This is a genomic window from Bradyrhizobium sp. LTSP857, from assembly GCF_000938285.1.
In the GTDB taxonomy this organism is placed as follows: domain Bacteria; phylum Pseudomonadota; class Alphaproteobacteria; order Rhizobiales; family Xanthobacteraceae; genus Bradyrhizobium.
Genome location: NZ_JYMS01000046.1, coordinates 450,991 through 495,982 on the forward strand (window position 1 = coordinate 450,991; position 44,992 = coordinate 495,982).

At 64.6% G+C, this 44,992-nt stretch carries 42 protein-coding genes (1 of these 42 cut by a window edge); 22 read left to right on the forward strand and 20 right to left on the reverse strand.

Going from position 1 to position 44,992, the window contains the following annotated elements; genetic code table 11:
- The 4 genes in view from UP06_RS31545 to moaC are tightly spaced (at most 15 nt apart) and all read left to right on the forward strand, a layout consistent with a single transcriptional unit that may run on beyond the window.
- A protein-coding gene (locus UP06_RS31545) for a peptidylprolyl isomerase (protein WP_045007568.1) crosses the window boundary here: on the forward strand, nt 1–1,007 show its 3' portion. It extends 892 nt beyond the left edge of the window; 1,007 of the gene's 1,899 nt are visible here — the last part of the coding sequence; the start codon falls outside the window, past its left edge; it ends in the stop codon at nt 1,005–1,007.
- A gap of 15 nt (nt 1,008–1,022) precedes the next feature.
- Nucleotides 1,023–2,036 (forward strand): anthranilate phosphoribosyltransferase, encoded by a 1,014-nt coding sequence (gene trpD, locus UP06_RS31550; protein WP_045007569.1) that lies wholly within the window; start codon nt 1,023–1,025, stop codon nt 2,034–2,036.
- An 8-nt stretch (nt 2,037–2,044) separates the two neighbouring features.
- Entirely contained in the window at nt 2,045–2,866 is an 822-nt protein-coding gene (gene trpC / locus UP06_RS31555) for an indole-3-glycerol phosphate synthase TrpC (protein WP_045007570.1), read from the forward strand.
- Nucleotide 2,867: 1 nt separating this feature from the next.
- Nucleotides 2,868–3,368, forward strand: a complete 501-nt coding sequence (gene moaC / locus UP06_RS31560) for a cyclic pyranopterin monophosphate synthase MoaC (protein ID WP_045007571.1) — start codon at nt 2,868–2,870, stop codon at nt 3,366–3,368.
- A gap of 10 nt (nt 3,369–3,378) precedes the next feature.
- Here moaC and UP06_RS31565 read toward each other — a convergent pair whose 3' ends face one another.
- Nucleotides 3,379–3,543: a Flp family type IVb pilin gene (locus UP06_RS31565; RefSeq protein WP_045007572.1), complete on the reverse strand. Its 165-nt coding sequence runs from the start codon at nt 3,541–3,543 to the stop codon at nt 3,379–3,381.
- A gap of 311 nt (nt 3,544–3,854) precedes the next feature.
- On the opposite strand from UP06_RS31565, the gene UP06_RS31570 reads away from it, so the two are divergent.
- The gene (locus UP06_RS31570; RefSeq protein ID WP_045007651.1) at nt 3,855–6,575 is read left to right on the forward strand and encodes a bifunctional diguanylate cyclase/phosphodiesterase; all 2,721 of its coding nucleotides are present in this window, start codon (nt 3,855–3,857) and stop codon (nt 6,573–6,575) included.
- Between the two features lie 135 nt (nt 6,576–6,710).
- Here UP06_RS31570 and UP06_RS31575 read toward each other — a convergent pair whose 3' ends face one another.
- On the reverse strand, nt 6,711–8,048 hold the full coding sequence (locus UP06_RS31575) for a S41 family peptidase (protein ID WP_045007573.1): 1,338 nt from the start codon (nt 8,046–8,048) through the stop codon (nt 6,711–6,713).
- Between the two features lie 318 nt (nt 8,049–8,366).
- Between UP06_RS31575 and UP06_RS31580 the strand changes: the two genes are divergently transcribed.
- From UP06_RS31580 to UP06_RS31615, 8 genes are all read left to right on the forward strand, one after another.
- Nucleotides 8,367–9,500, forward strand: a complete 1,134-nt coding sequence (locus UP06_RS31580) for an alpha-hydroxy acid oxidase (protein ID WP_045007574.1) — start codon at nt 8,367–8,369, stop codon at nt 9,498–9,500.
- 29 nt (nt 9,501–9,529) lie between these two features.
- Complete coding sequence (locus UP06_RS31585; protein WP_045007575.1) at nt 9,530–10,156, forward strand: HAD family hydrolase; 627 nt, start codon at nt 9,530–9,532, stop codon at nt 10,154–10,156.
- Nucleotides 10,157–10,313: 157 nt separating this feature from the next.
- Complete coding sequence (locus UP06_RS31590; RefSeq protein WP_045007576.1) at nt 10,314–10,496, forward strand: hypothetical protein; 183 nt, start codon at nt 10,314–10,316, stop codon at nt 10,494–10,496.
- A gap of 240 nt (nt 10,497–10,736) precedes the next feature.
- Nucleotides 10,737–11,948 (forward strand): molybdopterin molybdotransferase MoeA, encoded by a 1,212-nt coding sequence (locus UP06_RS31595; protein ID WP_045007577.1) that lies wholly within the window; start codon nt 10,737–10,739, stop codon nt 11,946–11,948.
- Nucleotides 11,949–12,124: 176 nt separating this feature from the next.
- Nucleotides 12,125–12,826 (forward strand): transcriptional repressor LexA, encoded by a 702-nt coding sequence (lexA, locus tag UP06_RS31600; protein ID WP_045007652.1) that lies wholly within the window; start codon nt 12,125–12,127, stop codon nt 12,824–12,826.
- Between the two features lie 267 nt (nt 12,827–13,093).
- A complete protein-coding gene (locus UP06_RS31605; protein ID WP_045007578.1) occupies nt 13,094–13,297 on the forward strand; it encodes a hypothetical protein in 204 nt (67 codons plus the stop codon).
- A gap of 192 nt (nt 13,298–13,489) precedes the next feature.
- Entirely contained in the window at nt 13,490–13,921 is a 432-nt protein-coding gene (locus UP06_RS41730; protein ID WP_045007579.1) for a hypothetical protein, read from the forward strand.
- Between the two features lie 214 nt (nt 13,922–14,135).
- Nucleotides 14,136–15,077, forward strand: a complete 942-nt coding sequence (locus tag UP06_RS31615) for a GAF domain-containing protein (RefSeq protein ID WP_045007580.1) — start codon at nt 14,136–14,138, stop codon at nt 15,075–15,077.
- Between the two features lie 9 nt (nt 15,078–15,086).
- On the opposite strand, the gene UP06_RS31620 is transcribed toward UP06_RS31615, so the two are convergent.
- The 4 genes from UP06_RS31620 to UP06_RS31635 form a co-directional block, all read right to left on the reverse strand.
- Nucleotides 15,087–17,366: a ComEC/Rec2 family competence protein gene (locus UP06_RS31620; RefSeq protein WP_045007581.1), complete on the reverse strand. Its 2,280-nt coding sequence runs from the start codon at nt 17,364–17,366 to the stop codon at nt 15,087–15,089.
- A gap of 96 nt (nt 17,367–17,462) precedes the next feature.
- Nucleotides 17,463–17,696 carry a DUF2171 domain-containing protein gene (locus UP06_RS31625; protein WP_045007582.1) on the reverse strand — a complete coding sequence of 78 codons (234 nt, stop codon included), beginning with the start codon at nt 17,694–17,696 and terminating at the stop codon, nt 17,463–17,465.
- A gap of 84 nt (nt 17,697–17,780) precedes the next feature.
- Entirely contained in the window at nt 17,781–18,167 is a 387-nt protein-coding gene (locus UP06_RS31630; protein ID WP_045007583.1) for a YybH family protein, read from the reverse strand.
- An 8-nt stretch (nt 18,168–18,175) separates the two neighbouring features.
- Entirely contained in the window at nt 18,176–19,852 is a 1,677-nt protein-coding gene (locus UP06_RS31635) for a glutamine--tRNA ligase/YqeY domain fusion protein (RefSeq protein WP_045007584.1), read from the reverse strand.
- Between the two features lie 144 nt (nt 19,853–19,996).
- On the opposite strand from UP06_RS31635, the gene gltX reads away from it, so the two are divergent.
- From gltX to UP06_RS31680, 9 genes are all read left to right on the forward strand, one after another.
- On the forward strand, nt 19,997–21,454 hold the full coding sequence (gltX, locus tag UP06_RS31640) for a glutamate--tRNA ligase (protein WP_045007585.1): 1,458 nt from the start codon (nt 19,997–19,999) through the stop codon (nt 21,452–21,454).
- A gap of 145 nt (nt 21,455–21,599) precedes the next feature.
- Nucleotides 21,600–22,904 carry a citrate synthase gene (gene gltA / locus UP06_RS31645; RefSeq protein ID WP_045007586.1) on the forward strand — a complete coding sequence of 435 codons (1,305 nt, stop codon included), beginning with the start codon at nt 21,600–21,602 and terminating at the stop codon, nt 22,902–22,904.
- A gap of 179 nt (nt 22,905–23,083) precedes the next feature.
- Nucleotides 23,084–23,488 (forward strand): GFA family protein, encoded by a 405-nt coding sequence (locus tag UP06_RS31650; protein WP_045007587.1) that lies wholly within the window; start codon nt 23,084–23,086, stop codon nt 23,486–23,488.
- 119 nt (nt 23,489–23,607) lie between these two features.
- Entirely contained in the window at nt 23,608–24,786 is a 1,179-nt protein-coding gene (locus tag UP06_RS31655) for an ROK family transcriptional regulator (RefSeq protein WP_197087434.1), read from the forward strand.
- A gap of 60 nt (nt 24,787–24,846) precedes the next feature.
- Nucleotides 24,847–26,133 carry an ABC transporter substrate-binding protein gene (locus tag UP06_RS31660; protein WP_045007588.1) on the forward strand — a complete coding sequence of 429 codons (1,287 nt, stop codon included), beginning with the start codon at nt 24,847–24,849 and terminating at the stop codon, nt 26,131–26,133.
- On the forward strand, nt 26,130–27,053 hold the full coding sequence (locus UP06_RS31665; RefSeq protein ID WP_045007589.1) for a carbohydrate ABC transporter permease: 924 nt from the start codon (nt 26,130–26,132) through the stop codon (nt 27,051–27,053). Before UP06_RS31660 ends, UP06_RS31665 begins: the two co-directional genes overlap by 4 nt.
- A complete protein-coding gene (locus tag UP06_RS31670) occupies nt 27,046–27,903 on the forward strand; it encodes a carbohydrate ABC transporter permease (RefSeq protein WP_045007590.1) in 858 nt (285 codons plus the stop codon). The genes UP06_RS31665 and UP06_RS31670 overlap by 8 nt, the downstream gene beginning before the upstream one ends.
- A gap of 10 nt (nt 27,904–27,913) precedes the next feature.
- Nucleotides 27,914–29,023 carry an ABC transporter ATP-binding protein gene (locus tag UP06_RS31675; RefSeq protein WP_045007591.1) on the forward strand — a complete coding sequence of 370 codons (1,110 nt, stop codon included), beginning with the start codon at nt 27,914–27,916 and terminating at the stop codon, nt 29,021–29,023.
- On the forward strand, nt 29,020–29,787 hold the full coding sequence (locus tag UP06_RS31680) for an SDR family NAD(P)-dependent oxidoreductase (protein ID WP_045007592.1): 768 nt from the start codon (nt 29,020–29,022) through the stop codon (nt 29,785–29,787). Before UP06_RS31675 ends, UP06_RS31680 begins: the two co-directional genes overlap by 4 nt.
- Here the strand turns inward: UP06_RS31680 and lpxB are convergent.
- The 14 genes from lpxB to UP06_RS31750 form a co-directional block, all read right to left on the reverse strand.
- Nucleotides 29,784–30,968, reverse strand: coding sequence for a lipid-A-disaccharide synthase (gene lpxB / locus UP06_RS31685; RefSeq protein ID WP_156163352.1), 1,185 nt, complete (start codon nt 30,966–30,968; stop codon nt 29,784–29,786). The genes UP06_RS31680 and lpxB overlap by 4 nt on opposite strands.
- Nucleotides 30,965–31,822 carry an LpxI family protein gene (locus tag UP06_RS31690; protein WP_045007654.1) on the reverse strand — a complete coding sequence of 286 codons (858 nt, stop codon included), beginning with the start codon at nt 31,820–31,822 and terminating at the stop codon, nt 30,965–30,967. The genes lpxB and UP06_RS31690 overlap by 4 nt, the downstream gene beginning before the upstream one ends.
- Nucleotides 31,823–31,841: 19 nt before the next feature.
- A complete protein-coding gene (lpxA, locus tag UP06_RS31695; RefSeq protein ID WP_045007594.1) occupies nt 31,842–32,636 on the reverse strand; it encodes an acyl-ACP--UDP-N-acetylglucosamine O-acyltransferase in 795 nt (264 codons plus the stop codon).
- 170 nt (nt 32,637–32,806) lie between these two features.
- Nucleotides 32,807–33,268: a 3-hydroxyacyl-ACP dehydratase FabZ gene (gene fabZ, locus UP06_RS31700; RefSeq protein ID WP_045007595.1), complete on the reverse strand. Its 462-nt coding sequence runs from the start codon at nt 33,266–33,268 to the stop codon at nt 32,807–32,809.
- Nucleotides 33,265–34,332, reverse strand: coding sequence for a UDP-3-O-(3-hydroxymyristoyl)glucosamine N-acyltransferase (gene lpxD / locus UP06_RS31705; RefSeq protein WP_045007655.1), 1,068 nt, complete (start codon nt 34,330–34,332; stop codon nt 33,265–33,267). Before lpxD ends, fabZ begins: the two co-directional genes overlap by 4 nt.
- A gap of 149 nt (nt 34,333–34,481) precedes the next feature.
- The gene (gene bamA, locus UP06_RS31710) at nt 34,482–37,016 is read right to left on the reverse strand and encodes an outer membrane protein assembly factor BamA (protein ID WP_045007596.1); all 2,535 of its coding nucleotides are present in this window, start codon (nt 37,014–37,016) and stop codon (nt 34,482–34,484) included.
- 174 nt (nt 37,017–37,190) lie between these two features.
- Nucleotides 37,191–38,342 (reverse strand): RIP metalloprotease RseP, encoded by a 1,152-nt coding sequence (gene rseP, locus UP06_RS31715; protein WP_045007597.1) that lies wholly within the window; start codon nt 38,340–38,342, stop codon nt 37,191–37,193.
- A gap of 44 nt (nt 38,343–38,386) precedes the next feature.
- On the reverse strand, nt 38,387–39,610 hold the full coding sequence (gene dxr, locus UP06_RS31720; RefSeq protein ID WP_045007598.1) for a 1-deoxy-D-xylulose-5-phosphate reductoisomerase: 1,224 nt from the start codon (nt 39,608–39,610) through the stop codon (nt 38,387–38,389).
- Nucleotides 39,611–39,614: 4 nt separating this feature from the next.
- Nucleotides 39,615–40,457 carry a phosphatidate cytidylyltransferase gene (locus tag UP06_RS31725; protein ID WP_156163354.1) on the reverse strand — a complete coding sequence of 281 codons (843 nt, stop codon included), beginning with the start codon at nt 40,455–40,457 and terminating at the stop codon, nt 39,615–39,617.
- Complete coding sequence (locus UP06_RS31730) at nt 40,454–41,212, reverse strand: isoprenyl transferase (protein WP_045007599.1); 759 nt, start codon at nt 41,210–41,212, stop codon at nt 40,454–40,456. Before UP06_RS31730 ends, UP06_RS31725 begins: the two co-directional genes overlap by 4 nt.
- Nucleotides 41,213–41,333: 121 nt before the next feature.
- Nucleotides 41,334–41,897, reverse strand: coding sequence for a ribosome recycling factor (gene frr / locus UP06_RS31735; protein WP_045007600.1), 564 nt, complete (start codon nt 41,895–41,897; stop codon nt 41,334–41,336).
- A gap of 59 nt (nt 41,898–41,956) precedes the next feature.
- Nucleotides 41,957–42,673, reverse strand: a complete 717-nt coding sequence (gene pyrH / locus UP06_RS31740; protein ID WP_045007601.1) for a UMP kinase — start codon at nt 42,671–42,673, stop codon at nt 41,957–41,959.
- A gap of 60 nt (nt 42,674–42,733) precedes the next feature.
- Nucleotides 42,734–43,657 carry a translation elongation factor Ts gene (tsf, locus tag UP06_RS31745; RefSeq protein ID WP_045007602.1) on the reverse strand — a complete coding sequence of 308 codons (924 nt, stop codon included), beginning with the start codon at nt 43,655–43,657 and terminating at the stop codon, nt 42,734–42,736.
- A 132-nt stretch (nt 43,658–43,789) separates the two neighbouring features.
- Nucleotides 43,790–44,785: a 30S ribosomal protein S2 gene (locus UP06_RS31750; protein ID WP_045007603.1), complete on the reverse strand. Its 996-nt coding sequence runs from the start codon at nt 44,783–44,785 to the stop codon at nt 43,790–43,792.
- Between the last annotated feature and the right edge of the window lie 207 nt (nt 44,786–44,992).

The window sequence follows — 44,992 nt, forward strand, 5'->3', positions numbered from 1 at the left end:
CGTTCGAGGATCTCGGCAAGGAGCGCGGACTGAGCACCTCCGACGTCGATCTTGGGCTGGTGACCAAGTCGTCGCTCGATCCGGCGATTGGCGACGCTGTCTTTGCACTCCCGGCCGGCGAAATCAGCCAGCCGATCGAGGGCCGTCTCGGCACCGCGATCGTCAAGGTCGACAAGATTGAGCCGGGTGTCGAGGCCAACTACGCCAGCCTCGCCGGCGACATCAAGCGCGAGATCGCGACCGAGCGTGCACGCATCAAGGTCGCGGAGCTGCGCGACAAGATGGAGGACGAGCGCGGCGCCGGCACCAGCGTCGTCGACGCGGCGCAGAAGCTCGGGCTCGCAGCCGTGACCGTCGACGCCGTCGATCGCTCCGGCCGCGCGCCGGACGGTCAGCCCGTCGCCAGCATTCCGCAGGGCCTCGACGTGGTGTCGCAGGCCTTCAACAGCGACGTCGGCGTCGACAACGATCCGATCTCGTTCCGCGGCGGCTATGTCTGGTACGACGTGCTCGCCACCACGCCGTCGCGCGACCGCAATCTCGACGAGGTCCGCGACCAGGTCGAGGCGCGCTGGCGCCAGGACCAGATCGCCGCCAAGCTCAAGACCAAGGCGAGCGAGATGGTGCAGAAGCTCGAACAGGGCGGCAAGCTCGCTGACGAGGCGGCCGCCGTCGGCGCCACGGTCCAGACCGCGACCGGCTTCAAGCGCGACGACTCCCCCGCCGGCGTGCCCACGAACCTGGTTGCGGCCGCCTTCCGCACTGCCAAGGATGGCGTCGGACAGACGCCCGTGGCCGGCGGCGGCGAAGTCATCGTCTTCCGCGTCACCGACATCATCGAGCCAGCGGTCGATGCCGCCTCCGATGCCATCAAGAAGCTGAAGGACAGCATCGACCGCGCGTTGACCGACGAGCAGGTTGCATCCTACGTCAACAAGCTTCAAACCGATATCGGGACCACCATTAATCAGGCCGCCTTCGCGCAGGTGACGGGCGCGAACCAGTAAGTTTGAAAGCACGCGATGGACGACCTGAAATCGATCATTGGAAAAGTGGCGACTGGCGCCAGCCTGTCGCGCGACGAAGCGGCCTCCGCCTTCGACGCCGTGATGTCGGGCGAGGCCACGCCCTCGCAGATGGGCGGCCTCTTGATGGCGCTGCGGGTGCGCGGCGAGACCGTCGACGAGATCACCGGCGCGGTCTCGGCGATGCGGTCGAAGATGCTGACCGTCACTGCACCAGCTGACGCCGTCGACATCGTCGGCACCGGCGGCGACGGCTCCGGCTCGGTCAACGTCTCGACCTGCGCCGCCTTCATCGTCTCGGGCACCGGCCTGCCGGTGGCCAAGCACGGCAACCGTGCGCTGTCGTCGCGCTCGGGCGCGGCCGACGTGCTGGCCTCGCTCGGCGTGAAGATCGATCTTAAGCCCGAACAGATCGGCCGCTGCGTGCGCGAATGCGGCATCGGCTTCATGTTCGCGCCCGCTCACCACCCGGCCATGAAGAACGTCGGTCCGACCCGGGTCGAGCTCGCCACCCGCACGATCTTCAACCTGGTCGGACCGCTGTCGAACCCGGCCGGCGTCAAGCGGCAGATGGTCGGCGTGTTCTCGCGGCAATGGGTGCAGCCGCTGGCGCAGGTGCTGAAAAACCTCGGCTCCGAATCCGCCTGGGTCGTGCACGGCTCCGATGGGCTGGACGAGATCACCCTCACCGGCCCGACCTTCGTCTCCGCGCTCCACAATGGCGAGATCCGGAATTTCGAGGTGACGCCGGAGGATGCCGGCCTGCCGCGTTGCGAGCCCGGCGCGCTCAAAGGCGGCGACGCCGACTCCAATGCGATTGCGCTCCAGAGCGTGCTCGACGGCAAGCCGAGCCCCTATCGCGACGTCGCGCTGATGAACGCAGCGGCCGCACTGATCGTGGCCGGACGTGCCAAGGACCTCAGGGAAGGGGTCGCGATCGGGACAAAGTCGCTCGACAGCGGCGCGGCGAGCGCGCGGCTGAAACATCTGATCGCGGTCTCAAACGGCTGAGCCTCCCCATGTCGGACATCCTGACCAAGATCGAAGCCTACAAGCGCGAGGAGATCGCGGCCGCGAAGCGTGCGCAGCCGCTGTCGGCGGTCGAGGCGAAGGCCAAGGCGCAAGCCGCGCCGCGCGGTTTTTTGCGCGCAATCCGGAGCAAGATCTCCAATGGCGATTACGCGCTGATCGCCGAGGTCAAGAAGGCCTCGCCCTCGAAGGGGCTCATCCGCGCGGATTTTGATCCGCCGCTGCTCGCCAAGGCCTATGAAGCGGGCGGCGCCGCCTGTCTGTCGGTGCTGACGGATGCGCCCTCGTTTCAGGGTCATCTCGACTTCATGGTGGCGGCGCGCGCGGCAACGTCGCTGCCGGCGCTGCGCAAGGACTTTCTGTTCGACACTTACCAGGTGGCGGAGGCGCGCGCGCATGGTGCCGACTGCATCCTCATCATCATGGCCGCGCTCGATGATGCGACGGCCAAGGATCTCGAAGACGCCGCCATCGCCTATGGCATGGACGTCCTGATCGAGATCCACGACCACGCCGAGCTCGATCGGGCGCTCAAGCTCCGCTCGCCGATGATCGGCGTCAACAACCGCAATTTGCGTACCTTCGAGACCACGCTTGCGACCAGCGAGACGCTGGCGCCGCTGATCCCTGGGGAACGGCTGATGGTCGGCGAGAGCGGCATTTTTACGCCCGCAGACCTCGCGCGGCTTGAGCGCGTCGGCATGTCGACCTTCCTGGTCGGCGAAAGCCTGATGCGTCAGGCTGACGTGACCGCTGCTACACGCACGCTGCTTGCGCGCGAGACCACGTCGCGTGCGACGGGCACGCGCTGACATGGCGCGCAAGCCGGCGAAGAAGGCGATCCCTGCCCTCACCCATATCGGCGCCTCGGGCGAGGCACGCATGGTCGATGTGTCGGACAAGCCCGCGACCGAGCGGCTCGCAGTCGCGGAAGGCCGCGTCGTCATGACCAGGGCAACGCTCGATCTGATCGTCTCGGGAAATGCCAAGAAGGGCGACGTACTCGGGACCGCGCGCATCGCCGGCATCATGGCGGCCAAGCGCACCTCGGAGCTGATTCCGCTCTGTCATCCGCTCGCGCTGTCGAAGGTGACGGTCGACATCACGCCCGACGCGAAACTGCCGGGCTGTGTGGTCCGCGCCAGCGTGAAGGTGACCGGCCCCACAGGCGTCGAGATGGAAGCGCTGACGGCAGTCTCGGTCGCCTGCCTCACCATCTACGACATGATCAAGGCGGTGGAGCGCGGTGTGCGCATCGAGGGCATCCACCTCATCGAAAAACTTGGCGGCAAGTCCGGCCACTACCGCGCCTGATCGCAGGCCGCTACTTCAGCGACGAGCTGATCGACCCGAATTTTGCGCTGAGCCTGCTGCCCATGCCGTTCACGACCGTGATGATGGCGAGCGCGATGCCGGCTGCGATCAGGCCGTATTCGATCGCGGTCGCGCCGGATTCGTCGGCGAGGAAGTTCGTCAAAGTGTTTTTCATGATCGTATCCTCTCTTCGTCTCTGCCAGCCTTGCTCGCAAATCGCGTGCCATTGCCGCATCAAGGATCGTCAACACGTTAGATGGTTAAGCCCCGGTTGATGTCGTCACGACCGGCAAGAATTGACCGGCATCACCAGACCTTGCGGCAAATCCTGCACGCCTGTCGTCATACGCATCGATTGCATTTGTGTATTACGGTTTATGTCGCATTAACCGCGCTTCCTAACGTCGCCTCCACATCGTTCCCGTAAACCGACGGATGTCATGGGGATCAAGAGCTGACCCTGACGTGTGCACGGCAACGATCGACATGATGACGAGATACGGCAGTCGCCTCTTTGACCAGGCCTTCGTGCGCAGCGGACCGATCCGCTGGCTGGTGGTGGGCGGCACGCTCCTGATCGCGGCGATCGCCGTCGGCGCGACGTTGATGGCCCAGAATTTCCGCGAGCGCGCGCTACGCAACAGCGGCCGCGAGCTCGAGAACACCGTGCTGCTGCTCGCCCATCATTTCGATCAGCAATTGCAGGATTTCGCCGTCATCCAGAAGGATTTCGTCGACCACGTCCACGCGAGCGGAATCACGACCGCGGAGGACTATCGCACGCGCCTCTCCGGCCAGGACATCCATCGCATGCTGCGCTCGAAGATCGAGGCGCTGCCTTACATGGGTGGTGTCAACATCATCGATGTAGACGGCAATGTGATCAATTCGTCGACGGCATGGCCGGCGCCGAAGATCAACGTTGCCGATCGCGCCTATTTCCGCAGCTTCCGCTACGACCCCTATGCGCCCGACGTTCTGATCGAGCCGGTACATAGCCGCATCTCCGGCGCCTGGACCATCCTGATCTTGCGCAAGATCGTCGCGCCGGACGGCGAGTTCATGGGCGTGATCGGACGCGGCATCGAGCCCGCCAATTTCGAGAAATTCTTCGAGACCGTGGTGCTCGGAGAAGGCGCCACCATCTCGATGCTGCATCGGGACGGCACGCTGCTCGCCCGCTATCCCCATTCGAGCGATCTGATGGGGCGGAATTTCAAGACCGGCCCGTTCGAGCAGCAGAGGGTGTTCGGACTCGATCACTTCGCCGGACGCTTCATCAGTCCGGTTGACGGCGACGACCGGCTGATTTCCGCGCGCGCCCTGCCCCACTTCCCGATCCTGATGATGGCGACCACGACACGCGCGGCGGCGCTGGCGGACTGGCGCGAGCAGATCGGTATCCTGATTTCGGTCGCCGGCGCGTCCGCGCTCGCGATTGCGGGCGTGCTGATCGCAATCGTGCGCAAGCTCCTGGAGCAGCACCGCCTCTCGCGCGAGCGGCTGACGCTGGAAAAGCAGCGCCTCGACCGCGCCGTCAACAACATGACCCAGGGCCTGCTGCTGTTCGACGCCTCGCAGAAACTCGTGATCTGCAACCAGCGCTACATCGAAATGTACGGACTGTCGGCCGAGATCGTGAAGCCCGGCTACAGCTTCCACGACATCATCGCGCACCGCAAAGCCACGGGCTCATTCACGGGCGACGTGGACCAGTATGTCGCGCGCGTGCTGCGCGACATCCACGCGCGCAACTCCATGGTCGTGGAGACCGGCGACGGCCGCTCGATCCAGATCGTCAACGAGCCTCTCGGTGACGGCGGCTGGGTGGCGACGCATGAGGACATCACCGAACGCCGTCGCATCGAAGAGCGCATCACCCACCTCGCCCATTACGACGCGCTGACCGACCTGCCCAACCGCGCCATGTTCCACGAACATTTGCGCGGAGAGCTGGCCGCCATCGCCGACGGCGAAGAACTCGCGGTGCACTACATCGACATCGACGAATTCAAGGGCGTCAACGACGCGCTCGGCCATCTCGTCGGCGACGAGCTCCTGAAATCGGTTGCCGCAAGCCTCAGTCGTTGCGCGGGCCCGATGGATTTCGTGGCGCGGCTCGGCGGCGACGAATTCGCGATCGTGCAGAGCACGGTGACGTCGCCGGACCAGGTCAACGACCTCGTCGCGCGGATCTTCGCGGCGATCCGTACGCCGTTCGACTGCATGGGCCATCATCTTACCACCGACGCCAGCATCGGCATCGCGCTGGCGCCGGGGCACGGCACCGCGCTGGACCAGATCCTGAAGAACGCGGACATGGCGATGTATGCCGCCAAAGCCGCAGGCCGCCGCACCTATCGCTTCTTCGAGCAGGAGATGGATGCCAAGGTTCGCGAGCGGCGGCAGCTCGAGATCGACCTGCGCCACGCCATCGCCCATGGCGGCCTCGAAGTCTATTACCAGCCCTGCCTCAGCCTGAAGGACGACCGCATCACCGGCTGCGAGGCGTTGGTGCGCTGGCGCCATCCCGAGCGCGGCATGGTGTCACCGGCCGAGTTCATCCCGATCGCCGAGGATACCGGCCTGATCAACGAGATCGGCGAATGGGTGCTGGCGACCGCCTGCCGCGACGCCGCCGCCTGGCCCGACGACATCCGCCTCGCCGTCAACGTCTCGCCGGTGCAGTTCAAGAGCGGCACGCTGGCGCTGAAGATCATGGCGGCGCTGGCCACCTCCAACCTGCCCGCGAGCCGGCTCGAGCTCGAGATCACCGAGGCCGTGCTGATCCGCGACGACGACGCTGCGCTTGCGATCCTGCATCAGCTCCGCGCCATCGGCGTGCGCATCGCGCTCGACGATTTCGGCACCGGCTACTCGTCGCTGAGCTACCTGCACCGCTTCCCGTTCGACAAGATCAAGATCGACCGCTGCTTCGTCAGCGACATCGCGGGTCCTGACGGCTCCGCCAGCATCGTGCAGGCCGTGGTCAGCCTCGCCAGCGCCCGCCGCATGGCCACCACGGCCGAGGGCGTCGAGACCGAGGAGCAGCAGCGCCTGCTGCGCGCGCTCGGCTGCTCCGAGATGCAGGGCTATCTGTTCAGCGCCGCAAAACCGGCCGACAAGGTGCTGGAGCTGTTCGCGCTACATCGCAGCCGGCTCGCACAGCGCGATGGCAACCAGAGCCGCCGCCGCGAAGCAGGCTAGCAAGGACCGCTAGTTCGTGGGTGGACAGACTTCGTAGGGTGGGCAAAGCGAAGTGTGCCCACCTCTTGTCTTGCCGCGCATGCAGAAGCGGTGGGCACGTCGCTTACGCTCCTTTGCCCACCCTACGGCATCTTGCTAGTTCGGCACCGTCGTCTTCGGTGCCGGCTTGGCGGCCGCAGCATTCACGGTGACGCCGTGCAGGAAGTCGTAGGCCGTGTGTAGCGCCTTGTCGTCCTTCTCGTCCGGCGGGACATAGGACTGCGATCCAGTCTGCTCGGTGCCGTCTGCGGCCTGCAGATGGCCACGCATCTGGGACTCCGCCATGGTGTCGACGCGGCCCTTCAGCTCGGCCGGCACGTCCTGGAGGATCTCGATGTCGGGCGCAATGCCCTGGGCCTGGATCGAACGGCCCGAGGGCGTGTAGTAGCGCGCCGTGGTCAGCGCCAGCGCGCCGTTGCCGGCGCCGAGCGGAATGATGGTCTGCACCGAACCCTTGCCGAACGAACGCGTGCCGATGATCGTGGCACGCTTGTGATCATGCAACGCACCGCCGACGATCTCGGACGCCGAGGCCGAGCCGCCGTTGATCAGCACCACCAGCGGCTTGCCCTTGGTGAGATCGCCGCCATGGGCGGTGAAGCGCTGGGTTTCTTCCGGATTGCGGCCGCGGGTCGAGACGACCTCGCCACGCTGGAGGAACGCACTCGACACCGAGACGGCCTGGTCGAGCAAGCCGCCCGGATTGTTGCGCAGGTCCATCACATAGCCGACGAGCTTCTCCGGCGGGACGTCCCTGGAGATCGAGGCGATGGCCTTCTTCAGGCCGTCGGTGGTCTGCTCGTTGAACGAGGTGACGCGGATGTAGCCGATGTCGCCGTTCTCGACGTGGAAGCGCACCGGGCGGACATGGATGATCTCGCGCGTGATCGCGACGTCGAGCGGAGCGTCCGCGCCCTTGCGCACAATGGTGAGCTTGGTCTTGGTGTCGACCGGGCCCTTCATCTTGTTGACGGCCTGCTCGAGCGTCATACCCTGCACGGCGTCGCCGTCGATCTTGCTGATGAGATCGCCGGACATGATGCCGGCCTTGGAGGCCGGCGTGTCGTCGATCGGCGAGACGACCTTGACCAGGCCGTCCTCCATCGTGACCTCGATGCCGAGGCCGCCGAACTCACCGGAGGTGGTCTCCTGCATCTCGGTCCAGGCCTTGTCGTTCATGTAGCGCGAATGCGGATCGAGCGAGGTCACCATGCCCGTGATCGCACCTTCGATCAGCTTGGAATTATCGGGCTTCTCGACATAGCTCGCCTTCACCCGCTCGAAGACCTCGCCAAACAAATTGAGCTGGGAATAGGCATCATCCGCGCTCGCCGCCGCCCGAGCCGCCCATAGTCCGCCATGCGGACCGGAAACGAGGAGGGTCAGGCACGCACCAGTGAGCGCGCCGAGGGGGAACAGCAGGGTTTTCCGCATGGAATGGTTGGCCTTCTCGTTTCGCGGTTCTCTTGAGGCAGTTCTTTTGGGTCTTGGGAGCCGCCATGCAAATGGCGATCCAGCCCGGTTCTCACAATATCATTCCGGTTTCTTCAAGGCCGGGATGCCACGCCCACGGGTACATTACAGAAATCCCTTCGCCCTGGCCTAAACTTTTGGCAACGTTCGGAAACACCTCGCGCAATGCGGGAATCGGTCGGCCGGCCACGCCTCGCAGCTATGCGATTTTAGGATGGTTTGGGAGGGCCGGACGGGATAGTCGATGACATAAGACTTCAAATTCTCGGGAGGATAACAATGAACGAATCGCCCCGGATCCAGCCGCAACGGAATGTCGAACTCGGCGCCAGCAACGAGCCCTTCCAGAACCTGCACGAATTCATCCGGAAGGCGCGCTCCAACCTCAACCAGAACGCCTGGGACTATATCGTCGGCGCCGCCGAGACCGAGACCACGATGCGCCGCAACCGAATGGCCCTGGACGAGATTGCCTTCCGCCCGCGTGTGCTGCGCGACGTGCACAAGGTCGACGGCTCGGTCGAGCAGTTCGGCCGCAAGATGCGGCTGCCGGTGGTGCTCGCCCCCGTCGGCGCGCTGGAGATCTTCGACCCGCACGGCGCCGCCAGCGTGGCGCGCGCCTGCGGCACGTTCGGGGCGGCGCACATGCTGAGCTCGGTGTCCGAGCCCGGACTCGAAAAGACCGCCGAAGCCGCGCCCGATGCGCTGCGCCTGTTCCAGCTCTATGTCCGCGGCGACGATGCCTTCGTTGCCGATGTGGTCAGCCGCGCCGAGAAGCACAGCTACGCCGCCTTCTGCCTGACCGTCGACACCGCCCATTACAGCCGTCGTGAGCGTGACATCGCCAAGCGCTATGTTCGCGAGAGCCGCCTGCGCGCCACCGGCGGCGACTACCAGAAGGGCCTGGAGTGGCGGACCGTGAAGATGATCAAGGACACGTTCAATATCCCGCTGATCCTCAAGGGCATTGCCACCGCCGAGGACGCGCAGATCGCGGTCGATCACGGCGTCGAGTGGATCTACGTCTCCAATCATGGCGGCCGCCAGCTCGACCACGGCCGCGGCGCCATGCATGTGCTGCCCGAGATCGTCGAGGCCGTGAAGGGCCGCGCCAAGATCATGGTCGATGGCGGCTTCTGCCGCGGCACCGACATCGTCAAGGCGATCGCGACGGGCGCTGACCTCGTCGGCATCGGCCGGCTGCAATGCTGGGCCCTGGCGGCGGCCGGCGAAGCCGGCGTAACGCGCATGCTGGAGCTCTTGGAGGACGAGGTGCTGCGCTGCCTTGGCCTGCTCGGGGCCACCTCGTTCGCCGGGGTGAACAAATCCTGCCTGCATCCGGCGACCGCGACCAACGCGCCGAGCGTATTCAGCGCGTTCCCGCTGTTCGACCACGAGCCTTATCGGTACTGATCGCCGATACCGAAGTGAAAAAGGACGCAATGACCTCGCTTTCTCCCGGCAGCGCCGATGCGCTTCTGTTCGACCTCGGGCGCGTGGTGCTCGATATCGATTTCTCCAAGGCGATCGCCTGCTGGGCGGGACATGCCGGCTGCAAGCCGGAAGCCATCGTCACGCGCTATGTGCGCGACAGCGAAGCCTATCGGCTGCACGAGGTCGGCAAGATCAGCGACGAGGACTATTTCCAGTCGCTGCGCGCCACGCTCGGGATCGGCATTTCGGATGCGCAGTTCCTCGAAGGGTGGAACGCGATCTTCGCCGGCGAGATGCCTGATATCGCGGAGCTGTTGCCGCGCGCGGCCAAGCAGGTGCCGCTCTACGCCTTCTCCAACACCAACCGGCCGCATATCGATTATTTCTCGACGGAATATGCCGACGTGCTCGGCCATTTCCGCGAGCTGTATTTGTCCTCCAGCATCGGCCTGCGCAAGCCGGATGCGGCAGCCTTCGACCATGTCGTGGCCGCGATCGGCGTGCCGGCCGAGCGAATCGTGTTCTTCGATGACCTTGCCGAGAACGTCGAAGGCGCTCGCGCACGCGGACTGACCGCGGTGCATGTGACCTCGCCCCGCGATGTCGGTGAGGCGCTGAAGGCGCTCGGGATCTGACCGGCGGACGGGCCGCCAAATCGGCCGATTCCGGAACAATTTCACCCGGGAATAGGAACCAAAGCACTTTGTGCATTTTTGTACAGAGTTCCGGGAACGGAATGCCCTGTTCCGGACTCTTGAGTCCGTTGGGACTTCTACGAACGGACGTATCATCGTGTTGGGCAAAACCTACCTCACCAAGCAGGCCTCCCTGCTGGTTGAATTCGCCAGAACCACCTCGAATTCTGAGCTTTCCGCAAAACTGATCAGCAAGGCCGCCGACCTGAAGTCTCAGGCCGATCCGCTGCCCGACAAGGATCGAGGCCTCAAGGCGCCCGACGTCAGTTCGGACGGATAGACAGGAGGCGCCCGATGCTGGCTGTGGTTATGGTCGTTCTCGTCCTTGCCATCGCCACGCTCGTGCCGGTCTTCCTCGTCCTTCACAACATGCCGCGCCGGACCCGATACTAGGCTCCCAACGCGGAGCGGGTGATGCTGGATGAATAATCCCGCTCCGCTGCTGTTTTGCCTCTGCGCCCGCACTCGGTTAGAACTCTCGCCGCCCATTCGTCCGAGTCCGCCGAGCAGGAGTTGTCCCGTGGCCTTGATGCCGGTTTCTGACGCGCTTGCCGCGGTGCTGGCCGGCGCGGAGCCGCTGCCTGAAGAGATCGTTCCCCTCGACGACGCCTTCCATCGCGTGCTCGCGCGCGACGTCGCGGCGCGGCGCACGCAGCCGCCGCAGGCGATGTCGGCGATGGATGGCTACGCCGTGCGCGCAGCCGATGCAGCGAAGATCGATTCCCGGCTCACCGTGATCGGTGAGGTCGCGGCGGGCCGGCCATTTGCTGGAACTGTCGGCGCCGGCGAAGCCGTGCGAATCTTCACCGGCGGCGTCGTTCCCGATGGCGCCGACGCCGTCGTGATCCAGGAGGACACCGTCGCGGACGGCAAGCGCATCGCGATCAAGGAGGCCGCCATCACCGGGCGGCACATCCGCCCCGCCGGCATCGATTTTCGCGAGGACGACGTGCTCCTGCGCAAGGGCACCCGGCTGACCGAGCGCGACCTCGCGCTCGCCGCCGGCATGAACCACCCGCAGCTTGCCGTCCGCCGCCGTCCGAAGGTCGCGATTCTCGCCACCGGGGACGAACTGGTGATGCCGGGCACGACGCCCGGCCATGGCCAGATCGTCTATTCCAACGGCTACGCCCTGCATGCGCTCGCCCGTCGCGAGGGTGCTGATACCATCGACCTCGGCGTTGCCGCCGACACGCTGGAGGCGACCACGGCCGGCATCCGCCGCGCGCGCGAGAGCGGCGCAGATATCCTGATCACGACCGGCGGCGCATCGGTCGGCGATCATGACCTGGTGCAGCCGGCGCTGAATGCCGAAGGTATCTCGATGGCGTTCTGGAAGATCGCGATGCGGCCGGGCAAGCCGATGATGCACGGGCGGTTGGGGGCAATGCGCGTGATCGGCCTGCCCGGCAATCCCGTGTCGTCCTACGTTTGCGGCTTCCTGTTCATGGTCCCGCTGATTCGTGCGCTGTCGGGCCGCGAAGTGATTCATCACCGTCGCGAACGCGCCCTGCTCGGCCGCGATGTCGGCGCCAATGACCAGCGCGAGGATTATCTGCGCGCGCGGCTTGAGGTGCGCGACGACGGCACGCTCATCGCCCATCCCGTGAACCATCAAGATTCCTCGCTGCTTGCGAATCTCGCTGCGGCACAGGCACTTCTCGTGCGCGCGCCGTTCGCGCCGAAGGCCGAGGCAGGCACGCCCTGCGAGGTGCTGCGCTTACCGGCCTGAACGCCTGGACCACATGCGTTCCGCGAACATTGCGGCGTTCACGGTAAATTAAGCAGTTGCGGAACACATATCGAACATATAGTGTCCGTTCATGATTTGTTTCGAGCATGTAGCGGCTTATCGCTGAATTGAACGTCTCGGAATCGAACGACATCAACCGGGGGATTTTGGTCGAGATGCTAACGCGCAAACAATACGAGCTTCTGCGGTTCATCAGTGAGCGGCTGAAGGAAAGCGGCGTGCCGCCCTCCTTCGACGAGATGAAGGACGCGCTCGACCTGCGCTCGAAATCGGGCATCCATCGCCTGATCACCGCGCTCGAGGAGCGCGGCTTCATCCGGCGCCTGCCCAACCGCGCCCGCGCGATCGAGGTGATCAAGCTGCCGGAGCTCCAGGCCGCCGCCGGCAGCCGCCGCGGCTTCACCCCGAGCGTCATCGAAGGCACTCTCGGCAAGGTCCGCACCAGCTCCGGCGCGCCTGCGGACGACGGCGAGCGCCCCGTTGCGGTGCCCGTCATGGGCCGCATCGCGGCCGGCACGCCGATCGAGGCGTTGCAGACCCGCAGCCACACCATCAGCGTACCGCCTGATATGCTCGGCTCGGGCGAGCATTACGCGCTCGAAGTGCGCGGCGATTCCATGGTCGAGGCCGGCATTCTCGACGGCGACATGGCGCTGATCCAACGCAACGAGACCGCCGATACCGGCGACATCGTAGTGGCGCTGATCGACGACGAGGAGGCGACGCTCAAGCGCTTCCGTCGGCGTGGCGCCTCGATCGCTCTCGAGCCGGCGAACGCCGCCTATGAGGTCCGCATCCTGCCGCCCAACCGGGTGAAGATTCAGGGCAAGCTGATCGGGTTGTACCGGAAGTACTGAGCATGACCCGGACCCGAAGGGCCGCGTTAGCGCAAAGTGCGCAGCGGTTTTCCGAAAAGGTCATGCTTAAACAATAATCTCAATCTTCCGCGCACCGCCTGTTGGCGGCCGCCCATTAACGATTGGAGCGGACGATTGTCCGCTCCCGCTGGATAGTGTTTCTGGTTTTGCACAGATTATCCGGCCACCTCTCCAGCGCTACATCCTCGGCACGCCACAACGAAGCACACACCGCTTCGCAGGCTTTGAGAGACCGAGGAGACACCCATGCGCAAGATCATTCTGAGCACAGTCACGATGGCGCTGATCACAGCATCAGCGTCGCAAGCGTTTGCGGCGCAGTCGCAGCACCATCTGCGCAAGGCACCGCAGGCGACGACCAGCGAGCAATTCCGCAATGCCCGCAACGCGGTCGAGCCGGCGCAACCGGCCTGGCAATATTCGGGTTGGTCGGCACCTGCTGGCCGCTGACGTCGAAGCTCCCAAAATGCACGGGAGCAGGCTTTGTTCCCAGCGCATTTGAAAAAGATAATGTGATTGCCCGCTGCGGATGCGAGCCGCAGATTTGCCCACAAACAAGCATAAGCTTGCAGGCTTCCACTCTGATAGAGGCCTGCGCCTCAGAAGAGGCGCGGGTGCTCTATCCTGAATGAGGAGCACCCGATGTGTGACTACAGCCTGCACGCCGTCGCGACGCGTCCCGCAGAAGTCGGCGAGACGATCGTCACGACAACCTTCCGCGGCACCTCGACGCGCGGCTTCGCCTCCGAAGCCGATCCCTCCGTCGCGGTCTGCCTGCTGCCGGGAACGGAGCTCGCCTTCGCCGACAGCGTCCGCTACGACAATCGCTGGATCTGGACGCGCACCATCAACTCCCGCGTCGGCAAGTTCGGCAAGGTCGATCCGCACATTCCCGATCGCCACCATGATGCGATCGAATTCCCCGACGGCAAATACGTGCTGGTGACGCAGCTCGTCGAAGGCCAGCGCGCAACCGTGCTGCAATTGCCGGTGACCCAACAGGTGGGCGAGCGCGAGCACAAGCCGCAGATCGCCGACAGGCAGCCAACGATCACTCGCCTGCCGATCGGCTGACACCACCATCCCGGCCGCCAGGTCGGCGCCAGGATTGAAATGTCCATCGCCGGCCGAGGCCGGCGAGATGGGGTGGTTTGCGGCCCTGGAATAACATCTGCTCGCCGCACTTCCCCACCGCACGAAGTTTCCGCTGCCCTGCCTGAATTTTGAACGTCCGTTCTGCTGACAAATCGCCGATGCTGCTCACGGCTCGAGGCGGCGGACAGGCTCGATGAAGACCTTCATTCGCGTCGTTGAACTCTGGGTGCCTGACCGGACGCGGATGCGGCTGGAATTTGGCGGCGGCCTCTACAGCGAAGGCCTGTCCGCGTTCAAGGCCGCGAGCGAAGATTTGCGCTTCCGATATGACGAGGGGCTTCCCGGGAAGGCCTGGGCCGCCGGCCACCCCGTGATCCTCACCAAATTCGCCAACTCCTATTTCAAGCGAACCGACCAGGCCATCGAGGCTGGTCTGACCTGCGGCGTCGCGGTGCCGGTGTTTGCCGGCGAATTCCTGCAAGCAGTCATGGTGCTGTTCTGCGGCGACGACGAGGCCCATGTCGGCGCGGTCGAGCTCTGGCACAACGATGCCGAAGTCTCGCACGAGATGGGCCTCGTCGACGGCTATTACGGCAGCGCCGACATGTTCGAGTTCAACTCCCGCCACACCAAATTTCCGCGCGGCTTCGGCCTGCCCGGACGCACCTGGAAAGCCGGGCTGCCGCTGATCATCAAGGATTTGCACGACGCCAAGAGTTTTCTGCGCTGGGAGGACGCCGCCAAGGTCGGGATCAATCTCGGCGTCGGCGTGCCCTATCGCACCGGCACCGACCAGACCTGGGTGCTGACATTCCTGTCCGCACAGGCAACCCCGATTGCGCGACGCTTCGAGATCTGGGTGCCGAACGAGGCCCGTTCGGGGCTGATGTTTCGCGCCGGCGATTGCAGCGCGCAGACCGATCTCGCCGCGCTCTATGCGCAAAGATCCATCGCCAGGGGCGAAGGCAGCATCGGCGGGGCCTGGACCACCGGCATGCCCGCGCTCAACGACGACCTCGCGCAGGACGGCTCGATCGCGGCCGTGGGGGCTCGCGCAGCCGGGCTGAGCCAGATGGTGGTCTTGCCGGTGATCGGGAGCGCTGGGCTTGAAGCGATGTTAGCCTGGTACCTGTAGCCCGTCCGCTCAATCCTCGGCCTGCAAGTCGGTCTCAGATGGCGTTGCGTCGTTGCTGCGGGGCGCGGCCGTCTTCGGCGCAAGACTGCCGTCATAATCTGCCGCGCCGGGGATCACCGGCGACCAGGGACGATCTGCGCCCCTGGCCTTGACCGCCTGAACCGCAAAACCGTCGCCACGCCGCGTCAGCGCCAGCCCGCCCTGGCTCGCGAGGCGAGGCCGATCGACCACCATGGCCGCGCAATCCGGCGGCGCCGGCCGCGCCGTCACCACCAGCGCGGCGCGGCTGCAATCATCGGCCAGCGCGTCGATGCGCAGCGCCAGTGCGACCAGGCGCCCGTCGGCAAGCGGCGTCACGCAGCCTGAGTCATCGCACGAGACGTCGTTAGCGAGCGAGGCGCTGCCTGCATCGCGAGGATCCGCATCGGCCGCGAGCCACTCTTTGAGCAGAAAATTGTCCTTGCTCGTCCTGATCAGATGCAGCTGCCCGTCCCTGCCCCGCACCGCGACGTTCTGGCCATCACCGGCGATGAGGATGTCGGGTTGCCGGACCGACAAACCCCAGACGATCGCAACGAACAGCACCAGCGCGCCGGACCATCGCAGCGGCGTCCGCAGCAGCCCCATCAGGATGAGGCCGAGGCTCGCCGCGATCAGGGGCGCGGTGCCGAAGGCACCGATGTGGCCGACCGCACCGGGCAATGCCGCCACCCAGCGCGAGACCGCGACCATCCAGTCGATACCGATCCCCATCAGCCACCAGAACACGCCGTCGAGCCCGAAGGGCGCCGCGAGCAATCCCAACAGCCCGGCAGGCATCACCAGCGCCGAGACCACCGGCATTGCGCCTAGATTGGCGAGCACGCCGAACGGCGTGACGCGGTGAAAGTGGAAGGCGGCATAGGGCGTGGTCGCAAGCCCCGCGATCATCGAGGCCATGAACAACATCGCGATCTCGCGTCCGCCCCACATTGCGATGCGCGCGGTGGCGGAATGATCGGGCGAGGCGAATAGGTTCGGCATGCCGATTTGCACCAGTGCCACGAGCCCGAGCGTTGCTGCGAACGACATCAAACAACTCGGATGCACCAGCGCTTCCGGCGCAACCGCAAGCACGATCAGTGCCGCCACCGCCAGCGTGCGGAACGTGATGGCGCGGCGGTCGACCATGACTGCGATCAGCACTACCGCCGTCATGAAGAACGATCGTTGGGTGGCGACCTCCGCGCCCGACAGCAGCAGATAGAACGCGGCAGCAAACAGCGCGGCAGCTGCCGACCATTTCTTGATGGGGAAGCCGACCGCCAGTCCCGGAATGAGCGCCAGCAGCGCGCGGACTGCGAAGAAGACGACGCCGGCGACCACCGCCATGTGATAGCCGGAGATCGACAGCACATGGCCTAGCCCTGAGATGAACATCGCATCATTGACGGGCGTCGTGATCGCATCGCGGCGACCGGTGAGCAGCGCGGTCGCGATCGCGCGGTTGTCGCCGTCGAGCGTGGCGCGGATGCGCGCATCGATCGCGTCGCGCAGGCCCTGCATCATCGCGGCATAGCGCAGCCTGATGCCCCCGGTCTCAGGCGGCGCCGCCACCGTGATTGCACCCATCGCAAAACCGGAGGCGCCGATGCCCTGGAAGAACATGTCGCGCGAGAAATCATAGCTGCCGGGGCGCAACGGCGAGAGCGGCGGCATCAGCCGCGCCTTCAATTGCACGAAGCTACCGACCTCGGGCGCGGTCCCCTTGCGCACGGAGAGACGAACGCGCTCCAGTCTGACGTCGCCGCGCTGGGTCTCCATCGCCGTGACGCGCAGCACGAAGCGGTCGGTGCGTTCGCGGATGTCACGGGTTTCGACGAAGCCCGACACCGACACCGAATAGAGCGGTTTTGTCAGCACGGTATGGTCGATGCGCGCCGTTTTCCAAGTCGCCATCGCGAAGCCGGCCGCGGCCGCGGCGATCATGATCGCGGGCGCAAACAGTCGGCTCCGCCGCAACAGAACAGCGCCAAGCGTGAGCGCGACCGCCGTCGCGGCAACGACAGAGAGCACCGGCTCATGATCAGCGGCGAAATAGAGTGCAATACCGCAGCCGAAGGCGATGGGCACCCATGGAAACAGCCGCCCGGCGCCGGCCTCGGCGTGGACCCATTGGCGCAACGTCTCGACGAGCGCAGGCCAAATGCCAAAACCCGCCGGCACAAAGCCGCCGGCGGACGCGGCCCGGCCGACAGGCCAAGTCCCCGCAACACCCTGGGACCGTACGGGCCGGCCCGGCTCCGCCATTCCCCTGCACCTTGCGATACGCGACGGAGGCGGAGGCTATCGGAACGTGCGGTTGCGCGAATAGCGGTACGGATCAGGAACGGGCGGCGGAAAGCCCTACTTTTCCTCTTCCATCGTCACGGCGACAGCCGCCTTGGCCGAGAGCCGGACCTTGTTGCCCTCGATATCGGCGACCAGCCCCTTGTCGATGAAGTGATGGTGGCCCTTGTGGCTGCCCTCGCCGCTGTCCTTCTTGGTCAGCTTGATGCGATTGCCCTCGACCTTGTCGACGGTGCCGATGTGGACGCCATCGGCGCCGATGACTTCCATATGCTCTGCGATGTTCTGCATGGGGGAATCCTCAATTGGGGACCCACACAACGCGCGGGGAGCGCGTTCGTTGCCTGCGCCGGAATGACGATGCCGTGTGCCCCGTCAGATCAGCGGCGCCTGCGACGAGGCGTGGTGATTGACGATCTTCCAGTCGCCGTCCTCGCGCAGGATGACCCAGCTCATCTTGACCGAGAACTCCGCCCGCTCGCCGGCGAGGTCGAACGACACGATCGCGGCCATGTTGATGAGGTCTGGGCTCGCTTGTGCCGCGTTCACCTCGGAAAACGCCGCACTCGGCTTGCGCCATCGCGGCAGACCGTTGAAATAGTCGGCGACGCCGTCCCTGCCCCGATAGAGCTTTGGGTTGGAGCCGAAAAAGAACGCATTCTTCGCATAGAGCGACGACAGCGCGACGGCGTCGAGCCTTGCGAAGCCGGCGCACCATTTCGCGATGATGGTGGAAACGATGGCGGCGGCTTCGTCCGTCATGTGAAACCTCAGCCCTTCGCGACTTCCTTCGCAAACGTATCACGCAGGCCGATCGTCCGCGAAAACACCGGCTTGCCGGGCGTCGAATCCTTGTCGCGCACGAAATAGCCCTGGCGCTCGAACTGCATCGGCTCGGCAAAATTGCTCTCGGCAACCGATGCTTCGATCCGGGCGTCCGCCAAAATCTCCAGCGACTGCGGATTGAGATCGGCGGCGAAATTCGAAGCGTCCGGACTCGGGTTGGCGAACAGCTGGTTGTAGATGCGGATCTCCGCAGGCTTCGACGTCGCCGCCGGCAGCCAGTGCATGGTCGCCTTGACCTTGCGGCCGTCGGGCGCGTTGCCGCCCTTGGTCGCGGGATCATAGGTGCAGCGCAGCTCCACCACCTCGCCAGCGTCGTTCTTGATCACGCCGGTGCATTTGACGAAATAGGCGTAACGAAGCCGCACCTCGTTGCCGGGCGACAGGCGGAAGAACTTCTTCGGCGGGTTCTCCATAAAATCGTCCTGCTCGATATAGAGCTCGCGGCCGAAATTGATCTTCCGCGTGCCGGCCGAGGGATCGTCGGGATGGTTGATCGCGTCAAGCTCCTCGGTCTGCCCTTCCGGATAGTTCTCGATCACCACCTTGAGCGGCCGCAGCACGCCCATGCGCCGCTGCGACGTACGGTTCAGCTCCTCGCGGATGCAGAATTCCAGCATGCCGACATCGACCACGCTGTTGGCCTTGGCAACACCGATGCGCTTGACGAACTCGCGAAGAGCTGCCGGCGGCACGCCGCGGCGGCGCATGCCCGCCATGGTCGGCATGCGCGGATCGTCCCAGCCCGCGACGTGGCCCCCGCGCACGAGCTGGGTCAGCACGCGCTTCGACAGCAGCGTGTAGGTCAGGTTGAGCCGCGCGAACTCATACTGGTGGGGCTTCGACGGCACCGGCAGCTTTTCGATGAACCAGTCATAGAGCGGCCGGTGGTCCTCGAACTCCAGCGTGCAGATCGAATGCGTGATGCCCTCAATCGCATCTGACTGGCCGTGGGCGTAGTCGTAGCTCGGATAGATGCTCCACTTGGTGCCGGTGCGCGGATGATGCGCATGCAGGATGCGGTACAGCACGGGATCGCGCAAATTGATGTTGCCCGCCCCCATGTCGATCTTGGCCCGCAGCACGCGCGCGCCATTCGGGAATTCGCCGGCCTTCATGCGGCGGAACAGGTCGAGGTTTTCATCCACCGTACGGTCGCGGAACGGCGAATTCCGGCCCGGCTCAGTCAGCGTGCCGCGGGAGGTGCGGATCTCCTCCTGGGTCTGGTCATCGACATAGGCGAGCCCGTCGCGGATCAGCTTTTCCGCCCACTCGTACAGGCGGTCGAAATAGTCCGAGGCGAAAAACAGGTTCTTGCCCCAGTCGAAGCCGAGCCAGTGCACATCGGCCTGGATGGAATCGATGTATTCCTGCTCTTCCTTGACCGGGTTGGTGTCGTCGAAGCGCAGATGGCAGCGGCCCGGAAACTCCTGGGCGATGCCGAAATTGAGCGCGATCGACTTGGCGTGGCCGATATGCAGGTAACCGTTCGGCTCCGGCGGGAACCGGGTCACGATCTCCTTGTATTTGGCCTGATCGAGGTCAGCCTGGATGATGTCACGAATGAAATCGCGCCCAACCTCGTTCGCCACCGGTTCTGTCATTACGAAAATCCTGTAGGGAAATCAGCGGCCCTTCTGCCAAATTCGCTTGGCTGAGCCAAGGCCTTAAGCGGTCCGCTGCCGGGCTTTAGTTATGCTCCGGTCCTGTTATATACCACCGCCTCCAATGCATAGGCCCTGCCAAGAATGACCGATTCCGTCGTCACACGCTTCGCTCCCTCCCCGACCGGCTTCCTCCATATCGGGGGCGCCCGCACGGCGCTGTTCAACTGGCTCTATGCGAAGAAGCACGGCGGCAAGATGCTGCTCCGGATCGAGGACACCGACCGGGAGCGCTCCACCGAGGCTGCGATCGGCGCCATCCTCGACGGGTTGAGGTGGCTGGAGCTCGGCTGGGATGGCGACGTCATCTACCAGTTCAGCCGCGCCGCCCGCCACCGCGAGGTTGCCGAGCAGCTGCTCGCCAACGGTAAGGCCTATCGCTGCTACGCCACCCCCGAAGAGCTCACGGCCATGCGCGAGAAGGCGCGCGCGGAGGGCCGCACCCGCCTCTATGACGGAATGTGGCGCGATCGCGACCCGGCCACGGCGCCATCATCCAACAACATCAAGCCGACCATCCGGCTGCGCGCGCCGCAGACCGGCGAGACCGTGATCGAGGACCAGGTCCAGGGCCGCGTGGTCTGGCAGAACGAGAACCTCGACGACCTCGTTCTTTTGCGCGGCGATGGCAACCCGACCTACATGCTCGCGGTGGTGGCCGACGACCACGACATGGGTGTCACCCATGTGATCCGCGGCGACGACCATCTCATCAATGCCGCGCGCCAGAAGCAGATCTACGATGCGATGGGCTGGACGCTCCCGAACATGTCCCACATCCCGCTGATCCACGGCCCGGACGGCTCAAAGCTGTCCAAGCGCCATGGCGCGCTCGGCGTCGATGCCTACCGCGCCATGGGCTATTTGCCGGCCGCGCTGCGCAACTATTTGGTCCGGCTCGGCTGGAGCCATGGCGACCAGGAGATCTTCTCGACCGAGGAGATGATCGCGGCGTTCGACCTCGCCAGCGTCGGCCGGGCGGCTGCCCGCTTCGATTTTGCCAAGCTGGAAAACCTCAACGGCCACTACATCCGCAATGCCGACGATCAATCACTCGTGAAGATGTTCGAGGACGTGCTCGACCACGTCGTGCCCAGCCGCGACGAGATTAAGGCCAAGTTAAACGACACCACGCGGGCGCAGCTGCTCAAGGCCATGCCGAGCCTGAAGGAACGCGCCAAGACGCTGATCGAGCTGATCGACAGCGCCTATTTCATCTTCGCCGACCGGCCGCTGGAGCTCGATCCCAAGGCGGCGGCGCTGCTGACGCCGGAAAACCGCAAGCTGATCGGCCAGCTTCATTCCGCGCTGGAGAATGTCGAGACCTGGAGTGCGGCTTCTGCGGAGGCCGCGCTGCGCGCCTTCGCCGACGAAAATAGTCTCAAGCTCGGCGCGGTCGCCCAGCCTTTGCGGGCGGCGCTCACCGGACGGTCGACATCGCCCGGGATTTTCGAGGTTTTGGACGTGCTGGGACGCCAGGAAAGTCTGGGCCGGCTTGAGGATCAGGCCAAGGACCCGGCCAAGGATCAGGCTACGACGTAAGTCGAGCATGCGCGGCGCCATCTTGCAGCGCACACAGCAATAATATACCCATCTTGACCGTACCTTCTGGAATATCCGGCCTGCCCCGCCATGTCATCGGGGCCTTCCGGATCCGGCCCGTTTCACCACACATCGGGGACCTCTGATGGACGCAAAAGCAAGCAATAAGACCGCCACGCTGACGGTTGGAAACAAGAACTACGATCTCCCGATCCTCAGCGGCACCGTTGGGCCTGATGTCGTCGACATCGCCAAGCTCTACGGCCAGTCCGGGCTGTTCACCTATGATCCCGGCTTCACGTCGACCGCGAGCTGCCAGTCCAAGATCACTTATATCGACGGCGACGCCGGCGTGCTGGAATACCGCGGCTACCCGATCGAACAGCTCGCCGAGAACGGCGACTTCCTCGAGACCTGCTACCTGCTGCTCTACGGGGATCTGCCGACCGCCGCGCAGAAGAAGGATTTCGACGACCGCGTCATCCATCACACGATGGTGCACGAGCAGATGGCCCGCTTCTTCCAGGGCTTCCGCCGCGACGCCCATCCGATGGCGGTGATGGTGGCTTCTGTCGGCGCGCTCGCCGCGTTCTATCACGACTCCACCGACATCAACGATCCGAAGCAGCGCATGATCGCGTCGATGCGGATGATCGCCAAGATCCCGACGCTGGCGGCGATGGCCTACAAGTACACGGTCGGGCAGCCCTTCGTGTATCCGAAGAACTCGCTCTCCTTCGCCGAGAACTTCCTCAACATGTGCTTCGCGGTGCCGTGCGAGGACTACAAGATCAACCCGGTGCTTGCGGAAGCGCTGGACAAGATCTTCATCCTGCACGCCGACCACGAGCAGAATGCTTCGACCTCGACGGTGCGCATCGCCGGCTCCTCCGGCGCCAACCCGTTCGCCTGCATCGCCGCCGGCATCGCCTGCCTCTGGGGCCCGGCGCATGGCGGCGCCAACGAAGCCGCCCTTGCGATGCTTGCCGAGATCGGTTCGGTCGACAAGATTCCGGAATTCATCGCCAAGGTGAAGGACAAGAACAGCGAAGTCCGCCTGATGGGCTTCGGTCACCGCGTCTACAAGAACTACGATCCGCGCGCCAAGATCATGCAGAAGATGTGTCACGCCGTGCTCAAGGAGACCGGCCATGGCGACGATCCGATGCTGAAGGTGGCACTCGAGCTCGAGAAGATCGCGCTCAGCGACCAGTACTTCATCGACCGCAAGCTGTACCCGAACGTCGACTTCTATTCGGGCATCACGCTGAAGGCGATGGGCTTCCCGGTCTCGATGTTCACCGTGCTGTTCGCGGTTGCCCGCACCGTCGGCTGGATCAGCCAGTGGAGCGAGATGATCGAGGATCCGCAGCAGAAGATCGGCCGTCCGCGCCAGCTCTACACCGGCGTCACCAGCCGCGACTACGTGGCGATCAAGGATCGCAAGTAAGCTTGGGCTTACGGGCCTCTCAAGCGGCGCTATCTTCGGATGGCGCCGTTTTTGTTTTTGCGGTGAGCTTGTAGGGTGGGCAAAGCGAAGCGTGCCCATCACCTCTCCACGAGAGAGACAGAAATGGTGGGCACGCTTCGCTTTGCCCACCTTACGAATGCTGCCCCAAGGAAGCCCGAATGCTGAGCGGAAGCTGCCTCTGCGGAGGCGTGGCCTACGAGGTCGATGCGCCCCCAGGCACTATCATGCACTGCCACTGCCAGACCTGCCGCAAGACGCACGGCTCCGCCTTCTCCACCGTCACCAACGTGCCGCGCGATCGCTTTCGCTGGACCAAGGGCGAAGGGCTGCTGCGCGGATACGAATCCTCGCCCGGCAAGACGCGCTATTTCTGCTCGCAATGCGGCTCGCACATCGTCGCGACCCGCGAAGGCAGGAACACGGTGCTGCTGCGGATGGGATGCCTCGACACAGCGATCGCGGAACGGCCCGAGGTGCACATCTGGCGATCGGACGCCGCCAATTGGTACGACCCGAAGCTCGAATTGCCGCAATGGGCGGAAGGCAGGCCGCCAGAATCCTGATCGGACGACATCCCTCTCTTGCTGCCGCGCACAACAACAAGTCGAGCCATCGCGCCCGCAATCGCTTGACAGCGGATGCTCCGCGCGCATTCTTACACTAAGTAAGAATGACGACAGGGATGGAAATGCCGGAGCAGCCGAGAAGTCGGCGGCAGACGCGCGCTGCCATTTTGACCTATCTGTTCCAGTCGGGCGGCACGTTTCGGCCGCCTCTCGCCAGGGCCGTGCGCCTGTCTGAGGCGAGCCTGTCGCGCATCCTGTTTGACCTGAAGGCCGAAGGCCTGATCGAGGAAGTGCGGCGCCCTGCCCCTTACGTCGGCGGCCCAACGGGTCTCGTGTCGCTCGATGGCGCGGTGGCGCTCGCAGCCGTTGAGCTAACCGGCGATCGGCTCAGCGTCGGCGTCGGCGGCCTGTCGGGCGAACTGCATTACACCGAGCGCCTGCCGCTGCCAGCAAAGCTGACCGTCGAAACCGTCGGCCGGGTATTTCGCGAGGCGCTGACATTGCTGCGCGACTGGACGCGACGCCGCCGCATCAGGCTCGCGCAGATCGGGGTCTCCGTTCCGGGCCTCGGCCGCCTGAGTGAATTCGGCAATCCAATCATTCCCTGTGACATCGAACGTATCGGCGACGTGGTCGGCGAATTGTTCGCCAACGTGCCGGTTGAATTCACTAATTCGGTCGTGGCTCACGCCATTTTTCATCGCTGCCGCACGGAAGAATATCCCTTCAGCGACGCACATCTGTTCGTCTTTGTCGGCCAGGGCGTTGCGGGCGCCTGGATGGATGATCCGATCGAGCAGGACGCGCTCGAGCCGGTCGAACTCGGCCACATGGTATTCGCTGCCGACGGACCGCGTTGCCGCTGCGGGCATCATGGCTGCGTCGAGGCCTATACGTCACTGCCGGCACTCGCCGAGCTCCTCCGCGTCACCGAAGCTGAATTGCTTCAGCTCGGCAACGAATGGGTGACCACGATCCCGCTGTCGTCGCGCGTGCGCCAGGAATTGCGCCAGCGACTGTTCCGGCTTGGGCTAGCGATCGGCAACACGCTGAACGTGAAACCCTGCCGCGGCGTCGCGATCAGCGGCTGGCCATCGCTGCTCGCCGAAGACGATCGCAAGGCCGTGATCGACGGGATCGATGCCTGCCTGCTGGGCGGCCGAAAATTGGCGCAGGTATCGCTCGTCTTCGTGCCGCCCTCGACCGGCAACGATCCGCAGGCAGCACTCGCCTTCGCCGCGTTCTGTCTGGCCAGTCGCGGCGGCATGCCCGCCGCATCGACGGAGGCCGCCTGACATGTCCTGAGCCGCGCAGCCTGCACGCGCCCAAGAATTTCACACCGGGAGGAACTTGCCATGCCGATCACAACAACAAGGCGCCGACTGCTCGCTGGATCTGCTGCCGCGCTCGCGCTGCCGGCATTTGCCCGCGCGCAAAGCGCGGTCAAGCCGCGCCTGACCGTGATCTCGCAATGGTCCGCAGGCAGCGATGGAGCGGCTATCACGGCGCTCGGCAAGAAATTCGAGGAGAAAGGCGGCACTTGGCAGCACTCGCCCGTCCCCGGGTTCACCACCGAGATGATGAACAAGCTGCGTGCCCAGATCATCGCCGGAGATCCGCCGGCGTGTTCGCAGCTCAAGGGGCCCGAGATCGCGGCCTGGTCGAAGATTGCCCCGACCCTCGATCTCGACGCGGTCGTCGCGGCCGCCGGCTACGAAAAGGTCGTCGCGCCGGACCTTGCAAAATTACACAAGCCGGCCGGCAAGTGGATCGCGCTGCCGCTGCAGATCTACAGCACCAACATGCTGTTCCTCTCCAAACGCGCGATGGACAAGGCCAAGGCCGACAAGATCCCCGTCACCTGGGCCGAGTTCAATGATCTTGCCGACAAGATGAAATCAGGCGGCGTCGCATTTCCTGTCGCCAACGGCGGTACCCGCCCCGACGATGGGCAGAAGTTCGAGGCTGCTTTGGCGGGCATCAGTCCCGCCGTATACCGCGCGGCTATCATGAATCTCGACGAGAAGGCCCTGAAGGCCCCTGAGATCAAGGCTGCGTTCGTGCAGGTCCGCAAGATCGCCGACTGGATGGACCCCAACGTCGGCGCCCAACATTTTTCGACCAACCTGAAGCGCTTCGTCGACGGCGACATGGGCATGATGATCATGGGCGGCTGGGCGCAGGGCGTGTTGCGCAACGCCGGTTTCAAGTTCGACGACTTCATGATCGCTCCGGGCCCGAGCGACAACAGCAAGCCGGTCTTCCTGTTGAATGCCGACGCGTTCATCTTCTGGCAGCGCAAGGAGCCCGACCTGCAAGCCGGCCAGACGCTGATGGCCCAGCTCGTCATGGATCCGGCGATCCAGACGACGTATTCGCAGATCACCGGATCGATCCCCGTGCGCACCGATGTCGATCTGTCCGGTGAAGGCTGGTCGGACGGTCAACGGCGGACCGCAGCAGCTCTGAAAGAGGCGATCGCCAGCAATCAGGCCGTCCTCAGTCTCGCGCACAACATGGCGCAGGAAAACGGCATGACCGCAGCGATGATCGACGTGATCACGGAGTACGTGAAGAACAAGACGATCAAGCCGGAGCAAGCGGCTACACGCCTCGCCGAGGCCGTCGAGAGCTCACGTTGACGATCGCCGTCTCGACAAGACCGGGCCGGCCGGCGGCCTTTGACTGGGTACGCCGGCTGCCCGAATATTTGACGATCTGGGTGCCGCTGCTGTTATCCGCCGCGCACCTCATCGCGTTTACGCTGTGGACGATCTGGATATCGTTCACACCGTCCACTCTGGTCCCGGTCTCGGGCTGGGTCGGTTTGCGCAACTACTCCGCGGTTGCGGCATCGCGAAACTGGCAGATCGCCTTGGACAATCTGCTGCTGTTCGGCAGCGCCTTCGTGTTGCTCAGTCTGGTGACCGGCCTCGTCCTGGCCATCCTGCTCGATCAGCGCATTCGCGGCGAGAACGTGCTGCGCTCCATCTTCCTCTATCCCCTGGCGGTGTCGTTCGTGGTCACCGGCACGGTCTGGAGCTGGCTGCTCAATCCCGGCCTTGGAATCCAGAAGCTGGTCCACGACCTCGGCTGGACCTCCTTCCGATTCGACTGGCTGATCGACCGCGATATGGCCATCTGGACCATCGTGATCGCCGCGATCTGGCAGTCCTCCGGCTTCGCCATGGCGCTGTTCCTCGCCGGCCTCCGCTCCGTCGATGCCGACCTGATCAAGGCCGCGCAGATCGACGGCGCCGGACCTGTCAGGATGTACCGGCGCGTCATCCTGCCGACGCTTTGGCCGATCACCATCACTGTCATCGTCATCCAGCTGCAGTTCGCGATTTCGACCTTCGACCTCGTCCGCGCGCTCACCAATGGCGGGCCTGGTATCGCGACCCAGCTGCCTGCACTTGTCGTCTATGACCTGATGTTCCAGCGCAGCCTGCTCGGACGCGGAGCGGCGGCAGCCGTCCTCATGTTGCTCATTCTTCTCGCAGTGTTGCTGCCGTATGCAGCTTGGCGTTATGTTCAGCGGCGGCGGGCAATCCATGCGTGAGCGAACCTTCGCACCAAGCCGGATTCTGATCTATCTCATCGTTTCGCTGATCGCTGTGGCATGGCTCGCGCCACTCGCTGTTGTCGTGCTGAATTCGCTCCGCACCAACGAGGAGATCGCGCAGGGTTCGATGATCGGCTGGCCGCAACATTTGGCCTGGAGCAATTACGCCACCGCCTGGAGCGGTTTCTGCGTCGCCGAGACCTGCGCCGGCATCCGGCCGTACATGCTGAACTCCGCGCTCATCACGATTCCCGCGACGATCCTCTCGACCCTGCTTGGTGCGGTCGCCGGTTACGCGGTTTCGCTCTGGCGCTTTCGCGGCGATAACTGGATTTACGGGATCGTCACGCTCGGCATCTTCCTTCCGCAGCAGATGCGTTTGCTGCCGTGGACCATCGTGCTGCGCGATACGGGCCTGATGAACACGCTCACGGGCCTGGCCGTGATCCACACGATCCAGGGGCTCTCCTTCACCACGCTGTTCTGCCGAAACTACTATGTCGCCATTCCTCATGAATTGATCAGGGCTGCGCGCATCGACGGCGCCGGGTTCTTTCGCATCTTCTGGCGCATCATCCTGCCGCTCTCGCCGCCGATCCTGGTCGTCACCGTGATCTGGCAGTTCACGCATATCTGGAACGAGTTTCTCTATGGCGTGACGTTCACGACCGGCCAGCAGCAGCCCGTCACCGCCGCTCTCATCGCGCTATCTGCCGCAATCGCAGATATCCCGCAGCATGGCGTGCAGAGCGCCGCGGTGATCATCGCAGCCCTGCCCACCTTGTTGATCTATCTCCTCGGTGGCCGGTACTTCGTACGCGGCCTGACCGCTGGAGCCGTGAAATGATGGATTTGTCATGGCAGCACTAAGCATTCGCGCCCTGTCGAAGCGCTACGCCAATCTGGAGGTGCTGAAGGGCATCAACCTCGACATCGAGAGTGGCGAATTCACCGTGCTGGTCGGGCCCTCCGGCTGCGGCAAGTCCACGCTGCTCAACATCGTCGCAGGGCTCGATCGCGCCAGCGAAGGCACCGTCGAGATCGGCGGGCGCGTCGTCAACGACGTCCCGCCCAAGGACCGCGACATCGCCATGGTGTTCCAGTCCTACGCGCTCTACCCGTCGATGACGGTGCGCCAGAACATCACTTTCGGCATGGAATGCCGAGGCGTCGCCAGGGCGGAGCAGGAGAAGGCGCTGGCGAATGTGGCCCGGCTGCTCCAGATCGAGCCCCTGCTGGGCCGCAAGCCGTCGCAGCTGTCCGGCGGCCAGCGCCAGCGCGTGGCGATGGGTCGGGCGCTGGTGCGCGATCCCCTGCTCTTCCTGTTCGACGAACCGCTTTCCAACCTCGATGCCAAACTGCGCGTCGAGATGCGGATGGAGATCAAGCGGCTGCATCAGCGCATTGGCGCCACGATCGTCTATGTCACCCACGACCAGATCGAGGCGATGACGATGGCGACCCGCATCGCGGTGATGCATCGGGGCGTGGTGCAGCAATTCGCCGATCCGGACACCGTGTACCGCTATCCGGCCAATCTGTTCGTCGCCCGCTTCATGGGCTCGCCGCCGATGAACACGATGCCGGCACGGCTCGAGGCTGACGCCGGCGGACCTATGGTGGTGATCGGTGCAGGGCTGCCGGATGAGGTCCGTTTCCACCTCCGTGGCTATGACGCAGCGGCGTCCTTTGTCGGCCGCGAGGTGGTGCTCGGGATCAGGCCGGAATGCATCGCCGAGGGCAGCCGCATCTTCTCAGCCGAGCCGCCCGTCCTCGTCACCGCGCCAGTCGAGATGATCGAGCCCACCGGCGCGGAGACCATCGTCCTGCTGCGGCTTGGCGGCGAGCCCGCGCTGGCGCGCCTCTCGCCGGACATCCGCCCGACACCGGGCGCCCCCGTACCCTTCGCGCTCGACACCCGGCGCATCTGCCTGTTCGACCCCGAGACGGAGCGACTGATCGCATGACCCAGACGAGCTATGCCGGCCTTGCGGACCGCGTGGTGCTGATCACCGGAGGCGCCAGCGGCATCGGCGCCGCCTTCGTGCGCGCCTTCGCGGCGCAGGGTGCGCGTGTCGCGTTTCTCGACGTGGATGCGGATGCCGGCGAGGCGCTGGCAAATGAGGTGGCGGGCATCTCCGGCTCCGCACCGCTATTCGTGCCCTGCGACCTCCTGGACATCGACGCCTTGCGTTCGGCGATGACACAGGTTCACGGAACACTTGGCGATGCCGCGGTCCTCGTCAACAACGCCGCCAACGACCAGCGCCAGGTTCTGGCCGAGGTGACACCAGCCGAATTCGACTGGATGATCGGCGTCAATCTCAAGCACGTCTTCTTTGCGGCGCAAGCGGTGGTACCGCAGATGCGGGCGCGCGGCGGCGGCTCGATCATCAACATGTCATCGATCGCCTGGATGCGCGGCGCGCCGGCGCTGCCGGTCTATGCCGCAGCAAAGGCTGCAATCGTCGGCTTCACCAATTCGCTGGCCCGGCTGGTCGGCCCCGACCGCATCCGCGTCAATGCGATCGCGCCGGGCATGGTGATCACCGAGCGGCAGCGCCGGCTGTGGTTTCCGAACGAGCAGGCAATCGCCGAGCTGCGCACGCGCCAGGCCATTCCCGATGCGGTGACGCCCGAGGACATCGCCAACATGGCGCTGTTCCTGGCTTCCGACGCCAGCCAGCGCATCACGCGCCAGTGCTTCCAGGTCGATGGCGGCCTTGGCTAGGGCTTTCGCACGCCCTTGCGCATCGTCGCGAGCACGATGTCGGCGGCGAGCACGCTCGGCGATTTGTTGCCGGTCGACATGATCGTGTCGAGCTGGGCGAAGGCCTCGACCTGCTGCCGGCGCAGCGGCGAATCCGTCAGCACTTCGGACAGCGCTGGCGCGAGCTTCTCCGGCGTGCAGTCCTCCTGCAAGAACTCCGGAATGACGTCCTTGCCGATCACGAGATTAGCGAGGATCACAGACGAGACCTGGACCGCGCGGCGCAGGATGAAGGCCTCGATCGCGCCGACGCGATAGGCCGTCACCATCGGAATGCCGGACAGCGCCAGCTCCAGCGTCACCGTGCCCGATTTTGCAAATGCCGCGCGCGCGATGCGGAAGGCGGCGCGCTTTTCGTTTTCGCCGACCACGATCCGCGGCTTGACCGGCCAGCTGGCGACGCCCTCGCGCACCGTGGCTTCCAGATGCGGCATCGTCGGCAGCATCAGCTCGAAGGCAGAGCCGCCAGCCTGCAACCGGCCGAGCGTCGCGCCGAACACCGCGAGATGATGCCGGATCTCGCTGCGGCGGCTGCCCGGCAGCACCAGCAAAACCGGCGGCTCTGCGTCGCGGCGCGTCTGCTCCTCCGCGTTCGGGCGCAGCTGCGCAAGCTGCTCGATCAGGGGATGGCCGACATAGCTGCATGGCGGTCCCTTCAGCTTGCGATATTCCTCCGGCTCGAACGGCAATACGCCAAGCACGTGATCGACATAGCCGAGCATGGCGCGCGCCCGGCCCGGCCGCCACGCCCAGACCGAGGGCGAGACGTAATCGACAACCGGGATCGCTGGATTGTGCCCGCGCACGCGGCGGGCGACGCGATGGGTGAAATCGGGGCTGTCGATGATGATGAGCGCGTCGGGCGCGGCCTCGATCACGGCGTCCGCGGTCTCGCGGATCAGCCGCAGGATTTTTGGCAATTGCTGCACGACTGCGGCGAAGCCGACGATCGAGAGCTCCTCGATCGGAAACAGCGAAACCAGCCCCTCGCGCGCCATGGTGGTGCCGCCGACGCCTTCGAACTGCACGCCATCGCCGAGCCGCTGGCGCAGCACCTTCATCAGCGCCGAGCCGAGCCGGTCGCCGGATTCCTCCGTCGCGATCAGGAAGATCTTTCGCTTGGGATCGCGGCTCTGCATCACGCCGACAGGCCGACGATGAAGAGGTATTTTGCGTCGGCGAGCGCGATCATCGCCTGCGGCTCGGCCGCGATGGTGTTGCCGGCGACGACGGCGATGCCGGCTAAGCCTGCGGCCGCGACGCCCTCGATGGTGCGAGCGCCGATGGTCGGCAGGTCGAACCGCAGATCCTGACCGCTCTTCGGCGCCTTCACCAGCACGCCGCGGCCCGTCGCGGCGCGGATGCGGCCCTCCTCGCGCAGCCGTGCCACACGCGCCAGCAGCGCATCGGTGCCCTCGATGTCCTCGACCGCCACCACATGGCCGTCGATCACGACGGCGGCCTGGCCGATGTCGAACGGACCGAGCGCGGTCAGCACCGCGCGTCCGCGCTCGATATCGCTCTTGCCGTTGTCGCTCGGCCAGGCGCGGGTAATGCAGCCCTCAGGCATCAACAGGTCAGGTGCAACATCCTTGATGCCGACCATGCGAAAGCCGCCTTGCTCGAGAATGCGCCCGACACTGGACAACAGATGATCGTCGCCGCCACGGAAGGCGCGGATAACGTTGCCGAGCAGCCGCAACGTTGTGAAGTCGAACCGGATCTCGGTGAGGGAGGGCCGCACCAGCGTGCCGATGAAGATCAGGTCGCGGCAGCCTTCCTCGCGGAACAGCCGCATCGCGCGGCCGAGCTGGCCGACTGAGATCCAGCGGTGGTGGAATTTTTCCACCTGCGCCGGATCGCAGGCGCCCCGGAGGGGAAACAGCACTGGCGTGATGTCGCGCGCGGCGAGCGACTCGGCGACCGCAAACGGCATCGCGCCGCCGCCTGCGACCACGCCGACCGGCGATGAAATCCCTGACGCCGCCGATGTCATGTCCGCGGCCATCCCAGGATCACTTCGCGATGACGGGAAGACAGAGCGGGCGATGCTTGCCCTTGCCGATGAAGTCGAGGATTTCGCCGATCGCGGGATCCTCGCCTGCAAGCGGCCCCACCGCTTCGAGCCGCTCGGCAAACATGCCGGGGCCGTGGAAGAGTTTTTGATAGAACGCACGCACCGACGCCAGCCGCTGCTTGGTGAACTTGCGCCGCTTCATGCCGATGATGTTGAGGCCTTCGAGCGCTGCGTACTGGCCGTTGACGAGCCCGAACGGAATGATGTCGTCGCGCACGCCGCAGACACCGCCGACCATGACCTGCGGACCGATGCGGGTGAACTGGTGCACGGCGGACAGACCACCGATGAAGACGAAGTCGCCGATCTCGCAGTGACCGCCGAGCGTCGCCGAGGTCGCGAAGATCACGTCGTTGCCGACGTGACAGTCATGGCCGACATGGCTGCAGTTCATGAAATAGTTGCGGTCGCCGACCTCTGTGATGCCGCCGCCCGCAACCGTGCCGGCGTTCATGGTCACGGATTCGCGGATGGTGCAGCCTGAGCCGATCGTCAGCTTCGTCAACTCGCCACGATAGCTGAGCGATTGCGGCGGCGTGCCCAGCGAGGCGAACGGATAGATGGTGCAATCGTCGCCGATCGTGGTCTGCGCCGTGATGTGCACATGGCCGATCAACTTGCAGTTCTTGCCGATCACGACATGCGGGCCGATGATGCAATAGGGCCCGATCTCGGTGCCCTCGCCGATCACGGCGCCGTCTTCCACCCGCGCGGTGGGGTCGATCTTACTCATCAAGAAGGTCTGACTATGTGTTGAAGTTGCTCGGCTTTCCGGTGGTTAGCGCGACTGCGCCCGATCTGTCCAGTGACGTATGATCTCGGCTTGTTTCAGAAGCCGGCCGAACTGGCCCTGCCGCTGCATCAACGACCTCATCCAACACTTGAACGGACGGCGCGCCTCAATCAGTCGGTCAGCATGGCGCCGACATCGGCTTCGGCGACGACCGTGCCGTTGACCTTGGCGTCACCGTGAAACCACCACATGGCCTTGCGGCGGCCGAGCGAGCGCATGTGATATTCGATGGTGTCGCCGGGCATCACGGGCTTGCGGAATTTGCACTTATCGATGGTGAGGAAATAGACCGCGCGTGGCTTCTCGGTGCCCTCGACCGACTTGATGCCGATCACACCCGCCGTCTGTGCCATCGCCTCGATCATCATCACGCCGGGATAGACCGGGCGATCCGGGAAATGGCCCTGAAACTGCGGCTCGTTGAAGGTGACGTTCTTGATGCCGATGCCGCTGTAATCGGCGCGGATGTTGATCACGCGATCGATCAGCAGCATCGGAAAGCGGTGCGGCAGCGTTTGCAGGATCATATTGATATCCACAAGCGCGAACTTGACCGGCGATTCCTCCGTCATTCCCGTCCCTCATCCTTCGGATCGGCCTTGCTGTCGCGCGCCAGGCGCTCCACCGCCAAAATCTCTTTGAACCACTGCCTGGTCGGCTTGGCAAAAAAGCCACCCCAGCGCCCGCCCGCCGGAATGTCGTCCTTGACGCCGCTCATGGCCGTCACCTGAGCCCCGTCGCCGATCTTGAGGTGGTTGTTGATGCCAACCTTCGCTCCCAGCGCTACGTTGTCGCCGATGGTCAGGCTGCCCGCGAGCCCGATCTGGGCCGCCAGCAGGCAGTGCCGGCCGATGGTCACATTGTGGCCGATCTGGACCTGATTGTCGATTTTGGTGCCCTCGCCGATCACGGTGTCGCGCAAGGACCCGCGGTCGATGGTGGTGCCGGCGCCGACCTCGACATCGTTCTGGATCAGCACCCGGCCGGTCTGCGGCACCTTCAGATGGCCCTCGGGGCCGAAGAAGATGAAGCCGTAGCCGTCCTGGCCGATCGAGCAGCCCGGATGGATCAGGACGTTGTTGCCGATCAGGGTGCACTGGATCGCGGTGCGGGCGCCGACATTGCAGTCCCGGCCGATCTTGACGCCCGGGCCGATGACCGCGCCGACGCCGACCACGGTGCCGCTGCCGATCTCGACATCCGGACCGATGACGGCCAGGGGATCGACGATGACGCCGTCCTCGAGCCGGGCCGAGGGATCGATGATGGCCGACGGCGCGATGCCGCCATTGCCGACCCAGGATTGCGGCCTGAGCGCATCGCCGTGCCATTCCCGCGCGATCCTGACGAAGGCACGGAACGGCTGCGCCACCCGCAGCACCGCCACATGCGCCGGCACCTGGGCCTCGAAGCGCGGGCTCACCAGGCAGGCGCCCGCTTTGGTAGCCTTAAGCTCGTCGGCGTATTTCAAATTGTCGAAGAACGCCAGATGCATCGGGCCGGCCTCGTCGAGCGAAGCGAGGCCCGTGATGACATGGCCGCCCCGCGAGGGGTCGACCAGTTGCGCCTTGGTCAGCTCGGCAATGTCGGCCAGCGCTGAGGCTGGCGGCTTTGTGAAGAAGGTCGGCTGCGCCATTCCACCCCGTCGCGGTCCGGCTTCGGCATGAAGCGGCCAGGCCGCATCATGCCTCATCTCATGGATTGAACACGATCTTTTTGGCGACCGGCCCCCAAGGGAAACCCAAGGGAAACTAAAAGGGGCCGGATCATGCCCTGCTGATCGAACTAGAACGTCGTGCCGCCGCCGAACCGGAATTCCTGCGTGCGGTCATTCTTGCCCTTGGTGAGCGGCACCGCGTAGTCGAAGCGCAGCGGTCCGAACGGCGAGGCCCAGATCAAGCCGACACCGACCGACGAGCGGATGACCTTGCTGTCGTCATAGACCAGGCCAGTACAGGTTCCCGGCGTGGCCGCCGGGGTGATGGTCGACGGAATACAGTTCGAGTTCTTCGGCGTGGTCATTTCGTTGGTCACCGACCACGTCGTCGGGCCCTGGTAGTCGTAGAGACCGCCGGCGTCGGCGTAGACCGCGCCCTTCAGGCCGACTTCCTTTGGCAGGAACCAGAACGGCATCTGCAATTCGAGCGAAGCGCCCCAGTACTTGGTGCCACCGAGCGCGTCCTGCGTGCCGAAGGGATTGAGGTCGCGCGGGCCGATGCCGTTCGGGGCAAAGCCGCGGACGAGGTTCGGCCCCATCTGGAAGTGATCGAGCATGCGCAGGTCGCTGCCCACCTTGGTCAGGATACCGCCCTGGAGGTGGATGAGGCCGACGAGGTCCGACACCAGCGACTGGTAGTACTTCGCATCGGCCACGGTCTTCAGGTAGGTGACGTCGCCGCCGACGCCGGCGAAGTCCTGCTTGAAGTCGACAATCAGGCCGTCAGTCGGGTTCTTGTTGTTGTCCAGCGTGTTGTAGGTCAGCGAATAGCCGAGCGCCGAGGTCAGCGTCTTGCCATTCGCAAGCTCCTTGCGCACCGGCAGGGAGGCTTCGCCGTCGCTGTAGCAGCCGAGGCCGCTGGTCGAGCTCAGGTCGATGCCATTGAGGTTGGCAAAGGCCGGGCTCGGATTGAACGCTGACGAACCCAGCACGTTGTTACAGTTCGCCAGGTAATACGGCAGCGTGATTTCCTGCTGGTAGACCGAGTAGCGCAGCTGGAGCGCCAGATCTTCACGCAAGGAGAAGCCGAGGCGCGGCGAGAAGCCCAGCGTCTTGGTGCCGTAGGAGATGTAGCTGTTGGAGAGCTGGGTGCGCTGATAGAAGTCGAGACCCAGCGCGACGCGGTAGTCGAGCAGATACGGCTCGACGAACGACAGCGAGTAGCCGCGCGCATACTGGCCGTAGGTCACCGACGCCTTGGCGAACAGGCCGCGGCCGAGCAAATTGCGCTCGGAGACCGACACTTCGGCCAGCGCACCGTCAGTCGTGGAGTAACCACCCGAGATCGAGAAGTCGCCGGTCGACTTCTCTTCGAGATCGACGATCAGCACCACGCGGTCGCTGGATGAGCCCGGCTCCGTCGTGATCTTCACGCTTTTGAAGTAGTCGAGGTTCTTCAGGCGGCGCTCGGCGCGGTCGACGAGTGCGCGGTTGTAGGCGTCGCCCTCGGAGAGGTCGAACTCGCGGCGGATCACGTAGTCGCGCGTACGGGTGTTACCGCGGATGTTGATGCGCTCGATATAGGTGCGCGGACCCTCGTCGATGTTGAACACGACCGACACGGTGTGCGCATCGAAATTGCGATCACCGCCCGGACGCACCACGGCGAAGGCAAAGCCGCGGCGCGAGGCCTCGATCTGCATGTCCTCGACCGACTTCTCGACCGATTCGACGTTGTAGAGCGAGCCGACATTGACGCGCGAAAAATTGCGCATCGAGGTCGGGTCGAAACTGGCGATACTGGTGCGGAAATCGACGCTGCCGACGCGATACTGCTGGCCTTCCTCGATCTTGAAGGTGACGAGGAAGCCCTTCTTGTCCGGATCGTACTCGGTGAGCGCGGCCACGACCTGGACGTCGGCAAAACCGTTCTTGAGATAGAAGCGGCGGATCAGGTCGCGGTCGGCTTCGACGCGATCCGGATCGTAGATGTCGTTGCTGGCGAGGAAGCTCAGCAGATTCGATTCGTGCGTCTTGATGATGTCGCGCAGGCGGTAGGACGAGAACGCATTGTTGCCGACGAACTCGATCGACTTGACGCCGGTCTTGGCGCCTTCCTCGACCGTGAAGACGAGGTCGACGCGGTTGTTCGGCTGCTCGATGACTTCCGGCGTGACCCGTACGTCATAGCGGCCGGAGCGGCGGTAGATTTCAGCGATTCGCAGCGTGTCCGACTGCACCATCGCGCGGGAGAATGTGCCGCGTGCCTTGGACTGGACTTCAGCGGTGAGCTGCTCGTCCTTGATCTTCTTGTTGCCCTCGAAGGCGATGCGACCGATCACCGGGTTTTCCACCACGGAGACGACGATCTGGCCACCCGCGCCGCGGTTGATCTTCACGTCCTGGAACAGGCCGGTCTCGATCAGGGCCTTGAGGCCGTCATCGATGGCGCCTTGATCAAGGCGGCCACCCGGGCCCGGCTTGAAATAGGAGCGGATCGTCTCCACCTCGACACGGCGATTTCCTTCGACGGAAATCGACTGGACGGTCTGAGCAAGCGCAGACGAAGACACAAAAATAGCCCCGACCGGGGCAACCACCGGCGCGCCGAACATGATCAGGGCGGCAAGCAATCCCCCCCGGAGTCGCAGTCCAAACTTCATGCGCAACGCGCCCTTATCATTCCGTACCAGACCCAACCCCAACGCCGGTCTGGAGATTCCCCAAGTTCAAGCCGCTTGTAGCCAATTTCGCCGACGCCGCAAACGGTTGAGCGCGCCGTAATTCCAATTCAGTCCAAGACGTTGCCCAAGAGCAACGTCACAAAAAAGCCCCGATCAAGATGCGGCCATCCGAAGGATGTCGTTGTAGGTCGCAAACACCATCAGCATCAGCACCAGACCGAGTCCGATTCGGAATCCCATCTCCTGCGTCCGCTCCGACAGCGGACGGCCGCGGAGCACCTCAGCCGTATAGAACAGAAGGTGGCCGCCATCGAGCAGCGGGATCGGGAACAGGTTCAGCAGGCCGATCGAGACCGACAGCACGGCGCACAAATTGATCACGAACTGGAACCCGGCGCTCGCCGCCTGCCCCGACATTTTCGCGATTCCGAGGACGCCGCTGACCTCGTTCGGATTGCCGTTTCCGACGAACAGCGAGCCAAGGAACTTGAACGTGCTGGTGATGATGAACCAGACCTGCTCGACACCGATCTTGAGCGCCTCGCCGACACCGACCGGCGCGGTCGAAGCTTCACCAGCCTGAGATTTGTGCTCGACGCCGAGCACGCCGAGACGATGGCTGTTGCCGAACGGATCCTTGCGCTCCAGCAGCGCCGGTGTCGCGGTCAGTGACACCACTGCACCGTCCCGCTTCACCTGGAAAGCAAGCGCCGAACCGGCGTTCATCGCAACGATTCGCTGCATGTCGGCAAAGCTCTCGATCGGCTTGCCGTCGATCTGCACGACGACGTCCCCAATCTTGAAGCCGGCCGAAGCCGCGGCGCCGTCGGCCACGACGCCGTCGACACGCGCGATCGTGCTCGGCTTGCCGTAGTACAGCGCCATGCCGGCGAAGATCAGCGCGCCGAGGATGAAATTGGCGATCGGTCCGGCCGCGACGATGGCCGCGCGCGGGCCGACTTTCTTGTGATGGAAGCTGCCGGCGCGCTCCTCAGCGGTCATGGCCGCGAGCGTCTCGGCTGACGGGGTCGAAGCCTCGCTCTCGTCACCGAAGAATTTGACGTAGCCGCCGAGCGGAATCGCCGAGATCTTCCAGCGGGTGCCATGGCGGTCGTTGAAACCAACCAGCTCAGGCCCGAAACCGAGTGAAAAGGTTAACACCCGAACACCCGCCCAGCGCGCGACCAGGAAATGGCCGAGCTCATGGAAGAACACGACGATCGTCAGGACGAACAGGAAGGGAACCGCGTAACCCAAGAGCCCATGGCTCAACGTATTGAAACTATGGACGAAAAAGTCGATCATCGAATTCCCTCATCCAGCGCCGCAAGGCCCTGGCCCCGAACTACCTAGGATGCCTTTAAGGCAATTTGAGGCAATAGGGCGGCGGCTCTATTTCGCGAAACATGGTCAACGGATATTGCATCATCGGCTGACGTCAGCGGGGCCTGGTTCCCGCCCCGGATCCAGTCCTCGAGCGTCGCCTCGACCAGCCGCGCGATGGCGCCGAACCTGATCTTACCGGCGATGAAGGCGGCGACCGCGACCTCGTTGGCAGCGTTGTAGACGGTGGTCGCCCCCTTCCCGGTCCGGAGCGAATCGTAGGCCAGGCGAAGCCCGGGGAACCGTTCGAAATCCGGCGCGTCGAAGGTCAACTGGCCGATCTTGGCCAGATCGAGCTTGGCCGCCGGGCCCTTGATCCGGTCGGGCCAGCCGAGGCAATGCGCAATCGGCGTCCGCATATCGGGCGAGCCGAGCTGGGCCACGACCGAGCGGTCGGAGAATTCGACCATGCCATGGATGATCGATTGCGGATGAACCAGGACGTCGATCTCGTCCGGCGTCAGCGCGAACAGATACGACGCCTCGATCACCTCAAGCCCCTTGTTCATCATCGAGGCGGAATCGATCGTAATCTTCTGGCCCATGCTCCAGTTCGGATGCTTCAGCGCCTGGGCGAGCGTGGCCTGCTCGATATCGGCGCTCTTCCAGGTCCGGAACGGCCCACCCGAGGCGGTGATGATGACGCGGACGAGTTCATCGCGATTGCCTGAACTGAGCGCCTGGAACAGCGCGTTGTGCTCTGAATCGGCCGGCAAAATGCAGGCGCCCGCTTTCGCCGCGCGCTGCATGAAGAAGTCGCCGGCACAGACGAGGCATTCCTTGTTGGCGAGCGCGACATGGGCGCCGCGATCAACCGCAGCCAAGGCCGGCTTCAGTCCGGCCGCCCCGCTCACCGCCGCCATCACCCAATCGGCCGGACGCGCGCCGGCCTCGATCACCGCGCTTTCGCCGGCGCCGCATTCCGTGCTGGTTCCGGCAAGCGCGGACTTGAGCTCGGCGAACTTGGAGGTGTCGGCGATCGCAACGAAGCGCGCGGAAAACTCCTTGGCGAGCTTCACCAGCGCTTCGACATTGCTGTTCGCCGTCAGCGCCTCGACGCGGTAGCGCTCGGGAGAGGCGCGCAGCAGATCCATCGTGCTGTCGCCGATCGAGCCGGTGGCGCCGAGGACTGTGACGCTGCGGACGCTCGACGCCGCAGCCTTGTTGTTACGCAATGGGACCGCGCTCATATCCTCACCAAACCATAAGACCGCTTCCGGCGCTATGCACACCATGGCGGAGAAAGCCGATAATCCATGCCACCAGGATGGCGGCGACAAAGCCGTCCAGACGGTCCAGAAGCCCGCCATGGCCGGGAATTAAGTGACTGGAATCCTTGACCCCGAAGCGCCGCTTCACGGCGGATTCAAAGAGATCCCCGAACTGCGAGACCACCGTCAGGACGGCGCTCACGAGCAGCAGTGGAACCGCCTTTCCAAGCCCGCAAGCGGCAAAGCCGGCCGCAACCCCGAGGCTTGCGGCAAAGCTGCCGAACGCGCCGGCCCAGGTCTTCTTGGGGCTGACCCGCGGCCATAGCTTCGGTCCGCCAATGCCGCGGCCGGCGAAATAGCCGCCGATATCGGTCGCCCACACCACGAGCAGCACGAACATCAGCGCGGCAAAGCCGTGCGCGGGATCCTGCCGCACCAGGATCGAGGCCAGCAGCGCTGCCGATGCGTAGGCGAAACCGGTGGCGGCCCAGACGAACTTGCCCCGCGCGAGCAGTGTCACGATCGCGCCGCCAATGAGGCCGGCGATGACAGCGGTCTTGAGTGCGCCGAAGGCAACGCAGAAGCCCATGATGGCGAGGACGATCGTCCCGGACGCCGTCAGAACGGCCGAGCCGGCGCCCACCACCATCAGCCATTCCGCGAACAGTCCGATCGACACCAGGGTGACGAGAAGCGCCCACAGCCAGCCGCCGGCATAAGCGAGCGCGATGGCGAGCGGCGCCAGCACGAGCGCTGCGAGGACTCGCATCACGAGATTGCTCGAGGCAGGCGCGGAGCCGGCCGGTGCGGCGTCGGGTTCGCTCACGAGGCGGTTTTCGCGACCAGGCCGCCGAAACGGCGCTCGCGCCTGGCGAATTCGGCGATCGCACCTTCGAGCGCCGCCTTGTCGAAGTCGGGCCAGTGGATCGGCACGAACACGAGCTCACTATAGGCGGCCTGCCACATCAGGAAATTGGACAGGCGCTGCTCGCCGCTGGTGCGGATGATGAGATCGGGATCGGGAATGTCGGGCGCATCGAGATGGGCGCCGAGTGTGTCGGCATCAATCGAAGCCGGATCACGCCTGCCTTCCGCAACTTCGCGCGCGAGCTGCTGCGCCGCCTTCGCGATCTCCTGCCGCGAGCCGTAATTGAAGGCGACGACCAGCGTCAGGCGCGTGTTGTCGCGCGTCAATTCCTCGGCCTCGTTCAGGAGTGCGCAGATGTCGCCCTCCAGCCCGTCCCGTTCGCCGATGATACGCACCTTGACGCCGTCGCGATGCAGGCTTGCAAGATCGTTGCGGATGAAGCGGCGGAGCAGGCCGAAGAGATCGCCGATCTCGCTCGCCGGACGCGACCAGTTCTCCGAGCTGAAGGAGAAGATGGTGAGATAGCGGATGCCGAGCTCGTGCGAGGCGCGGACCACGCGGCGCAGGGCTTCGACACCGCGGCGATGGCCCTCGGCCCGCGGCAAGCCGCGCGCGGCCGCCCAGCGTCCATTGCCATCCATGATGATGGCAACATGCGCGGGCGCCTCGGACCTGTCGGGTCCTTCCGTGACGGGCGCTGCGGCGTTGGACATGACGGCGGCCTTAAAGCATGATCCGGACCCAAAGGGCCGCGTTAGCGCAAAGTGCGAAGCGGTTATCCGAAAAGATCATGCGCGAACAATAACCTAAAGAGCGATGACAATTCATCGCGCTTTAGACGGTGAGGATTTCTTTTTCCTTGGCGGCCAGCAACTGGTCGATCTCGGTGATCGTGCTGTCGGTCGCCTTCTGCACGTCGCCGGCCAGACGCTCCTGGTCGTCCTCTGACATCTCGTGGTTCTTCTCGAGCTTCTTCAGAACATCGAGGCCGTCGCGGCGGACATGGCGCGTGGCGACCTTGGCGGCTTCCGCGTATTTGTGCGCGACCTTGACCAGTTCCTTGCGCCGCTCCTCGTTGAGCTCTGGAATGCGCAGCCGCAAGACCTGGCCTTCCGTCGCCGGCGACAGGCCGAGATTGGAATCGACGATCGCCTTCTCGACCGGCTTGACCATCGACTTGTCCCAGACCTGGACCGAGATCAGCCGCGGCTCGGGCACGCTGACGGTGGCGAGCTGGTTGAGGGGCATGTGGCTGCCGTAAGCCTCGACCTGGACCGGATCCAGCATCGATGCGGAGGCGCGGCCCGTGCGCAAGCCACCCAGCTCGTGCTTGAGAGACTGGATGGCGCCCTGCATGCGGCGCTTCACTTCGTTGATGTCGAAATTACCCGTAGCCATCTCGCTTCTCCTTCAAAAACCCGGCACGCCCCGCACCCCTTTCGGGCGCCGATGAGCTGTCAGCCGGCGACGATCGTCCCGTGGCCGGCGCCGCGCAGAATGGCGCCGATCGAACCGGGCTCCGCGATCGAAAATACGATGATAGGCAGCGACGTCTCGCGGGCAAGTGCGAAGGCAGTCGCATCCATCACCTTGTAGCCGCCCTCGATGGCCTGCGAATGCGTCAGCCGGTCGAATCGCGTGGCGGTCGGATCCTTTTTCGGGTCGGCGGAGTAGACGCCGTCGACATTGGTCGCCTTCAGCACGGCTTCGGCGCCGATCTCGGCGGCGCGCAGCACCGCGGTCGTATCGGTGGTGAAGAACGGATTGCCGGTTCCGCCGCCGAGCAGCACGATTCGGCCCTCGGCGAGGTATTTGTGCGCCGCGGTACGGGTGAACAGCTCGGAAATCTCGGGCATGACGAAGGCCGACAGCGTGCGCGCCGGCGTGCCTTTGCGCTCGATCGTGGCTTCGAGCGCGAGGCAGTTCATCATGGTCGCGAGCATGCCCATGGTGTCGCCGGTCGGGCGCGACACGCCACGGGAGGACACTTCGACGCCGCGAAAGATATTGCCGCCGCCGATCACGACGGCGACTTCGGTGCCGAGATGACGGGCGGCGATCAGATCGTCCGCAACCCGGTCGATGGTCGGCTGATCGATGCCAAAGCCCTGCTGTCCCGCGAGATATTCGCCGGACAGCTTGATCACGACGCGACGATAGACCGGATCAGTCATGAGCACTTTCCTCGTCCGGGCGCCGCTTCCGGCGGCACGCCGGAAGGAACGTTCCGGCGCTTACTTCTTGCCGCTGGCCGCCGCGACCTCGGCCGCGAAGTCCGATTCCTGCTTCTCGATTCCCTCACCGAGAGCATAGCGCACGAAGCCGGCGATCTTAATGGCGCCGCCGACCTTGCCCTCGGCCTCCTTCACCGCCTGCGCCACCGACTTGCCGGTGTCGTGGATGAAGGCCTGCTCGAGCAGGCAGACTTCCTTGTAATAGGTCTTCAGACCGGACTCGACGATCTTCTCGATCACGTTCTCAGGCTTGCCCTGCTGGCGATATTTGTCGGCGAGCACGTCCTTCTCTCGCTTCACAACCGCCGGATCGAGGCCGGACGGATCGAGTGCGAGCGGATTGGCAGCCGCGATATGCATCGCGATCTGGCGGCCGAGCGTCGCGAGCTCGTCAGCTTTGCCGGGCGATTCCAGCGCCACGATCACGCCCATCTTGCCGGCGCCGTCGATGACGGCACCGTGGACGTAGCTCGACACCACGCCCTGGCTCACTTCGAGCGAAGCAGCGCGGCGCAGCGACATGTTCTCGCCGATGGTCGCGATCGCATCATTGATCGCGGCTTCAATCGTGACGTCGCCGACCTTGGCGGCCTTGATCTTCTCGACATCGGCGCCGGCGTCGAAGGCGACCTGGGCGATCATCTTGACCAAGCCTTGGAACTGGCCGTTGCGTGCGACGAAGTCGGTCTCGGAGTTGACCTCGACCACGACGCCCTTGGTGCCCCTGGTGAGCGCGCCGATCAGGCCCTCGGCCGCGACGCGGCCCGACTTCTTGGCGGCCTTCGACAGGCCCTTCTTGCGCAGCCAGTCCTGCGCCGCTTCCAAATCGCCGTTGGTCTCGGTGAGCGCGGCCTTGCAGTCCATCATGCCCGCGCCGGTAGACTCGCGCAGCTCCTTGACCATCGCTGCTGTGATCGTTGCCATCGTTGAAAATCCTTTTGCCTGCCGGTTTGCCGCGGCGTGGCATCGAAGCGCCCCGCCGCGGTCCATTTCAGGAATTCGCGTCAACTGAAATGGTGGCCGGACCTTATCCGGCCAACCCATCGCTCTTTTTGACTATTCCGCTTCCGCGGTCAGCGCCTTGGCCTTGGCCACCCACGCGTCCGCGCGGCTGGGCAGACCGACTTCTTCGCCGATCTTGTGCGCGGTGTCGTGATCGAGCTCGGCGAGCTGCCAGAAGTGGAAGATGCCGAGGTCGTTGAACTTCTTCTCGATCGCGCCCGACACGCCCGGGAGCTTCTTGAGGTCGTCGGCGGTACCGCGCGGACCGGCAAGGCCCTGGAAGCCGCTGGTGGCCGCCGGAAGCTCTTCAGCGACGACCGGCCGGGCCGATGCACCGACGTCGATGCCGGAATCGCCCTGGGCGCGCGAGATACCATCGATCGCCGCACGTGCGATCAGATCGCAATAGAGCGCGATGGCGCGGCCGGCGTCGTCATTGCCCGGCACCACATAGGTGATGCCCTTCGGGTCGGAGTTGGTGTCGACGATCGCCGCGACCGGGATATTGAGCCGCTGGGCTTCCTGGATCGCGATGTCTTCCTTGTTGGTGTCGATCACGAAGATCATGTCGGGCAGGCCGCCCATGTCCTTGATGCCACCGAGCGAGCGATCGAGCTTGTCGCGCTCGCGCTGCAGCGTCAGACGCTCCTTCTTGGTGTAGGAGCTGGCATCGCCGCCAGCCAGCACGTCGTCGAGGTGGCGCAGGCGCTTGATCGAGCCGGAGATCGTCTTCCAGTTGGTCAGCGTACCGCCGAGCCAGCGCGAATTGACGAAATACTGCGCGCAGCGCTTGGCCGCGTCGGCAACGCCATCCTGCGCTTGGCGCTTGGTGCCGACGAACAGGATGCGGCCGCCCTTGGCGACGGTGTCACTGACCGCCTGCAACGCGGTATGCAGCAACGGCACGGTCTGGGCGAGATCGACGATGTGGATGTTGTTGCGGGCGCCGAAAATGAACGGCGCCATTTTCGGATTCCAGCGGTGGGACTGGTGACCAAAGTGCACGCCAGCTTCGAGCAGCTGACGCATAGTGAAATCGGGTAGTGCCATCGTTCTAATTCTCCGGTTGGTTCCTCCGGAAGCGTGTGAGCAAAACGGAGCGTTGTCGCCCCGGCTGCCACCGGACGGCCTTGTGAGCCATGCTTCCGTGTGAGATGGCGCGGTGTATAGCGCGATTTCGGCCAGAAGCAAGGAAATAAGGGCCTTTCGAGGGCGTTTATGGCCCCCGAAAGGTCTATCCCGGGCGTTCCGCCCTGC

What these genes read in the sequence shown, in the direction of transcription:
- trpD (WP_045007569.1), top strand. Translation starts at nt 1,023, where the DNA reads ATGGACGACCTGAAATCGATCATTGGAAAAGTGGCGACTGGCGCCAGC.
- trpC (WP_045007570.1), top strand. Translation starts at nt 2,045, where the DNA reads ATGTCGGACATCCTGACCAAGATCGAAGCCTACAAGCGCGAGGAGATC.
- moaC (WP_045007571.1), top strand. Translation starts at nt 2,868, where the DNA reads ATGGCGCGCAAGCCGGCGAAGAAGGCGATCCCTGCCCTCACCCATATC.
- UP06_RS31565 (WP_045007572.1), bottom strand. Translation starts at nt 3,543, where the DNA reads ATGAAAAACACTTTGACGAACTTCCTCGCCGACGAATCCGGCGCGACC.
- UP06_RS31570 (WP_045007651.1), top strand. Translation starts at nt 3,855, where the DNA reads ATGATGACGAGATACGGCAGTCGCCTCTTTGACCAGGCCTTCGTGCGC.
- UP06_RS31575 (WP_045007573.1), bottom strand. Translation starts at nt 8,048, where the DNA reads ATGCGGAAAACCCTGCTGTTCCCCCTCGGCGCGCTCACTGGTGCGTGC.
- UP06_RS31580 (WP_045007574.1), top strand. Translation starts at nt 8,367, where the DNA reads ATGAACGAATCGCCCCGGATCCAGCCGCAACGGAATGTCGAACTCGGC.
- UP06_RS31585 (WP_045007575.1), top strand. Translation starts at nt 9,530, where the DNA reads ATGACCTCGCTTTCTCCCGGCAGCGCCGATGCGCTTCTGTTCGACCTC.
- lexA (WP_045007652.1), top strand. Translation starts at nt 12,125, where the DNA reads ATGCTAACGCGCAAACAATACGAGCTTCTGCGGTTCATCAGTGAGCGG.
- UP06_RS31605 (WP_045007578.1), top strand. Translation starts at nt 13,094, where the DNA reads ATGCGCAAGATCATTCTGAGCACAGTCACGATGGCGCTGATCACAGCA.
- UP06_RS41730 (WP_045007579.1), top strand. Translation starts at nt 13,490, where the DNA reads ATGTGTGACTACAGCCTGCACGCCGTCGCGACGCGTCCCGCAGAAGTC.
- UP06_RS31615 (WP_045007580.1), top strand. Translation starts at nt 14,136, where the DNA reads ATGAAGACCTTCATTCGCGTCGTTGAACTCTGGGTGCCTGACCGGACG.
- UP06_RS31620 (WP_045007581.1), bottom strand. Translation starts at nt 17,366, where the DNA reads ATGGCGGAGCCGGGCCGGCCCGTACGGTCCCAGGGTGTTGCGGGGACT.
- UP06_RS31625 (WP_045007582.1), bottom strand. Translation starts at nt 17,696, where the DNA reads ATGCAGAACATCGCAGAGCATATGGAAGTCATCGGCGCCGATGGCGTC.
- UP06_RS31630 (WP_045007583.1), bottom strand. Translation starts at nt 18,167, where the DNA reads ATGACGGACGAAGCCGCCGCCATCGTTTCCACCATCATCGCGAAATGG.
- UP06_RS31635 (WP_045007584.1), bottom strand. Translation starts at nt 19,852, where the DNA reads ATGACAGAACCGGTGGCGAACGAGGTTGGGCGCGATTTCATTCGTGAC.
- gltX (WP_045007585.1), top strand. Translation starts at nt 19,997, where the DNA reads ATGACCGATTCCGTCGTCACACGCTTCGCTCCCTCCCCGACCGGCTTC.
- gltA (WP_045007586.1), top strand. Translation starts at nt 21,600, where the DNA reads ATGGACGCAAAAGCAAGCAATAAGACCGCCACGCTGACGGTTGGAAAC.
- UP06_RS31650 (WP_045007587.1), top strand. Translation starts at nt 23,084, where the DNA reads ATGCTGAGCGGAAGCTGCCTCTGCGGAGGCGTGGCCTACGAGGTCGAT.
- UP06_RS31655 (WP_197087434.1), top strand. Translation starts at nt 23,608, where the DNA reads ATGGAAATGCCGGAGCAGCCGAGAAGTCGGCGGCAGACGCGCGCTGCC.
- UP06_RS31660 (WP_045007588.1), top strand. Translation starts at nt 24,847, where the DNA reads ATGCCGATCACAACAACAAGGCGCCGACTGCTCGCTGGATCTGCTGCC.
- UP06_RS31670 (WP_045007590.1), top strand. Translation starts at nt 27,046, where the DNA reads ATGCGTGAGCGAACCTTCGCACCAAGCCGGATTCTGATCTATCTCATC.
- UP06_RS31675 (WP_045007591.1), top strand. Translation starts at nt 27,914, where the DNA reads ATGGCAGCACTAAGCATTCGCGCCCTGTCGAAGCGCTACGCCAATCTG.
- UP06_RS31680 (WP_045007592.1), top strand. Translation starts at nt 29,020, where the DNA reads ATGACCCAGACGAGCTATGCCGGCCTTGCGGACCGCGTGGTGCTGATC.
- UP06_RS31690 (WP_045007654.1), bottom strand. Translation starts at nt 31,822, where the DNA reads ATGACATCGGCGGCGTCAGGGATTTCATCGCCGGTCGGCGTGGTCGCA.
- lpxA (WP_045007594.1), bottom strand. Translation starts at nt 32,636, where the DNA reads ATGAGTAAGATCGACCCCACCGCGCGGGTGGAAGACGGCGCCGTGATC.
- fabZ (WP_045007595.1), bottom strand. Translation starts at nt 33,268, where the DNA reads ATGACGGAGGAATCGCCGGTCAAGTTCGCGCTTGTGGATATCAATATG.
- lpxD (WP_045007655.1), bottom strand. Translation starts at nt 34,332, where the DNA reads ATGGCGCAGCCGACCTTCTTCACAAAGCCGCCAGCCTCAGCGCTGGCC.
- bamA (WP_045007596.1), bottom strand. Translation starts at nt 37,016, where the DNA reads ATGAAGTTTGGACTGCGACTCCGGGGGGGATTGCTTGCCGCCCTGATC.
- rseP (WP_045007597.1), bottom strand. Translation starts at nt 38,342, where the DNA reads ATGATCGACTTTTTCGTCCATAGTTTCAATACGTTGAGCCATGGGCTC.
- dxr (WP_045007598.1), bottom strand. Translation starts at nt 39,610, where the DNA reads ATGAGCGCGGTCCCATTGCGTAACAACAAGGCTGCGGCGTCGAGCGTC.
- UP06_RS31730 (WP_045007599.1), bottom strand. Translation starts at nt 41,212, where the DNA reads ATGTCCAACGCCGCAGCGCCCGTCACGGAAGGACCCGACAGGTCCGAG.
- frr (WP_045007600.1), bottom strand. Translation starts at nt 41,897, where the DNA reads ATGGCTACGGGTAATTTCGACATCAACGAAGTGAAGCGCCGCATGCAG.
- pyrH (WP_045007601.1), bottom strand. Translation starts at nt 42,673, where the DNA reads ATGACTGATCCGGTCTATCGTCGCGTCGTGATCAAGCTGTCCGGCGAA.
- tsf (WP_045007602.1), bottom strand. Translation starts at nt 43,657, where the DNA reads ATGGCAACGATCACAGCAGCGATGGTCAAGGAGCTGCGCGAGTCTACC.
- UP06_RS31750 (WP_045007603.1), bottom strand. Translation starts at nt 44,785, where the DNA reads ATGGCACTACCCGATTTCACTATGCGTCAGCTGCTCGAAGCTGGCGTG.